The sequence below is a fragment of the Pseudomonas pichavaramensis genome (genome assembly GCF_050473265.1).
In the GTDB taxonomy this organism is placed as follows: domain Bacteria; phylum Pseudomonadota; class Gammaproteobacteria; order Pseudomonadales; family Pseudomonadaceae; genus Aquipseudomonas.
The window spans coordinates 1-41725 of record NZ_JBJKFJ010000023.1 but is presented as its reverse complement, the minus strand read 5'-3'; the positions used below and the strand labels follow the sequence as shown (position 1 = coordinate 41725).

Sequence of the window (41725 nt, the reverse complement as noted above, 5' to 3'; positions counted from 1 at the left end):
GCTCAACCACCACCCTCTCGACCGGCGCGCATTCTACACGCCAGATCCAGCTTTGCAACCCCTCTTTTAAACTTAACTTATTGATTAACAAGAAGTTTTTGAAGAGCTTCATCGCTGAAGTGGCGCGCATTCTACATCCAGCAGAATGCGCGTCAAGCTTTTATTGCAACTTTCTTACGACTTTCGCCCAAAGCGATACCGGCCTGCTGCAACAGCTTCGCGATGACACTGAAGCGCATCAACAGTAGTGCGCTGCCAATGAGTGCATATGCCAACCACTCCCCCAGGTCCGCACGGACCACCCAGAGCATATGCAACAGCGCCAGCAGCAGAATGCCGTAAACCATACGATGCAGCGCCTTCCATTTGCGCCCCAGCTTTCTGATGCTGAAACGATTGGAAGTCATGGCCAATACCAGTAACCCGACAAACGCCAGCGCGCCGACGATGATGTACGGACGCTCATAAAGATCGCGCAGCACCAATTCAAGACGCAGCCCGGCAATGAATAGCACGTATCCCGAAAGATGCAGCACGACATAGGCAAAGCACCACAAGCCCAGCTGCCGCCGCACGGCGATCCATCCCCCCCAGCGACTGAGCTGTTGTAAGGGCGTCATGGCCAGAGTGATCAGCAGCAGGATCAGAGCACCCAGCCCCAGATTGTCTACCAGCACCTTGCCGGGGTCTGGCCCGAGCATGCCGAACAATGCCAGATACAACCAATACAGAGGCGCAGCAGAGGCAGCCATGAACACACCAATACGCCAGAGTCGATAGCGCATCAGTAGAACCTCGCCAAATCCATCCCGGCATAGAGCTCGGCCACTTCGTCATAACCGTTGAACATCCGGGTATCGATCACGTTCGGACTGAACAGCCCACTGGGCAGCCGTCGCTCGGTGGCCTGCGACCAGCGCGGGTGATCGACCTGCGGATTGACGTTGGCATAGAAGCCGTACTCGTTCGGCGCGATGCGCTCCCAGGTTGTCTTGGGCGCCTCGTCGACCAAGCTGATGCGCACGATCGACTTGATACTCTTGAAGCCATATTTCCAGGGCACCACCAGACGTAAAGGCGCGCCGTTCTGATTGGGCAAGACCCGCCCATACATGCCAACGGCCATGAAGGCCAGCGGATGCATGGCTTCATCCAGACGCAACCCTTCAACATAGGGCCAGTCGATCAAGGAAAAACCCGAGCGCTGTCCCGGCATATGCTCAGGGTCCACGAGGGTCTCGAAACGCACGTAGCGCGCAGCAGAAGTCGGCTCGACCTGCTTGAGCAGGTCAGCCAGCGGGAAGCCTAACCAGGGAATGACCATGGACCACGCCTCGACACAGCGCAGTCGGTAGACACGTTCTTCAAACGCATGAGGTTTGATCAGGTCCTCGATGGCATAGCGTCCAGGCTTGCCCACCTCACCGTCGACCATCACCGTCCAGGGCTCGACCTGCAACTTACCTGCATTGGCTGCCGGATCGCCCTTGCCGGTGCCGAACTCATAGAAGTTGTTGTAGTGGGTCGCATCCTTGAAGGGCGTGATGCTCTCCCCTTCGACCGTTATCGCTTGCCAGCGTGTAGCCGCCAGCTTTTCGTCGAACCAGCGGGGAGCCTTCGCCGGCTCAACATCGGCATAGACGCCCTGAGACTCGGCACTTGCCCAGCCCGGCATGGCTGCCATGGCCGCCAGCGCCAACGAGCTCTGCATCAGCTTGCGACGGGAAAGATAGACGGACTCGGGCGTGACTTCGGACTCGAGAGCCCGAGAGGAAGAAGGAACTCGGATGAGCATGACAACCCCGCGACTACAGTTCGAGAAACGAACTGTAGACCACGGAGTGGAAGAGAAATTACAGCGTCAGACAGATTTGCGACGACGCAACTGCAACAGGTACTGGATCGGCCCGGACACCGCATAGGCGAGGAAGATCAACAGCAGGATACGCGGCGGGTCGCTGAACACCACGGCGAATACCAGAACCACGGCCAGAATGGCCACGAACGGTACGCGACCTTTCAGGTCGAGGTCCTTGAAGCTGTAGTACTTGATGTTGCTGACCATCAGGCAGCCGGCAGCAGCCACCAACAACGCAACAGCGAAGGACATGTTCGAGCCCTTGATGCCGAAATCGCTGAATGCCCAGACAGTACCTGCAACGACACCCGCGGCAGCCGGGCTGGCCAGACCAATGAAGTAGCGTTTGTCGACGCTGCCGATCTGCGTATTGAAGCGCGCCAGGCGCAGCGCGGCGCCCGCGACATAGATGAAGGCGACCATCCAGCCAACCTTACCCAAACTCCCCAGCGCCCACTCGAACGCCAGCAGCGCAGGAGCCACACCAAAAGCGACCATGTCCGAGAGCGAGTCGTATTCGGCGCCGAAAGCGCTTTGCGTGTTGGTCAGCCGCGCGACACGGCCATCCAGGCTATCGAGCACCATGGCGACAAACACCGTGGCGGCAGCAACGTAGAAGTTGCCGTTCATAGCGTTGATGATGGAATAGAAACCGGCGAACAGGTTTGCCGTGGTGAACAGATTGGGCAGCAGATAGATGCCACGGTGGCGCACCTTACGCCCCTCGGCGTCCTGCCCTTCCTCAATGTGCTCGTCGATCGGCAGCAGGCTTTCCAAATTGTCGCCAGCCGGCTTTTGATCCTCGGGACCTTCACTCATGAACAGCACCTTGCAACGGGTTTGACTGATTTCGACAGGGGCGACTGAACTCAGTTCGCCACCTACGCGAGCAGGCTTTATACCAGAAGCCTCGCCACAGAACGAAAAAACGCGGCATAAAGCCGCGTTCTTTCGCACATCGCAGACCTTAGTTCTTGGTCTTGTCGACGATCTTGTTGGCAGCGATCCACGGCATCATCCCGCGCAGTTGCTCACCGATCACTTCGATACCGTGCGCAGCGTTGTTACGACGCTTGGCAGTCATCGACGGGTAGCCAGTGGCGCCTTCGCTGATGAACATCTTGGCGTACTCGCCGTCCTGAATGCGCTTCAGGGCGTTGCGCATGGCCTGACGGGACTCGGCGTTGATCACTTCCGGGCCGGTCACGTACTCGCCGTACTCAGCGTTGTTGGAGATCGAGTAGTTCATGTTGGCGATGCCGCCTTCGTACATGAGGTCAACGATCAGCTTCAGCTCGTGCAGGCACTCGAAATAGGCCATTTCCGGCGCGTAGCCAGCTTCGACCAGCGTTTCGAAACCAGCTTTGACCAGCTCGACGGTACCGCCGCACAGTACGGCCTGCTCGCCGAACAGGTCGGTTTCAGTCTCGTCCTTGAAGGTGGTTTCGATGATGCCGGTACGGCCACCGCCAACGCCCGAAGCGTAGGACAGAGCGACGTTCTTGGCGTTGCCGGAAGCGTCCTGATAAACAGCGATCAGGTCAGGGATGCCGCCGCCCTTGACGAACTCGGTGCGTACGGTGTGACCCGGAGCCTTCGGCGCGATCATGATCACATCGAGGTCGGCACGCGGTACAACCTGGTTGTAGTGGATGGCGAAGCCGTGGGAGAAGGCCAGGGTAGCACCCTGCTTGATGTTCGGCTCGATCTCGTTCTTGTACAGCTGACCCTGGAACTCGTCCGGGGTCAGGATCATGACCAGGTCAGCAGCGGCAACGGCGCTGGCCACGTCAGTCACTTTCAGGCCGTGGGCTTCAGCCTTGGCAACGGTAGCGGAGCCTTTGCGCAGACCGATGGTGACGTCGACACCGGAATCTTTCAGGTTGCAGGCCTGAGCGTGCCCCTGGGAGCCGTAACCGATGATGGCGACTTTCTTGCCCTGGATGATGGAAAGGTCGCAATCTTTGTCGTAATAAACTTTCATGTTCTTGGCTCTTCTGAATCGAAAGGGATGGGTGCGAGCACCGCGACAGAGGCACCTTAGGTGATCTTTCCCATTGCGTAAAATGATATATTTGCAACACAACGTGCCGATATATGAAACACAAATGGACAGTCACTGCCTCGCGCTTTTTCTCTCCCTCGCGGACAACCTGCACTTCGGCAAGACCAGCCGCGAGCAGCATGTCAGCCCCTCCGCGCTCAGCCGCAGCATCAAGCAGCTGGAAGAAGAAGTGGGCGCTGCACTGTTCGTACGCGACAACCGCTCCGTGCGCCTGACGCGTGAGGGACAACAATTTCGCGAATATGCCAGTGACGTGATGAGTGGCTGGCAGGCCATCCGCCAGACGTTCATGCAGGACCAGCAAAGCCTGCACGGTGAGCTTTCCCTATATTGCTCGGTCACGGCGAGCTACAGCTTTCTCTATGACATCCTCAGCAGCTTCCGCCAGGACTACCCACGTATCGAGATGAAACTGCATACCGGCGACCCGGCGAAAGCAGTCGAACGGGTACAGCAGGGGCTCGAAGATCTTGCCATCGGCGCCCGCCCGAACAACTTGCCAGCCGGCGTCGTCTTTCAATCGATCACCCGCTCCGAACTGCGCTTCATCGGCCCACAATCTCCGCAACTGCTGAGCGACGAGCAGCTCAGACAGCCCACAGCAGAAAACTGGAAAGACGTGCCGATGATTCTTTCTGAGGAAGGGTTGGCGCGAACACGCACTGATCGTTGGCTGAAAAGCCACAACATCAAGCCGCGCATCTACGCCCAGGTGAGCGGCAACGAGGCCATCGTCAGCATGGTCAGCCTGGGATTCGGTATCGGCGTGGCGCCACAGATCGTCCTCGACAACAGCCCGCTGGCGGCACGCATACGCATCTATGATATTCAGCCGCCGCTGACTGCGTATGACATCGGCCTGTTCGCCCTGGAAAAGCGCCTCAAGGATCCGCTGATCGCAGCGTTCTGGAACCGGCAGCGGTAGCGTCACCACGGCCTTCCTCAAATGACAGGCAATAAAAAGCCCCGCTCCTGGCGTAATGCTGTTCACATAAGAAGTGGTCGTACGCGATAGTCCCCTCGCCCCTTTGGGGAGAGGGTTAGGGAGAGGGGAAACTGGCAGTTTTGCGGCCTTTTCAGCCCTCTCCCCCTGCCCCTCTCCCATAAATGGGAGAGGGGAGCCAACGTCTGTAACCTTAAATGAACAGCATTACGCTCCTGGCGGGGCTTTTCATCGACACGTCACTCAGATACTCAGCACCTTGTCACCGCGCGAGATGCCGGTAACGCCACTGCGTACAGTTTCCAGAATCGACGCAGTGCCGATAGCCTGGAGGAAGCTGTCCAGCTTGTCGCTGGTACCACTCAGCTGAACGGTGTAGACGCTGCTGGTCACGTCCACGATCTGGCCGCGGAAGATGTCGGTGGTGCGCTTGACCTCGGCGCGCTGGGCGCCCGTGGCCTTGATCTTGACCAACATCAGTTCGCGCTCGATGTGAGCACTTTCCGACAGGTTGACCAGCTTGACCACCTCGACCAGCTTGTTGAGGTTCTTGGTGATCTGCTCAATCACCTCATCATGACCGACGGTAGTGAGGGTCAGACGCGACAGCGTCGGATCCTCGGTCGGCGCAACGGTGAGGCTCTCGATGTTGTAGTTACGCTGAGAGAACAGACCGACCACACGGGACAGTGCGCCCGGTTCGTTTTCCAGCAACAGGGAAATGATATGTCGCATCTTAGGTCCGCTCCGTCTTGCTCAGCCACATGTCACGCATCGCACCGTCTCTGATCTGCATCGGATAGACGTGCTCACTGGAGTCGACTGCAATGTCGAGGAACACCAGGCGATCCTTCATGGCGAAGGCTTCTTCCAGACCGGACTTGAGATCCTTGAGCTGAGTGATGCGCATACCGACGTGGCCATAGGCTTCAGCCAGTTTGACGAAGTCAGGCAGCGACTCCATGTAGGAATGCGAATAGCGGCTGTTGTATTGCATGTCCTGCCATTGGCGAACCATGCCCAACGCACCATTGTTCAGGTTGACGATCTTCACCGGCAGGTCGTACTGCAGGCAGGTCGACAATTCCTGAATGTTCATCTGAATGCTGCCTTCACCGGTCACGCAAGCCACGTCGGCTTCCGGGAAGTTCAGCTTGATGCCCATCGCGGCAGGAAAACCGAAGCCCATGGTGCCCAGACCACCGGAGTTGATCCAGCGATTGGGCTTGTTGAAGCGGTAATACTGCGCAGCGAACATCTGGTGCTGACCCACATCGGAGGTGACGAAAGCATCGCCCTTGGTCACTTCGCACAGAGTCTCGATTACGGTCTGCGGCTTGATGATCGAACCGTCGCCCTCGTTGTAGGGGAACAGACGACCGCTACCACGCCACTCATCGATCTGCTTCCACCAGCTGGCAACGGTGTCCTTGTTCGGGGTTTCACCGATTTCCTTGAGGATGGCGACCATCTCGGTCAGCACGCTGTCCACCGGACCGACGATTGGGATGTCTGCCTTGATGGTCTTGGAGATCGACGCCGGATCGATATCGATATGGATGATCTTGGCGTTCGGGCAGAACTTGGCCGCACCGTTGATCACACGATCATCGAAACGCGCACCCACAGCCAGGATCACGTCGGCGTGATGCATGGCGAGGTTGGCTGTGTAGCTGCCGTGCATGCCGAGCATGCCGAGGAACTGGCGATCGGTGCCCGGATAGCCACCGAGGCCCATCAGGGTATTGGTCACCGGCAGGTTGAGCATCTGTGCCAGCTCGGTCAGTGGTGCAGAAGCGCCACCCATGATCACACCACCGCCGGAGTACATGACCGGACGCTTGGCTGCCAGCAGCATCTCGGCTGCCTTGCGGATCTGCCCGGAGTGGCCACGCACGGCCGGGCTGTAAGAGCGCAGCTTGACCTTCTTCGGATAGACGTATTCAAACTTCTGGGTCGGATCGCCCATATCCTTGGGAATATCCACGACTACAGGACCCGGACGACCGGATTCGGCGAGATAGAACGCCTTCTTCAGGGTCTCGGGAATTTCCGAAGGATGCTTGATGATGAAGCTGTGTTTCACGATAGGCCGGGAGATACCGACCATGTCGGTTTCCTGGAAAGCGTCGGTACCCACCATGGCGCTCGGCACCTGGCCGGAGATCACCACCATCGGGATCGAATCCATGTAGGCAGTGGCGATGCCGGTAATGGCATTGGTCGCGCCTGGACCGGAAGTCACCAGCACCACACCGGCTTTGCCAGTGGCACGGGCATAACCGTCAGCCATGTGAGTCGCGGCCTGTTCGTGACGCACCAGAATATGAGTCACTTCCGGTTCTTTGAACAGGGCATCGTAGATATGCAGGAGAGCACCGCCAGGGTACCCATAGATGTGCTTAACGCCTTCGTCACGCAGGAAGCGGACGACCATTTCAGCGCCAGATAAAAGCTCCACGTTGTTCACCTCTTGAACGCCAGTGTGCCACCCACCAACGGGTAGCCCTAAGTAGGTTCTTACTGTCAGCAGACATGCACGATGGTGATCGTGGATTCGGAACATCAGCTTGACGAGTAACGGAGCAGCCCATGGTCTTGCGGGGCTGGCCCTCCCAGCGCGAGGTAACGCGTTGCGGGTGTCACGGTTCGGCGCGGGTAGCGCCTCTTTACCCCGAGCTGAAGGACGCTTGCGGCGGACTCCACTACGGGGGAAGGCTGGATTGTTCGGGTTCGGCGTGGGCAAGTCAAGAGATGCTTGACCTATTATTCAAACTGCTGCTGTGACGCAGCGCAGGATGAAGATCCCTGGCTTTTGGTTATAGTAACCAGCAGCACCGCAGCCCTAGATAAAGGAAACAGCATGCGCCACATGATTCTAACTGGCAGTTTGCTGCTCGCTCTGAGCACATCGGCCATGGCCAGCCAGATCTACAAATGGGTGGATGACAACGGCGTGACCCACTTCGGCGCACAACCGCCTCAGGGGCAGCAGTCCACAACCATCAACACGTCTGCACCACCGCCTACCTCCACGCCGAGCATGCCTGCACCGGCTGCCGATGAGCAGCCTGATCCGGAACAGGAAGCGATCGACAAGAAGGTCAAGGACCAGGTCGCGCAGCAAGAGGCCGAACGCAAGCAGTACTGCGAGAGCGCTCGTACCAATCTGGCCCAGCTGGAAAACAATCCGCGAGTACGAGTCGAGAGCGAGGGTGAAATGCGGCGCATCGGCGAAGATGAGCGTCAGGAACGCATCACCGAGCTGAAGAAATCCATCTCGGAAAACTGCAAGTAACATTAAATGCGCACGCCCTCAGGGCGTGCGCGTCAACAACCGATCGAACTCGCCAAGCAACTCCAGCAGACGACGCGCAACGCCTGGCTGCTCGCGATAGACCATCTCGGCCATCGGCTGAATCCCCGACACCGACGGCAAGGCCGCACCGGTTTCCAGCAACTGCTTCATCCTTGGCAGAAAAATCCACTGCAGCCACTGCTCGAATGCCAGTGTATCGACACAGAATGGCTCCTGACTGGCCAGCGCCTCGTCGCTAGGCGCCGATTCCTGCCACCAACCCAGAACACGCAGCTCACGCTCGATCAGCAGCAGGTGCTCGGCCAACTCACTTACACGAACCTCCATCAGAGGTTGACCCGAGCACGTTCACGCGCTTGCGCGGCGCCAGCAGAGTCGCCCTGACGCTCACGCGCCTGAGCGATCAGATTCCACAAGCTGGCCTGCAGGGCAGGACGGCCGCTGGCATAGGTCAGGCCGCGGCGGGCGAACTGTTCAGCCTGGGCAGCATCACCTTGAGCCAGGCGAACCTCTGCCAGACGATAGAGCACCTGCGGTTCACGCGGGGCAATACGCTGGGCACGCTCCAAGCTGGAAGCCGCGCCATTGAGATCGCCCCCCCCCTGCTGTTGCTGAGCAGTGGTCAGCAGAGCCAGGACAGGGCCATCCAGTTGCTCGTCCGCCGCCAGGCCGCCGCCACTGGGAATACCGCTGGGCATTTGAGGGGCCGAACTGTCGAAGCCGCCTTGAACCGGAGCCGATGGCTGATTGATCATCGGTTGATCAAATGTCAGCCCGCCGCTGGACGTCATTGGCTGCTCACCGGTCTGCAACGGCGACGAAGTGGCACCTTGCGGGACCATCACCACCACCCCGGAGTCTTCTTCGACACGCTGCGGAGTAGGTGCCGAAGCGGTATTCGAATACGAGTCGTCACCGCCAGACGACAGCGGAGCGCCGGCATCGATAACGGGAATCGAGCCTCGCGGTACCGTGCTGCAACCACTGAGCACCGCTGTTGCCAGCATCGTGGCAAGCCACTTCTTGTTCACATCCAATCCTCTTGAGGTAACACCGGATCACCCGATCCAGCTGTCAATCCAACCAGCCTCGCACCCAGTCCATAACGGACTCGACCGGCGCCTGAATCCCGCACGCCGAGCCTGGAGCGGGCTCACTGCCACGAATATAAGGCATCTGCACGGCATTCGGGCATCCCGAAGCCGAGCCCAGTCCGGTTTGGCGATCCACCCAGGCCTGAGTCACGTTGTCCGGCATGGGCATGTCGAGCGGCAGCGGGTCTGCCTTACGCATGAAGCCTGTCCACACCTGTAGCGCGCCGGTCGCACCGGTCAAAGGTGTCGGCCCGTTATCGTCACGCCCAAGCCAGACCACCGAAAGTAGGTCCTGGCTGAAGCCGGCGAACCAGCTGTCGCGTGAATCGTTACTGGTACCGGTCTTGCCGGCCAGGTTCAGGGAGCTGGGCAGTTGGCTGTAGACCGAACGACCGGTGCCCTCACGCATGGTGCGCTGCATGGCGTTTTGCACCAGATAAATGGCCCCGGGATCGAAACGCTGCTGAATCTTGAACGGGTAACGCCCCAGCGGCTCACCATCAGCGGTAAGCACACTGCGAATACCACGCAGCGGCGTATTGAAGCCACCATTGGCCAGGGTCTGATACATCCCGGCCACCTCCATCGGCGTCAACGCCCCCGCGCCGAGAAGCATTGACGGATACGCCGGCCACTTGCGCTCGACGCCCAGTCGCTCGAGGGTCTTGAGCACGTTGGGCACACCGATCTCCAGGCCAAGCTTGGCCGTGGACAGGTTGTACGAGTGCGCCAACCCCTGATACAGATAGATGGTGCCGTGCGCCTTGCGATCGTAGTTCTGCGGCGTCCATACCTGACCGTCCTGGCCTTTGATGGAGAAGGGTTCGTCCTCCAGCCAACTGGTCAGGGTGTACTGGCTCGGGCGCTCCAGCGCCGAAAGGTAGATGGCTGGCTTGATCAGCGAGCCAATCGGCCGCACGGCATCCAGTGCCCGGTTGAACCCAGCGAAGCGTGGCTGTCGGCTACCGATCAGTGCCTGCACCTCTCCCGTCTCCGGGTTGGTCACCACCATGCCGGCCTGCACCTGCTCAACGCCCTTGCGCCCGGCCAAACGCTTCAACGTTTCGGAAAGCGCCTCCTCGGCCTTGAGCTGCAGGATCGGATCGAAACTGGTGAAGATACGCAGCCCCTCCTCGGTCAGATCCTGCTCCCGGTAGTCCTCTCGCAGCTGGCGTTTGACCAGGTCAAGGAACGCCGGGAAGGAGCTATCGGCCATGCTGCCGCGAGATGAGACCCCCAATGGCTTCTGTTTGGCGGCCGCCGCTTCCTCGGCGGTGATGGTGCCCTGCTCGGCGAGCAAGTCGAGCACCAGGTTGCGCCGGGTCATGGCCCGCTCGGGGTTGCGCCGTGGATTGTAGTAAGTCGGCCCCTTGACCATCCCCACCAGCAGTGCCACCTGCTCCAGCTTCAGCTCGGAAACCGGCTGACTGAAAAAATACTGACTGGCGAGACCGAAACCGTGCACCGCGCGCTGCCCGTCCTGACCGAGAAACACCTCGTTCATGTAGGCTTCGAGAATCTCGCGCTTGTCGTAATGCAGTTCGAGCAGTACGGCCATCATCGCTTCGGTGGCCTTGCGCACCAGCGTCCGCTCATTGGTGAGGTAGAAGTTCTTCACCAACTGCTGGGTCAGCGTACTACCGCCCTGTACCAAACGCCCGGAGGTCGCGTTGATCCACAGCGCACGGGCGATGCCCTTAGGCGATACGCCGAAGTGATCGAAATAATCACGATCCTCCACCGCCACCAGCGCATCGATCAGATAAGCCGGAACCTGATCCAGCTTGATCAGGATACGGTCCTCCTGGTGCGCAGGATAAAGACCACCAATCAGCAGTGGCTCCAACCGCGCAACCGCCAGATCACCACCGTTAGCCTTATTCAGGCCAGCGACATAATCACCGGAGAAGCGCACGCGCACACGCTGCGCCGGTTCGGCGCCCTCGTAGAACTGAAAACCACGGCTGTGCAACTCGATATTGTTGCCTGCGACCGAAACCGCACCAGGTCCTTCGACCACATTCTCGCGACGGTAGCCCAGCGCATCGAGCTCTCGCAGGAAGTCGTCCTTGGCAAGTTTCTGCCCGACGAAAAGCTCCAGCGGCCTGGCGTAAACCTTCGCAGGTACCGTCCAGCGCTTGCCGGAAAATTTTTCCTGCACCACGGCATCCAGATAAACAGCAAAGCCGGCGAGGATCACCAGGCCGACCAGGCTAAGCTTCAGCCCCCAGGCGAGCCAGGGGCGCAAGGCTGAAGGACGGGATTTTTTCTTTGAGCGGGGGGAACGTTTTCGAGTCATGGCGGGATTATACGCACTTTGAATTGGGGCCAGCAGCGCCGCCCGGATGGTTTGCAGAGCAGCTCACAGCGGCCATAATGCCCAGCTCGAACAGCGTCTAGAACAAGGATCGAACGTGAGCCAAGCCCTGATTGCCGCATTGCAGAACCCGGCCCTGTATCCGCATCCCGTGGAAGGGTTTCAGGTGATTGAGACCCACATTTCCTGGGTTTTGCTCACTGGTACCTATGCCTACAAGATCAAAAAACCGGTCAACTTCGGCTTTCTCGATTTTACCGAGCTCGACGCCCGCCGACACTTCTGCGAAGAAGAGCTGCGACTCAACCAGCGCCTGACCCAGGATCTTTATCTGGACGTACTGCCGATCGGTGGTAGTGAAGACGCCCCGAGCCTCGATGGCAGCACACCGGCCATCGAATATGCGCTGAAAATGCGCCAGTTCCCTCAGGAGCAGCTACTCAGCGCGATCCAGGCGCGTGGCGAACTGGGTGACGCTCATATCGATGCACTGGCCGAGCAGATCGCCAGATTCCACCTCGAGGCGCCCAAAGTTGCTCAGCAGCATCCTCTGGGCACTGCCGAGGCGGTTATGGCCCCCGTGCAGCAGAACTTCGAGCAGATTCGCCCGATGCTCAACGACCAGGCGGACCTGCAGCAACTCGACGCGCTCGAGGGCTGGGCGCAGTCCAGCTATGAGCGACTGCAACCGCTGCTGAGCGAGCGCAAAGCGCAAGGCTTCATCCGTGAATGCCATGGCGATATTCACTTGGGCAATGCGGCTCAGATCGACGGCCGCGTGGTGCTGTTCGACTGCATCGAATTCAACGAACCCTTCCGCCTGACTGACGTGACAGCGGATATTGCCTTCCTGGCCATGGACCTCGAGGACCGCGGCCTCAAGTGCCTGGCACGACGCTTCGTCAGTGGCTGGCTGGAACACACCGGCGACTATGCCGCGTTGCAATTGCTGAATTTCTACAAGGCCTATCGCGCCATGGTTCGCGGCAAGGTGGCGCTGTTCCGCCTGGGACAGGAGCAGAACCCCGTGCAACGCGCGGTCATTCTCCGCCAATACCGGGGCTATGCGGCACTGGCCGAGAGCTACAGCGCCATTCCCTCGCCTTTCCTGGCGATCACCCATGGTGTGTCAGCCGTGGGCAAAAGCCATGTAGCCATGCGCCTGGTCGAGGCCCTGGGTACCGTTCGCCTGCGCTCCGACATCGAGCGCAAACGCCTGTTCGGCGAACAGAGCGCTGAGGCCAAGGACAAACTGGCCGCAGGTATCTACACCGACGATGCCAGCCAGGCGACCTACGAGCGCCTGCACCAGCTGGCCCGTCAGGCACTACAAGCCGGCTTTCCGGTGGTAATCGACGCCACTTATCTGAAAGCAGCGCAACGCCAGGCCGCCAGCGAAGTTGCAGAGGAAACAGGCGCTCCGTTCCTGATTCTCGACTGTGACGCACCAGAAGCCGTGATCGCCAGTTGGCTGGAACAGCGCCAGAGCGAGGGCAAGGACCCTTCCGATGCGACGCTGGACGTGATCAAGGCTCAGCAAGCCAGTCGCGAACCGCTCAGCGAAGAAGAGCAGAGCCACAGCAAGCACGTCGACACCCATGACAGCGCCAGCCTGGACAGCCTGATCGAACGTATCCGCCAACGCCTGCCGGGCATCTGAGCCCATCACAAGTTGGTCTGCAGCTGCCGGGCAAAGCCCGGCAGGGCTTCTATACTGCCGGTGAAACAATCACCGGTATCCGCCATGAGCCAGCCGCGCCAGCTTGATCATCCGCTTTACCACCTCCTGCACAATGACGACGTGCAAGGCTTCAACGCGCAGAAGCCCAAAGGCGTGGAGGTCGACCTGTCGGGCGGAGACTTCCGCGGGCTGGATTTACGCAATCTGGATACCGAAGCCGTCAATTTCACCGACGCCTATTTTCGCGGAGCCGATCTTCGCGGCCTGGACTTGCGCAATGCCAAGATAGAAGGCGCAAGCTTGGCACACGCGCAGATATCCGGTGCCTACTTCCCTGTCGAACTGACCGCGGACGAAATTCTCATGTCAGTGAACTTCGGCACCCGCTTGCGCTATCGCACCAAGTAATGGCGCGGATACAGCGACGTAAAAACACCAAGGCAATAGGCCGCTACACTCTGTAGCAGGCACGCCAACGTGATTTTCAGCCGCACGCATGGAGGCCCAATGAACGACGAACTGCAACATCTGAAGAACCTAGGCAAAACATCAGCCCAATGGCTGCATGCAGTAGGCATACACAGCGCCAACGACCTTCGTCGCTATGGCGCCGTCGGCGCCTACCGGGCAGTCAGAGCCAGAGGTTTCCGGGCCTCCAGGGTGTTGCTGTACGCCATCGAAGGCGCCCTGCTCGACGTGCACTGGAACGAACTGCCTCCTGCGCACAAGGCCGAACTGAACGGCAAACTGGACGAAGTCCAAAGCGACAACAAGAGCTAGCTCACAACACTGGCGCAAGATGATTTACTCGAACGCTCACGCAGCCTATTGTTTCAGGGACCTTCGTGCGGACAGCCAGCACAGCCAGTTCAAGGAATTATGGTTATGTATTTACTCGGGGAGCAACCGGCCTACGCCGACCAGTTGATCAATCGTCTGCAAAGCATCCCCACTCAGTTGCTGGAAGGGCTGCAACCTGCTGGCGAGCCTCTGCGATTGGAGCGGATCGACGACCTGGCGCAGGCTCTGCCTGGCAACCAGCTGTTCATCATCGAAAGCGGTCTGCTCCATGCGGTGGTAGATGAACGGCCACTGTTCTATCTGCAGGAAGGTGATCTGGTCGGATTGCGCCAAGGCATCGACCTGCCGAGCTGCCGTTACAACAGCGAAGAACCCATCAGCCTGATTCCCTACTCGCGCAGCCAGGTGTTCCAGCATATTCATGCCGATGAACAGCGCCAGGAACAGTTCATCCAGTACCTGATCGGTCACACTGCCCTGCTTTCCGATGCACTGGCACGCCTGAAGCAACCGGAGATTCGCCCAGCCACCGGCTTCCAGCATTTCGCTGCCGGCGAGGAGCTGATCCACCAGGGTGATGAGGCCGACCATGTGTTCATCATCATCGAAGGCCACGCCGAAGCCTTTGTGGATGGACAGAAAGTCGGTGACGTGCAGAAAGACGAGATCTTCGGCGCCATGGCGGTATTCACCCGCGAGAAGCGCAGCGCCACGGTCGTCGCCAGCGAGCCCTGCACAGTCATGGTGATCCCCAAGGAGCAATTTCTCAGCCTGATGCAGAGCAACCCGCGCATTGCCCACAGCCTCATCGAGAGCATGGCGCGCCGCATCGATCTGCTGAACAAGGAAGTTACCCAGCTGCGCCTGCCTGGAGAGTCCTGATCTCCCCTGATAACGAAAAACCCGGCTAGATGCCGGGTTTTTCGCTTTTGCGAGCCCCTCAAAAAAATTCAGGAATGCGCTCAAAAAGCGTTGACTTGATAATGAGAACGGTTATTATTATCTCAACTGGTCGCGAGATCAGCCGATAAGCTAAAGAGACCATTCAGTCGGACTCTTCAGATTATCTCCTCATCAGGCTAATCACGGTTATTGACCCGGCTCTTTGCCGGGTCTTTTTTTGTGTGGCCTACCATCTCTGGTGGCCACCCTTCGGGTCGGCGGCGGAGCCGACGTCAAAAATCGCTCCCGGCGATTTTTTGCCTTCTCGACACCCTGGAAACGCCATGAGAAAAATTCTCAAAAAGGCGTTGACGACGTAATGAGAATTGTTATTATTACACCATCTGATCGCGAGATCAGTCGATAAGCTAAAGAGACCATTCAGTCGGACTCTTCAGATTATCTCCTCATCAGGCTAATCACGGTTATTAACCCGGCTCTTTGCCGGGTTTTTTTTGTGCTGTGCCGCCCCAGATTTCTGGGCAAAACACGTATAGCCGCCTCAGTCGTCGACCTGCGCCAACCAGTCCGGCAAGTTGAAATGCAGGCTGATACGCGAGATCAAGCCGTCACGAACTTCGAAGAACGCCCCTACACGCAGTTCGTAGCGCTGCCCGCACGCCTCTGGAAGGCCCTCGTCGGTCGCCAGGTACTCTCCAACCACGCGATACTCGCAAGCGGCATGGCTACCCTGCGGCTCAACCAAAATCACCAGTTGCTCGAACGTTTCGCGGTAGCAGTGCAAATGCCGCTCGAGATAGCCCGCAAATGCTGCACGTCCATGTTCGGCAAACCCCTGGTTGGGCTCCAGCACCAGATCATCACTGACCAGGGCCAGACAACCACGAATGTCCCGATCATTGAGGGCGGTGAAATATCGTTGCAGCAGGTCGCGAACATCGGTGGGCATGGCGCAGCATCCAGATCGGCAAAGCGCCGAGAATACCCCGCCAGCAGCGCAAGAAAGGCGCCTAGGGTCGCAGTTTGGCGCAGTGATCCTGCTCTGGCTGCGCGGCAGTGAACCAGACGTAGTCCGCCATCGAGGCCTCCACTTCACGCCCGACCTCGGCCAGGATCAGTACAACGTTGCCCTCTCCAGCATCAAGGTCTGCCAGATGCAGCGGCACTCCCAGGTCCTTGCGTACATGAAAGGCTCCCGCCAGCAACAGGCTCGGTTGCGCCGCCGCCAGCAGTGCCTCGGCCATACGCCGATCACGCTGTTGCTGGACGGAAAGCATTGCCGGGATCTGGCTGTCCGGCAGCAAGCCGCAGTGCGACTCGCGGATATCACCCAGCAACTTCTCCCGCACAATCGCAGCGGTGGACGCGCGTCCCTGCAACAGCGGACGCTGCCGGTAGATCTGCATGACCTCGTCACGATCCAGATTGGCCGCCAGTAACGGATAAGGCTGGCGCAACTGATACTGAACCAGCGCACCGTACATCGACCAATCCCAACCCGGTTGCCAGGCCAGCGCCTGGATAGCATCGACAGGTGGCTGACCGGCCCGCGCCTCTTCCTGTGCCCGCTCGACCCTGGCCTGCTGGTCAGGACTGATCATCTCCATCAGCAAACTGCCCTGCGGACGTTGGGCAGACAGCTCACGTGACAACCACAGCTGCAGGGCATGGTGATCCGGATTGTCGTGCTGCTCGCCCACCAATACCCGCGACGCTGCCGACAGGCGTTTGACCAACTGCTCAGGGGAGATAGCTTCACCGCTGTGCAGGTCGACTATCAGTCCCAGGTCGGCATAATCACGGCCCTCGGGCGCGATAGGACCAGGTGGTGGCAACACACCTCGTGATTGGCAAGCAACCAGCAAGGACAGGCAGCAGAGCAACAACATTCGCATGGAGAGGTCCTGAATCAAATCAACGCGCCACGATCAGCGGATGGCCGCGCTCCGGGTGCCGCTGAATCAACACATCGAGGCCGAACACTGCGCGCAACGGGTCGGCCTGTAGTACGTCTTCGGGACTGCCGAAGCCGTGGGGGCGTCCATCCTGCAGCAGCAAAATACGATCACAGTAGCGCGCCGCCAGGTTCAGGTCATGCAGGATGACCAGTACCGCCGCACCCTGGCTGGCAAAATCGCGGACCGCCTGCAAGGTGGTGTGCTGATGCAACGGGTCCAGTGCCGAAGTCGGCTCGTCGAGCAGTAACACCTGCCCTTCCCCGCCGGGCCATAGCTGCGCAAGCACCCGCGCCAGGTGCACGCGCTGACGCTCACCACCGGACAGCGCCAGATAGCTGCGCCCTTGCAGATGCTCGGCGTCAGCGGCACGCAGTGCCATGCTGACGATCTCGGCGTCACGTACACGCCCACTGGCATGCGGCAGGCGCCCCATACCGACCACCGCCTCCACCGGAAAGGCGAAACCAAGCGTCGAGCTCTGCGGCAAGACAGCCAGACGACGCGCCCGCTCTCGCCCCTCCCAGTCATTCAACATTCGCGCGTCGAGGCTCACCCGCCCCTCGTTCGGCTCGAGCTCGCCGCACAGGGCGCCGAGCAAGGTGCTCTTGCCTGCCCCGTTGGGGCCAAGCACACCCAGCACTTCGCCTGGCTGGAGCGCCAGCTCGATATCCGCCAACACGGTCTTGCCGCCTCGGCGCACGCTTAGGTTTTCTGCGCGTAACATCAGGCTCGCCCTCGTACCAGCAGATAAAGGAAGAACGGTGCACCGATCAGGGCAGTAACGATACCGATCGGCAATTCCGCCGGCGCCAGCAGCAGACGCGCCAGCAGATCGGCCAGCAGCAGCAAGCTGCCCCCAGCCAGCAAGGACGCCGGCAGCAGTACGCGATGATCGGGCCCCACCAGCAGGCGCATAAGATGCGGCACCACCAACCCGATGAAACCGATCAGGCCCGCCGCCGCCACCGCAGCGCCGACACCCAGAGCGGTGCACAGGACCAGCTCCAGCTTGATACGCTCGACATCGAAGCCCAGATGACGCGCCTCTGACTCCCCCAGCAGCAGCGCATTGAGCGCCGAGGCGCGCCGTGGCAGCCAGACTGCGATGCCCAACGTGACCAGCAGCAAGGGCCACAATCGCGGATAGCTGGCGCCGTTCAGGCTACCGAGGTTCCAGAAGGTCAGGCTGCGCAGGGTCGCGTCGTCGGCCAGATAGGTGAGCAGCCCGACACCGGCGCCGGACATGGCCGTCAACGCCACACCGGCCAGAAGCATGGTCGCGACGTTGGTCTGCCCCTCGCGGCGACCGAAACGGTACACCACAGCGGTCACGATCAGCCCCCCGGTGAATGCGCAGATCGACAACAAATAAGGCGCGATAGCCGCTGGCAGGCCACCGATCATGCTGCCACCGACGATGGCGATGGCGGCGCCCAGCGCGGCTCCGCCAGCGACACCGACCAGGCCCGGATCAGCCAGCGGATTGCGAAAGAGCCCCTGCATGGCCACACCGGACAGCGCCAGCACGATGCCCACACACAGCCCGAGGAGACTACGCGGCAGACGAATCTGGCCAAGAATCAGCTCGGCCTGTTGCAGACCGTCAGCATTGACAGGTAGCCCCAGCAAGCGCAGTGCGGCCAGCAAGGTATCAGACAACGGCAGGCTGACAGGCCCCAGGGCCAGAGACAGCCAGAACGAAAGCAATAGAAGAACGCCCATTGCCAGCAGCAATGGGCGGGGACGAAAAACTGGGTTCATCGGTCGAGTTCGGCCGTCAGAGCTGGCTCGGAAGGATAGAACGCTGCCGACAACTCGGCCAGCCCCTCTGGCAGGCGTGGACCCAGACCGCCTACCAGCAACGTCGGGTCGAGGCTCAGCAGTCGGCCATCACGCGCAGCGCTGGTCTGCTGCAACACCGGGTTCTGACTCAGCAATGCCTGGCGCGCCTCTTCACCTTGCAGACTACGATCGGCAAAAATCACTACCTGCGGGTCCATAGCCAACAGTGCTTCGTTGGAAATCGGCTTGTAGCCGCTGTGCTCGGTGCGGCTTTCACCGCCCGCCTGCTCGATCATCCACACCGCCAGGCTGCCCTCACCTGCCGCCATGACGCTGCTACCAGCATGCCCCAACAGCATCAGCACACGCGGCGCCGGGTGCCGCTCACGCGCGCTGGCGACCCACTGCGCCTGATTTCGCAAAGCCTGCCGATAGGCCGCCATTTCCTCACGCGCCTGTTCCGCTGTGCCGAGCAACTCGCCCAGGCGCAGTACATTGGCTTCTAGCACGTCCAGTTCGGGTTTGGCCGAAAGGTTCTCGACACGGATACCGGCAGCCTTGATCTGCTCAACCACTGGCGGCGGTCCCATTTCCTCGCTACCGATCAGAATATCCGGACGCAGCGACAACACCCCTTCCGCCGAGAGCGCACGCTGGTAACCAATACTGGGCAATTGGCGCAGCGATTGGGGGTGCAAGCTGGTGGTATCGACACCGACCAGCTTGCGCTCGCCGCCCAGGCGCACCACCCACTCGCTGAGCGAGCCGCCGGAGCTGACCCAGCGCTGCGGCAGGTCGGCAGCGGCGATGAGAGGACTGAACAGTAGCGCGCCACACAGTGGCAGGATCCGCTTCAAATACATCTCAAGCCTCCAGTACGGCAATGGATTCGACCAGCTCGCGCCAGTCATCACGCTCGGCCATGCCCGGTTTGCGCGCGCCGAACAACTGAACGACCAACTCACCGTCTGCATCGAAAGCCTCAAGGCTGGTGATCACCCCATCCACACTCGGCTTGCGAACCCGCCATAGCTCGACCACGCCGGTGGTTCGCAAATGCAGGTTGAATTCGGCATCGAGCACATTGAACCAGGTGTCCATCCAGCGCAGGTTACTCACCGGCCCGGTGTGAATCTGGATGCAATGGCGGTTACCGACGAACACCATGATCGGCACCTCGCGCTGCGCGGCCGCCTCCATCAACCGGGGCAGTTCGGCAGTGGCCAGCGGCTCGGCCCACTCATGGCCGGCCAGACGTAAAGCCTGAGTACGGGCCACCTCGTGGCGCTTGAGCATGGCGAAGAAGTGGTGCGTGTCCTTCAGCTGAGCCCAGTCAGTGCGCAGCGCAGCGGCATCGACCTGGCTGTCGGCGCGCGGCGCCTGGCGCTCCGCCAGGGGCTGCAAATCCAGTTCAGCGCTTTGCGCCTCGTCACGGAAGCGCTCGACCAGCGGCGCCCAAGCCGCCTCCTCGCTACGCTCGGTCAGGTAGACCTTGTGTACCGCAACGCCCTGGCGGTCGAAGATCTGGATGCTGCGCTGCACACCACGCTCGCGGTTCTCGGCAATGGCGAATGCACTGGCCCACTGGCTCAAGAACAGCCGCAGGTCGATGTCGGCAGAGACCACCAGCCCCATTGCGCCATTGGCACTGACCGAGACCTCACGATAGAGCCCTTTGCGCTCGTGCACGCAGTGTTCGTTGCGGGTCAGGGCCATGATGTAACCCAGATCGCCCAGCCCCGGTAGCAGCTGCGCCCAGTCAGTGCGCAAGCGTACGGCATCCACGCCGAGGCGGCTCGCTGTGAGCTCGACTTCACTGACGCCCAACTCGGCTGCCGCATCGCGGGCACGCAGACGCGGCTGCTCGATACGCAGGTTCTGCCAGGTTTGATAAAGGTTGGAAGCCGGCAAGACGGCGGGATTCACGTTATTCATCGGGACAACTCCTCTCACGGCAAGACGTGCCCACTGTTTCGGAACAGCAGTGCAAAGACACCAAACGATAATCTACCTGAGAATTATTTGCATCAGATAAATAATCTGGTTAACGTCTTGCGCCGTCGCCAACCAGGCAGTCGCAGAACTGCCAAGCATGCCCGGAGTCATCACCATGTCCCTTCACCCGCCCTACCGCCGCCGTCCATGGCTGGCGTTGTTGATGCTGTTTCCATCGCTAACCCTGGCCAACACGCCGGCCGAACTACCCGATGTCGAAGTCACCGCCAACGCGCTCAAGCAGTCATTGCCAACCACCACCAAGACCGATGCAGATACGCTCGAGCGTCGCCAGATACGCAGCTTCGATGACTTGTCGCGGCGCGCTGAGCCTGGCCTGAACTACAACCGCAACAACAACAGCATCAACATCCGCGGCCTGGACCGCGACCGCGTCCTGACCACCATCGACGGCATTCGCATGCCCTGGCTGAATGATGCAGTACGCGAGGTAAATGGTGGTCTGGACAGCATCGACTTTCAGAGCCTGTCCGCGATCGACGTGGTCCGCGGCGCCAACTCCAGTCAGGTCGGTTCAGGGGCTCTGGGTGGCGCGCTGCAACTGCGCACGCTGAGCCCGGATGATCTTCTGGGGGAAGGGGACGAATTCGCCACCCTGGTGAAGAGCGACTATGACAGCGCAGATCAGAGCTGGGGGCTGAACGCTGCACTGGCGGGCCGATTCAACGACACCTCATGGCTACTCCAGGCTGGTGGCCGTCAAGGGCATGAACTCGAAAACCAGGGTAACGGTAATGTACTCGGTACCCAGCGTACCGCCGCCAACCCCAGCGATACCGATCAACACAGCTTGCTGCTGAAGATCCAGCAGAAACTGTCTGCCAACCATCGCATCGGCATGACCGCCGAGCTGTTCGAACGCATCGAAGACATAGACAGCCGCATCAACCAGGGCACGGCCAACTACCCCCGACACTATGACAGCCGCGAAACCAACGAACGCAAGCGGCTTTCGTTCGACCATCAATACCGCGCCGAGAATGGCAACAACCTGCTGGACTGGGCAGACACCGTGGTCTACTGGCAGAAGCTCTACCGGGAAGACGAAGTCGATGCGACTCGGGCAGGAACCCTGGCCGGCCCCTTCGGCCGTAGCAATGAAATTGAAAAGACCCAGTACGGCGTGAACACCAGCCTGGGCAAGCAACTGGGCCAGCACAACCTGACGCTGGGCGCCGAGTGGAGCCGCGTTGAAGCCGAGCAGTACAGTGGCGGTTACGATGCCTGCCCCGCCGTGCTGATACCGCCCTTTCCGCCACAGCCAGGCAGCACACCCGCTGGCATCTACTTCGCCTGCGTCAACCTGCATACCAATCAGGCCGAGATGCCGAAAACGCCGGGCACACTCTATGGCCTCTACCTGAAAGACGACATCGCCCTCAGCGATACCCTGACCCTCACGCCCGGCTTGCGTTACGACCGCTATGAGTACAAACCCAAGAGCGGCACCAGTGGCTACGTACTCGCCGGCGACAGCGCGATGCTCGCCGAGAACAAGGACTCCAAGTGGTCCGGCAGCCTGCTGCTGACCTGGCAGGCGCACCCGCTGGCGACCCTCTATGCGCAGTGGGCGCAAGGCTTCAAGGCTCCGGACGTCAACGAGCTGTACAGCACCTTCACCAACTCTGGCATGGGTTACGCGCGTGTAGGCAATCCCAACCTCAAGCCGGAGCAAAGCACCGGTTACGAAGTGGGCGCGCGCCTGGGCGACGACCACCTGGGAGGCTCCATCAGCCTGTTCGACAACCACTACAAGAACTTCATCGACAGCATCACCGCCAATGAAGCGGACTATGGTTTCCAGCCCGGCGAATTCCCGACCTTCTTCGAAGTGATGGAAAACCGCGACAAGGTGCGCATCTACGGCGCCGAGGGCAGCGCGCACTGGCAATTCATGCCGTCCTGGCAGCTCTGGTCTTCTATTGCCTGGGCTGTGGGCAAGGATCGCCAAACCAATCAGCACCTGAACTCGGTAGCTCCACTGACCGGCACCCTTGGCCTCAGTTACACCGAGCAGCGCTACGGCGCAGATCTGATGCTGACCGCTGCACGCAGTCGCAACAAGGTCGAGAACGACGGCGACTTCAAGGCGCCGGGTTACGCCGTAGTCGACCTGACCGGCTACTGGCAACCGGCTGTACTGGATGGCGTCAAACTGCAGGCAGGCCTGTTCAACCTGTTCGACAAGAAGTACTGGAACGCGATCAATGTCCCCAGCACGGGTGGCCGAACCGCAGCACAACCCGTTGACTACTACAGCGAACCAGGACGCAACTTCCGCGTATCGGCATCCTGGCAATTCTGAGTTCCACTTGGCGCATGGATGCGCCCTCCTCTTTCCTGCGGGATAATCGGCCTCGTTGACGGCGCCACGCGCCACCTTCCGCCCATGGCAGAAGGACACACACGAGAGAACACGATGATTCGCCTATGCGCCCCACACGAACTGGCTGAAGGTCAGAGCCGGGGCTTTCTGATCGACCAACTGAATCTGCTCGCCATCCGCCGCGACGGCCAGGTGCATGCCTATCTCAACCGCTGCCCACACCGCGGCATAGCCCTGGAGTGGCAGAAGGACGACTTTCTCGATGACAGCGGCAGCCTGATTCGCTGCGCCACCCATGGCGCGCTGTTTCTGATCGAAAACGGTGAATGCGTGGCCGGGCCTTGCGAAGGCCAGGCGCTGCAGACGCTGGAATGCAAGGAAGACGCAAACGGAATCTGGATCGCACCCTAGGGGGCGCTGCTCCCAAAGCAGAAGCCGGTGCGCACAGCGCACCCTACGCCAGAACGTCCAGCCGACGAACCAAGGCGATGCCCTCAGGCGTGAGTTCGGCGCCGTAAGCCAGCACTTCGACACCAGCCGCCTTGGCCTCACGCAGGCCGGCGGCGTAGGTCGGGTCGATTTCCTCGGCAGCCCGCACTGCAGTGATGCCGGAAAGATTCACGCAGTACAGTTGCACGGTGCGCACACCAACACGCGCCAGCGCTGCCAACTCACGCAGGTGCTTGGCGCCTCGCTGCGTCACGGCATCGGGAAAAGCGGCCACGTCGCTACCAGCGAAGCCCAGGGTGACACTCTTGACCTCGACGAAGGTCGGCCCGTCGGGGTAGTCCAGGCGAAAGTCGGCGCGGCTGTTCTCCACCCCATAGGGCACCTCGCGCTTGAGCGCGGTGAAGCCGTTCAACTCGCTGATCAGCCCGGCGCGTAGCGCCTCCTCCACCAGAGCATTGGCCCGCGCAGTGTTGATACAGGCCAACCGCCCCTGCGGCGTTTCGCTGATTTCCCAGCTACCCGGCAGCTTGCGCTTGGGGTCGTTGCTGCGACTGAACCACACCCGGCAGCCTTCGCTCATGCAGTTGAGCATCGACCCCGTGTTGGCGCAGTGGATGGTCAGCTTCTCGCCGCTGGCGGTCTCGATATCAGCAAGAAAGCGCTTGTAGCGGCGCAGCAAGCGCCCTTCTTCCAGGGGCGGATCAAAGCGCATCGGGCTTCCAGCTCTTCAGGCCACGGGCAATACGTTCGACAGCCTGCTGCAGGCGCTCGACGTTCTGCGTATAAGCGAAACGCACATGATGCCCCGCCTGGTGGCGACCAAAATCCAGCCCTGGGGTGAACGCCACATGCTCGGTTTCGATGAAGTGGCGGCAGAAGGCGAAGGCATCACCGCCGAAGGCGCTGATGTCTGCATATAGATAGAAGGCGCCTTCAGGCTCGACGGCGATACCGAACCCCAGCTCACGCAGTGCCGGCAACAGGTAGTCGCGGCGACGCTGGAATTCGTGGCGGCGTTCTTCGAGGATGGCCAGGGTGTCCGGCTCGAAGCAGGCCAGCGCCGCATGCTGAGCCATGCTCGGTGCGCTGATATAAAGGTTCTGCGCCAGCTTCTCCAGCTCCGGCACCGCGGCTTCGGGTGCCACCAGCCAACCCAGGCGCCAGCCGGTCATGCCGAAATATTTGGAGAAACTATTGAGCACGAAGGCGTCATCATCCACCTCCAGCACACTCGGCGCATCACAGCCATAGGTCAGGCCATGGTAAATCTCGTCCACCACCAGATGGCCGCCACGCTGCTTCAGGCAGGTCGCCAGCGCCGCCAGCTCATCTTTGAGCAGCAGCGTCCCGGTCGGGTTGGCTGGCGAAGCGACCAGCGCGCCGACACTGCCAGCGTCCCAGTGCCGCTCGACCAGTTGCGGGGTGAGCTGATAACGCACCTCCGGACCAACCGGCACCAGTTGCGCAGCACCTTCGACCAAGCGCAGGAAGTGGCGGTTGCATGGGTAGCCAGGGTCGGCCAGCAGCCAGTGCTTGCCGGGATCGACCAGCAGGCTGGCGGCCAGCAGCAGCGCACCGGAGCCGCCCGGCGTGATGAGGATGCGCTGTGGATCGACATTGAGCCGGTAACGTTCGGCGTAGAAACCAGCAATCGCTTCGCGTAGCTGCGGCAAACCGCGAGCCGCGGTGTATCGGGTGTGCCCGGCAGCCAACGCGGCCTGACCGGCGCGGATGATCGGCTCGGCGGTGGTGAAATCCGGCTCACCGATCTCCAGATGAATGACGTCGTGACCGGCGGCCTGCAGCTCGTTGGCACGCGCCAGCAGAGCCATGACATGGAAGGGTTCGATGGCGCGACTGCGCCCGCTATAGAGCTGAGCCATGGATCTGTCTTCCCGATTGCGAGGCGCGGATTCTAGCAGGGCCGCCTCAGACAACGGCAAGGGCGCCAAAGCGCCGCTACGCTTGCCAGTCAGTCCCGCGCAGATTTCGTTCACACCCCGGACAAAGCAGAGACAACCGGGAGTAGCGCGCCCCGATTCGATCTGGTAAGTTCGCCGGCTTGCAGTCGCAGGGCCGGAAAACCGTCTGGCAATGGAATAACCTGCGCGATGGATTCGAAAGAGTGAGAGGCGTCATCCATGCCCACAAAAGAAAAAGCCAAAAGCACCAGCCAGCTGATTCGTGGTTTCGAGCCCTATCAAGAGAAGAAAGGCGAGGAATACATGAGCGAGCCGATGCGCGCTCACTTCACCAGCATCCTCAATAAGTGGAAGCTGGAGCTGATGCAGGAAGTCGATCGTACCGTGCACCACATGCAGGACGAAGCGGCCAACTTCCCCGATCCGGCGGATCGCGCCAGCCAGGAAGAAGAGTTCAGCCTGGAACTGCGTGCCCGTGATCGCGAGCGCAAGCTGATCAAGAAGATCGACGAAACCTTGCAGCTGATCGAAGACGAAGACTACGGCTGGTGCGACTCCTGTGGCGTCGAAATCGGCATTCGCCGTCTGGAAGCCCGCCCCACCGCTACCCTGTGCATCGATTGCAAAACGCTGGCGGAAATCAAGGAAAAACAGATCGGTTCCTGATCTGACGACGGGGCGCTTAGGCGCCCCGCTCTGTTTCTGCACTTCCATCCTGACGCTGCGCTCGCTAGCCTCGCCGCGATGAACACTTCCTATATCGGCCGTTTCGCGCCCACGCCCAGCGGCTACCTGCACTTCGGCTCGCTGGTCGCCGCCCTCGCCTCCTATCTCGACGCCCGTGCCGTTGGCGGCCGCTGGCTGCTGCGCATGGAAGACCTAGACCCGCCCCGCGAGGTCCCCGGCGCTCAGGACGCGATCCTGCGCACCCTGGAGAACTACGGCTTCGAATGGGATGGCGAGCTGGTGCGCCAGAGCGAGCGCCATGCCCACTACGCCGAGCTGATCAGCCGCCTGTTCAGCCAGGGCCTGGCCTACGCCTGCACCTGCTCGCGCAAGCAGCTCGAAGGCCATGCCGGCATTTACCCCGGCTTCTGCCGCAATGCCTGTCACCCCGACCAGAACGCCGCTATCCGCTTGCGCGTACCCGAGCTGGAGTATCACTTCATCGACCGTGTACAAGGTGAATTCCGCCAGCACCTGGGGCGTGAAGTGGGCGATTTCGTCATTCGCCGCCGCGATGGCCTGTTCGCCTATCAGCTCGCCGTGGTGCTGGACGACGCCTGGCAGGGTGTTACCGATGTGGTGCGCGGCGCCGACCTGCTCGACTCGACACCGCGCCAACTCTACCTGCAGGAGTTGCTAGGGCTGGCGCAACCGCGTTACCTGCACGTGCCACTGATCATCCAGCCGGATGGCCACAAATTGGGCAAGAGCTACCGCTCACCACCCTTGCCCGCCGATCAAGCCGGGCCTTTGTTGCTGCGCGCCCTGCGCGCGCTGGGCCAACAGCCACCTGACGAGCTGCAGGGCGCAGCCCCTGCCGAGCTGCTGGCATGGGGCATCGCCCATTGGGACGCCAGCCGCATCGCACGCAGCCGCACACTGGCCGAAGCGCAATTGAAGTAGGTGTGCCCCGGCGAGGGTGCGCCCTACGTACTCCGGCTCAAGTTGGTGGCTTGCAACGCGCCGCTTCCTTTACCATCGCCGCATCTTTCGACGAGATGCCACATGTATATCTACCGACTGGTTCTGATCCTGGTTGTAGGGATCTACCTGTTCTCACCGGCCATCATGGACTGGTGGATCGACCCCAATGGCGCCTGGTACCGCCCGTACCTGCTGTGGCTGATCCTGATCGTCGTGACCTTCATTCTTCAGAGCCAACGCGATGCTGACGAGCTTTAGCCTGAGCGAACTGATCCTGATCAGCGCCGGCTACCTGCTGGTGCTGTTCGGCGTGGCCTGGGTCAGCGAACACGGCCTGATCCCGCGCTGGATCATTCGCCACCCGCTGACCTACACCCTGTCGCTGGGCGTCTATGCCAGCGCCTGGGCCTTTTATGGCACGGTGGGCCTGGCCTATCAGTACGGCTACGGCTTCCTGGCCAGTTATCTGGGCGTCTCCGGTGCCTTCCTGCTCGCCCCGGTGCTGCTCTATCCAATTCTGCGTATTACCCGCACCTACCAGCTGTCATCGCTGGCCGACCTGTTTGCCTTCCGCTTTCGCAGCACCTGGGCCGGCGTGCTGACCACCCTGTTCATGCTGATCGGCGTATTGCCGCTGCTGGCCCTGCAAATCCAGGCAGTGGCCGACTCCATCGGCATCCTCAGTCGTGAGCCCCTGCAGGAGAAGGTAGCGCTGAGTTACTGCGGGCTGATCATTCTGTTCACCATCCTCTTCGGCGCCCGCCATATCGCCACCCGGGAAAAACATGAAGGGCTGGTGTTCGCCATCGCCTTCGAATCGCTGGTCAAGTTGACGGCTCTGGGGGTGATCGGCTGGTACGCCCTCTACCAGGTGTTCGGTGGCCCGCACGAGCTGGAGCTGTGGCTGGTACAGAACCAGGCGGCGCTTTCCACGCTGCACACCCCGCTGCAGGAAGGCCCCTGGCGCACCCTGCTGCTGGTGTTCTTCGCATCAGCCATCGTCATGCCGCACATGTACCATATGACCTTCACCGAGAATCTCAACCCGCGCGCGATGGTCAGCGCCAGCTGGGGGTTGCCGCTGTTCCTGCTGTTGATGAGCCTGGCCGTGCCCCTGATACTGTGGGCCGGTTTGAAACTGGGCGCGACCACCAACCCGGAATACTTCACCCTCGGCCTGGGCATCGCGGTGAACAGCGAGGCGCTGGCCCTGCTCGCGTATGTCGGCGGGCTGTCGGCCTCCAGCGGGCTGATCATCGTTTCCACCCTGGCGTTGTCAGGCATGGCGCTCAACCACCTAGTGCTGCCGCTGTATCAGCCACCGGCTGAGGGCAACATCTATCGCTGGCTGAAATGGACACGCCGCGCGCTGATCGCTTTCATCATCATGGCCGGCTATGGCTTCTATCTGCTGCTCGGCGCGCAGCAGGACCTGGCCAACCTCGGCATCGTCGCCTTCGTCGCCACTCTGCAGTTCCTCCCGGGCGTGCTCTCGGTGCTGTACTGGCAGACCGCCAACCGTCGCGGCTTCCTCGCCGGCTTGCTGGCCGGTATCTGCGTCTGGGCGCTGACCATGCTCCTGCCTTTGTTGGGCAATCTGGAAGGCTTCTACCTGCCGCTGTTCAACGTCATTTATGTGCTCGACGATGCCAGCTGGCACCTGGCCGCAATCGCCTCGCTGGCCGCCAACGTGCTGGTGTTCACTCTGGTGTCGCTGTTCACCGAAGCCAGCCCCGAGGAAAAGAGCGCCGCCGAAGCCTGTGCCGTGGACAACGTACGCCGCCCGCAACGCCGCGAACTGGTCGCCGCGACCCCACAGGAGTTCGCCGCGCAACTGGCCAAGCCGCTGGGCGCCAAGACCGCCCAGCGCGAAGTGGAGCAAGCGCTGCGTGACCTGCATCTACCTTTCGACGAAAGCCGCCCCTACGCCCTGCGCCGTTTGCGCGACCGCATCGAGGCCAACCTGTCCGGCCTGATGGGCCCCAGCGTGGCGCAGGACATCGTCGAGACCTTCCTGCCCTACAAGTCTGGCAGTGAAGGTTACGTCACCGAGGACATCCACTTCATCGAGAGCCGCCTGGAAGACTACCAGTCGCGCCTCACTGGCCTCGCCGCCGAACTCGACGCCCTGCGCCGCTACCACCGCCAGACCCTGCAGGAACTGCCGATGGGCGTGTGCTCGCTGGCCAAGGACCAGGAAATCCTGATGTGGAACCGCGCCATGGAGGAGCTCACCGAGATTCCCGCCCAGCGCATCGTCGGCTCGCGTCTCAGCGCCCTGGCCGAACCCTGGCACAGCCTCCTGCAGGACTTCATCGAGCGCCCGGACCAGCACCTGCACAAACAACACCTGGCCGTGGACGGGCAGATCCGCTGGCTGAACCTGCACAAGGCCGCCATCGACGAACCCCTGGCCCCCGGTAACAGTGGCCTGGTGCTGCTGGTCGAGGACCAGACCGAAACCCAGATGCTGGAAGACAAGCTGGTGCACTCCGAGCGCCTGGCCTCTATCGGTCGCCTGGCCGCCGGGGTCGCACATGAGATCGGCAACCCCATCACCGGCATCGCCTGCCTGGCGCAAAACCTGCGCGAAGAGCGCGAAAACGATGGCGAGCTGACGGAGATCAGCGGGCAGATACTGGAACAGACCAAGCGCGTCTCGCGCATCGTCCAGTCGCTGATGAGCTTTGCCCACTCCGGCAGTCACCAACGCAGCGACGAGCCGGTATGCCTGGCCGACGTGGCGCAGGACGCCATCGGCCTGCTGTCGCTAAACAAGCGCAACTTCGATATCCAGTTCTACAACCTTTGCGACCCGGAGCACTGGGCCGAGGGCGACCCGCAACGTCTGGCTCAGGTACTGATCAACCTGCTGTCCAACGCGCGTGACGCTTCACCGCCCGGCGGCGCGATCCGCGTGCGCAGCGAAGCCAGCGAACATACCGTCGACCTGATCGTCGAGGATGAAGGCAGCGGAATTCCCAAGGCGATCATCGACCGTCTGTTCGAGCCTTTTTTCACCACCAAGGACCCCGGAGAAGGGACCGGACTGGGCCTCGCACTGGTCTATTCGATCGTGGAAGAGCATTATGGACAAATAACAATCGACAGCCCGGCCGACCCCGAGCGCCAACTGGGCACTCGAATCCGGGTCACTCTGCCAAGGCATGTCGAGGCGACGTCCGTAGCGATGTAAACAGCGAAAGCAGGTGCTGACCGCACCTCCGTGACCGCCGAGAGAACGAATTGATGCCACATATTCTTATCGTCGAAGACGAAACCATTATCCGCTCTGCCTTGCGCCGCCTGCTCGAACGTAACCAGTACCAGGTCAGTGAAGCCGGCTCGGTACAAGAGGCCCAGGAACGCTACAGCATTCCCGGCTTCGACCTGATCGTCAGCGACCTGCGCCTGCCTGGTGCTCCCGGCACCGAACTGATCAAGCTGGCCGAAGGCACCCCGGTGCTGATCATGACCAGTTACGCCAGCCTGCGCTCGGCGGTGGACTCGATGAAGATGGGCGCTGTCGATTACATCGCCAAACCATTCGACCACGACGAAATGCTGCAGGCCGTCGCCCGCATCCTGCGCGACCGCCAGGAAGCCAAAAGCGCACCAACGCCATCAGCCGCCAGCAGTGCACGCAGTGGCGCTGCGGAAAAGGCAGCAGAAAACGCCAACGGCGAGATCGGCATCATCGGCTCCTGCGCCGCCATGCAGGATCTCTACAGCAAAATTCGCAAGGTCGCCCCCACCGACTCCAACGTGCTGGTGCAGGGTGAGTCCGGCACCGGCAAGGAGCTGGTCGCCCGTGCCCTGCACAACCTGTCCAAACGTGCCAAGGCGCCACTGATTTCGGTGAACTGCGCGGCGATTCCGGAAACACTGATCGAGTCCGAGCTGTTCGGCCACGAGAAGGGGGCGTTCACTGGCGCCAGCGCTGGACGCGCCGGCCTGGTGGAAGCCGCCGACGGCGGCACGCTGTTTCTCGACGAGATTGGCGAACTGCCGCTGGAAGCCCAGGCGCGTCTGCTGCGCGTGTTGCAGGAAGGCGAGATTCGCCGGGTTGGCTCGGTGCAATCGCAAAAGGTCGACGTGCGCCTGATCGCCGCCACCCACCGAGACCTGAAGACCCTGGCCAAGACCGGCCAATTCCGTGAAGACCTTTACTACCGCCTGCACGTGATCGCCCTCAAGCTGCCAGCGTTGCGCGAGCGTGGTAGCGATGTGATCGAGATCGCCCAGGCCTTCCTGGTGCGCCAGTACACACGCATGGGCCGCGACCCATTGCGTTTTGCCCATGACGCCGAGCAGGCGATCCGTCATTACCCCTGGCCGGGTAACGTGCGCGAACTGGAGAACGCCATCGAGCGCGCGGTGATTCTCTGCGAAGGGTCGGAAATTTCTGCCGACCTGCTGGGCATCGATATCGAACTGGATGATCTGGAAGACGAGGACTTCGGCCTGCCGGCAGCCTCCGGGCAGAGCAGCGGCAACAGTCACGAGCCGACCGAGGACCTGTCACTAGAAGACTACTTCCAGCATTTCGTTCTCGAGCATCAGGACCACATGACCGAGACCGAGCTGGCACGCAAGCTGGGCATCAGCCGTAAATGCCTGTGGGAGCGTCGTCAGCGCCTGGGCATTCCTCGCCGCAAATCGGGTGTGACCAGCGGCCCTTGACGCGGCGGTAACGGTGACAAACGCTCCGCACACTGGTTCCACAAGTTGTTACCGTTTCAATATCTCGTAACAAAGGCCGGGTCTATCGGTAACGAAAACCCGGCTTTTTTCTCCCTCACCCGACACCTCGAATAGCCGTAACCCCTTGTTTTACAAGGAATCTCAAAAGTTGGCACGGCAACTGCTTTATCTCTAGCACAACAACAATAACAAGCAATGCCCTACACAATAAGAACAAGACGTAACGACTCCAGAACAACAAAAACAATAAGGTACGGAGGCGCAGCTAACTGATTCTTTTGGAGAGGAGTTGCCGCGGGGGTATCCCCAGCGACCAGACCGAGAACAACAAAACTGTCTTCAGGCAGCACCCGAACTGGTTGGTTAATGGCAACATCAGCGTCCAAAGAAATCCGTTTGCTATTGGCTCCCCTCTTTAGGGAGCACCCGGTAAGCCACGGCAAGCCGGGAAGGGTCGACAACAAAAACAACAGGCCCTCAATAACAATAAAAACAGAGCACGCACCAACTTGGGGGGGAGCTTCGGCTCCCCCAGTAGCTTCCAGTCCCCGGATCCCCGGCCTGCCTCCCTTCTACACACCTTCTCCCGACACGATGCTAGAATCCGCAGCAATCATGCGGTCATCGTTTCGCATGCCGTTGAAAAACGTTGCCGCCAAAGGCAGCACGAGGCAAGAACACCCGAGAGAGCAGAATTTACAGGTTGTAAATCAGCGTCTCGTGGCTGAGTTCGACGCCACGCTGCCCATGCCGCCAGTTGTTCAACAGCACGTGAGGCTGACCGGCCACTTATCCAAACAGTGCCTCCCATGCTGAAAAAGCTGTTCACCTCTTTCCGCTCACCTCTGCGCCGTGCCCCCCGCCCACGCAGCACGCCCGAAGTGCTGAGCAGCCGCCAACATCCACTCAAGCGCAACGAGATCAGTCGCCACGCCATCAGTGTGGTCGAGCGCCTGCAGAAAGCCGGCTATCAGGCCTATCTGGTCGGTGGCTGCGTACGCGATCTGCTGCTGGATATCGACCCCAAGGACTTCGACGTGGCCACCAGCGCCACCCCGGAGCAGGTGCGCGCCGAGTTCCGCAACGCACGGGTGATTGGTCGCCGCTTCAAGCTGGTCCACGTGCACTTCGGTCGCGAAATCATCGAGGTTGCCACCTTCCGCGCCAATCACCCGCAGGGTGAGGACGAAGGCGACAGCAACCAGTCCGCCCGTCACGAGAGCGGTCGCATCCTGCGCGACAACGTCTACGGCACGCTGGAGGACGACGCTCAGCGCCGCGACTTCACCATCAACGCGCTGTACTACGATCCGACTCAGGAACACATCCTCGATTACGCCCGCGGCATGCATGACGTACGTAACCACCAGGTGCGTCTGATCGGCGACCCTGAGCAACGTTATCTGGAGGACCCGGTGCGCATGCTGCGTGCAGTGCGCTTCGCCGCCAAGCTCGATTTCGACATCGAGAAACACAGCGCCGCACCGATTCGCCGCCTCGCACCGATGCTGCGTGACATCCCGGCGGCTCGCCTGTTCGATGAGGTCCTCAAGCTGTTCCTCGCCGGCTATGCCGAATACACCTTCGACCTGCTGCTCGAACACAACCTGTTCGCCCAGCTGTTTCCGGCCAGTGGCGAAGCGCTCAAGCACAATCCCGAGTACACCGAGAAGCTGATCCGCCAGGCGCTGATCAACACCGACGACCGCATCCATGACGGCAAGTCGGTGACCCCGGCCTTCCTCTTCGCCGCCCTGCTCTGGCCCGCGCTACCGGCGCGGGTGCTGCAACTGCAGGACAAAGGCATGCCGCCGATTCCGGCCATGCAGGAAGCTGCCCACACGCTGATCGCCGAGCAGTGCCAGCGTATTGCCGTGCCCAAACGCTTCACCATCCCGATTCGCGAAATCTGGGACATGCAGGAGCGTCTGCCACGCCGCAGCGGCAAGCGCGCCGACCTGCTGTTGGAGAATCCGCGTTTCCGCGCCGGTTATGACTTCCTCCTGCTGCGCGAACTGGCTGGCGAGAATACCGGTGGCCTGGGCGACTGGTGGACGGACTACCAGGAAGCCAACGACAGTCAGCGTCGACAGATGATTCGCGACCTCGCGGGCAAAGGCGAAAGCACCACTAGCGCACCGCGCAAACGCCGCCGTAACAACAATCGCCGCAAGCGCAGCAGCGAAAGCGGCGGCGAATGATGGAGCGGGTCTACATCGGCCTCGGCAGCAACCTGGCCGAGCCGCTGCAGCAGCTGCGCGCGGCGCTCGATGCCATCGCCCAGCTGCCGCACAGCAGGCTGCAGGCGCACTCCTCGTTCTATATCAGCGACCCACTCGGCCCTGCCGATCAGCCGCGCTACGTCAATGCGGTCGCAGCGCTGGACACCGAGCTGCAGCCCTGGGCCCTGCTCGACGGCCTGCAACGCATCGAGCAGGAGCAAGGCCGCGTGCGCAAGGCCGAGCGCTGGGGGCCGCGCACGCTGGACCTGGATGTGCTGCTGTTCGGCGAGCGGCTGATCGCCGACGAGCGCCTGACCGTGCCGCACTATCACATGCATGCGCGCGCGTTCGTGCTCTACCCGCTCGCCGAACTTGCCGCCGATCTGCAACTGCCGGACGGCCGCAGCCTGCGTGCACTACTCGACGCCTGCCCCTTCGAGGGGCTGGAGCGTCTGCCCGGGTAACCCGGCAAGCTTCTGTGGGAGGGGCCTCTGCCGCGACCCGCAAAGCTCGCCGCTGAAGCGCCTCCCACAGGGCAGCCCTCCACACAACCGAACATGCCCGGTAACGCCAGTAACAGAGCGGTAACACCTGCAATTGACTTCGTGCCCCCCCATCAGGACTATAGGCGTCCCGTCGCCCCGCGCCGGACGCACCTTTGATGCCAATCCAGGCCGGATTGCAGCCAGATAGAAGCGGTATACCGAGCCTGAGCGAGGACCTTTGAAATGCCTGACGTTACCCTGACCACACTGCAGAGCCTCAAGCAGAACGGCGAAAAGATCGCCATGCTGACCTGCTACGACGCCACCTTTGCTCACGCGGCCAGCCAGGCCGGCGTTGACGTGCTGCTGGTCGGCGACTCACTGGGTATGGTTCTGCAGGGCCACGACAGCACCCTGCCGGTTAACATCGAGGACATGGCGTATCACACGGCAAGCGTCAAACGCGGTAACCAGGGCGCGCTGATCATCACCGACCTGCCCTTCATGGCCTACGCCACGATCGAGCAGACGCTGCTCAACAGCGCCAGACTCATGCAGGCCGGCGCGCACATGGTCAAGCTGGAAGGCGCTGGCTGGCTGGCCGAGCCGATCCGTCTGCTGGCCGAGCGCGGCGTGCCGGTGTGCGCGCATCTGGGCCTGACCCCGCAGGCGGTCAACATCCTCGGCGGTTACAAGGTGCAGGGCCGCCAGGAAGCCCAGGCGCGGCAGATGCGAGCCGATGCCATGGCACTGGAGCAGGCTGGCGCCGCCATGCTGCTGCTCGAATGCGTGCCGAGCGAGCTGGCCGCCGAGATCACCCAAGCGGTGAAAATTCCGGTGATCGGCATTGGCGCAGGTGTCGCCACCGATGGCCAGGTGCTGGTCCAGCACGACATGCTCGGGTTGTCACTATCAGGCCGTGCGCCCAAGTTCGTGCGCAACTTCATGGAAGGCCAAAGCAGCATTCAGGGCGCTTTCGCGGCTTACGTGCAAGCGGTCAAGGACGGCAACTTCCCCGCTGCCGAGCATGGTTTCTCCGCATGAACACGGTAAAAACCCTGCGCGAGCTGCGCGCCGTGATTGCTCAGGCCCGCGCCGAGGGCAAGCAGATCGGCTTCGTTCCGACCATGGGCAACCTGCACGCAGGCCATGTCTCACTGGTGGAGACCGCTGCCCAGCGCGCCGACTTCGTGGTCGCCAGCATCTTCGTCAACCCGCTGCAGTTTGGCGCCGGAGAGGACCTGGACACTTACCCACGCACGCTGGCCGCCGACCAGGAGAAGCTGCTGGCCGCAGGCTGCCACCTGTTGTTCCATCCTGATGTCAGCGAGATCTATCCGCACGGCATGGGCGACCAGACCCGCGTCAGCGTTCCCGTGGTTTCCGAAGGCCTCTGCGGCGCCAGCCGACCAGGGCACTTCGAAGGCGTCGCCACCGTCGTGACCAAGCTGTTCAACATGGTGCAGCCAGATCTGGCCGTGTTCGGCGAGAAGGACTACCAGCAACTGGCGGTGATCCGTGCGCTGGTGCAGGATCTGAACATGCCGATCCAGATCATCGGCGTAGCGACTCGACGTGCCGAAGACGGCCTCGCCCTGTCCTCGCGCAACGGCTACCTCAGCGCCGAACAGCGCAGCATTGCCCCAAGCCTGTATCGCGGCCTGCAAGCCGTCGCCGAACAGCTGCAACGCGGCGCTCGCGATTATTCACGACTGGTCGATGAGGCTCAGGCTCGGCAACGCGAAGCCGGTTTAACTCCCGACTACCTGGAAATCCGTAACGCGCTGACCCTGCGCCCTGCGCAGCTCGACGACCGTCACCTGGTAGTGCTTACTGCCGCACATTTGGGTAACACCCGCCTGATCGACAATCTACTGGTTGAACTGCCCGCGCAGTAGCTGTCTCCAAAGACAGCCGGTTACACTCTCAAAGGCCCGGATCGATCCGGGCCTTTTGCTTTAGCGGATCAGGAGCTCCGATGGCCTATTACCAGCAGCCTCACGATGTCACCACTCTGCCCGCCTGGCAGGCCCTGCAGCAGCACCGCGCCGAAATGGCCGGGTTCAGCATGCGCGAGGCATTCGCCGCCGATGCACGGCGCTTTCAGCGCTTCTCGCTCGACAGTTGCGGCTTGCTGCTGGATTACTCGAAAAACCTGATCGACGAACGCAGCCTCGAACTGCTGATACAACTGGCCGAGCAGGCTGGCCTGCATGAGTCCATCAGCAACCTGTTCGATGGCGAGCACGTCAATGCCTCCGAAGGCCGCGCGGCCCTGCATACGGCACTGCGCAGCCCGGTGGGTCACTGTCAGGTGGTCGACGGCACGGACATCATCCCTGAGGTGCACCGCGTTCTGAATCAGGTCACCGAGCTGGTCAGCCGTATTCATAGCGGCTTGTGGCGTGGCTACAGCGAGAAGCCGATCAAGGAAGTGGTCAACATCGGTATCGGCGGTTCCTTCCTCGGCCCGCAGCTGGTTTCCGAAGCCTTGCGCCCGTTCACCCAGCGCGGCGTGCGCTGCCATTACCTGGCCAATATCGACGGCAGCGAGTTCCGCGAACTGACTGCCCGCCTCGACCCGGAAACCACTCTGTTCATCGTCTCCAGCAAATCCTTCGGCACCCTGGAAACCCTGAAGAACACCCTGGCCGCACGCGACTGGTACCTGGCCATGGGCGGCCCGGAAGAAGAGCTGCACCGCCACTTCATCGCGGTGACCAGCAACCGTGCGGCGGCCATCGAGTTCGGCATCGGCGAAGAGAACATCTTCCCCATGTGGGACTGGGTCGGCGGCCGCTACTCGCTGTGGTCGGCCATCGGCCTGCCCATCGCCCTGGCCATCGGCGTGTCCAACTTCAAGGAACTGCTGGCCGGCGCCTACGCCATGGACCAGCATTTCACCCAGGCGCCGCTGGCCGAGAACATGCCGGTACTGATGGCCCTGCTGGGCATCTGGTACAGCAACTTCTGGGGCGCACAGAGTCACGCCATCCTGCCCTACGACCATTACCTGCGTAACTTCACCAAGCACCTGCAGCAATTGGACATGGAGTCCAACGGCAAGAGTGTGCGCCAGGACGGCAGCCCGCTGGACATCGCCACCGGTCCGATCATCTGGGGCGGCGTGGGCTGCAACGGCCAGCACGCCTACCACCAGCTGCTGCACCAGGGCCGCCTGCTGGTGCCGGCGGACTTCATCGTCCCGGTCAACAGCTACAACCCGCTGTCCGATCATCATCAGTGGCTGTTCGCCAACTGTTTGTCCCAGGCACAGGCGCTGATGCAGGGCAAAAACCGCGAAGAGGCCGAAGCCGAACTGCGCGGCAAGGGCATGAGCGAGGAAGACGTGCAGCGCCTCGCACCGCACAAGGTCATCCCCGGCAACCGTCCGAGCAACATCCTGGTGATGAACCGCATCGCGCCATTCGAACTGGGCGCGCTGGTGGCGCTGTATGAGCACAAGGTGTTCGTGCAGAGCGCCATCTGGGGCATCAACGCCTTCGACCAGTGGGGCGTGGAGCTGGGCAAGGAAATGGGCAAGGACGTCTATCAGCGCCTGACCGGCCAGCTCGACAACAATGCCGCAGATGCTTCGACCCAGGGCCTGATCGCCCACTTCCGCGAGCGCCATCGCGGCTGACCCACCAATAACACTGTCCGGCGCCACTGCCGGGCAGTGTTACCGCCACTCATCGAACATCGCCCCTTGAAGCCGGCATCGGCTTGGGTGCACCCTTGTGCTTGTTGCGGACAAACAATTACAAGGACCCCGCCATGTTCGAGATCACCCGTCACCCCGTGGCCGACGCGGTGCGCCAGCGTGCACACCTGGATAACGACGCCTACCTGCGCCAGTACCGGCAGTCGGTCGAACAACCCGATGCCTTCTGGGCCGAGCAGGCCAAGGCCTTTCTGCACTGGTTCAAACCCTGGGACCAGGTCCACGACAGCGACCTGAAACAGGGCCGTGCCGAATGGTTCAAGGGCGGCCAGCTCAACGTCGCCTACAACTGCATCGATCGCCATCTGCAGCAACGTGGCGAACAGGTCGCCATCATCTGGGAAGGCGACAACCCCGCCGAATCCGCACACATCACCTATAACAAGCTGCACCACAACGTCAGTCGTCTGGCCAACGTGCTGAAAAGCCGTGGCGTGAAAAAAGGCGACCGGGTGTGCATCTACATGCCAATGATTCCCGAGGCCGCCTACGCCATGCTCGCCTGCGCGCGTATTGGCGCCGTGCACTCGGTGGTGTTCGGCGGTTTCTCCCCCGACGCACTGCGCGACCGCATCCTCGATGCTGATTGCCGCACCGTGATCACCGCCGATGAAGGCGTACGTGGTGGCAAGTACATCCCCCTGAAAGCCAACGTCGACAAGGCCCTGCAAAGCTGTCCGAATGTCTCCAGCGTGGTGGTGGTCGAGCGCACCCAAGGCGAGGTCGACTGGGTGGAAAGCCGTGACATCTGGTATCACCAGGCACTCAAGGAAGTCGATGCCGACTGTCCGGCCGAACCGATGGACGCCGAGGATCCGCTATTCATCCTCTACACCTCGGGCTCGACCGGCAAACCCAAGGGCGTGTTGCACACCACTGGCGGCTATCTGCTCGGCGCCGCGATGACCCACAAGTACGTGTTCGACTACCACGAAGGCGATATCTACTGGTGCACCGCCGATGTCGGCTGGGTCACCGGGCACAGCTACATCGTCTACGGCCCGTTGGCCAATGCCGCGACCACCCTGATGTTCGAAGGCGTGCCCAACTACCCGGACGCTTCGCGCTTCTGGCAGGTGATCGACAAGCACCGGGTCAACACCTTCTACACCGCACCCACCGCTCTGCGTGCGCTGATGCGTGAAGGCGAAGCGGCAGTGAAAGGCACCTCTCGGGAAAGCCTGCGCCTGCTCGGCACCGTCGGCGAACCCATCAACCCGGAAGCCTGGGAGTGGTACTTCCACGTGGTCGGCGACATGCGCTGCCCGATCGTCGACACCTGGTGGCAGACCGAGACCGGCTCGATCCTGATCACCCCGCTGCCGGGCGCCACCGACCTCAAGCCGGGCTCGGCGACCCGTCCGTTCTTCGGCGTACAACCGGTGCTGCTCGACGAGCAAGGCAAGGAAATCGACGGTCCCGGCAGCGGCGTGCTGGCCATCAAAGCCAGCTGGCCGAGCCAGATCCGCAGTGTCTACGGCGACCACCAGCGCATGATCGACACCTACTTCAAGCCCTACCCCGGCTACTACTTCACCGGCGACGGCGCCCGTCGCGACGAGGATGGCTACTACTGGATCACCGGTCGCGTCGATGACGTGATCAACGTCTCCGGCCACCGCATCGGCACCGCCGAGGTGGAAAGCGCACTGGTACTGCACGATGCCGTGGCCGAAGCCGCCGTGGTCGGCTACCCGCACGACGTAAAGGGTCAGGGCATCTATGCCTACGTCACCCTGATGAGCGGCCAGGAGCCGTCCGAGGACCTGAAGAAAGACCTGCTGAGCCTTGTCGGCAAGGAGATCGGCAGCTTCGCCAAGCCGGAGCTGATCCAGTGGGCACCAGGCCTGCCCAAGACCCGTTCGGGCAAGATCATGCGACGCATCCTGCGCAAGATCGCCTGCAACGAACTGGAGAACATGGGCGACACCTCGACCCTGGCTGACCCCAGCGTGGTCGACAGCCTGATGGAGCAACGGCTCAACCGCTGACGCTTGGCCCCGGCCCGAAAGGTCCGGGGCCATCTTGTCGTATGCCAGCCAAGCGCCGAAAATGCGCGCCATGGAAAGCCTACGTCGTCAGATCGAAAAACAGGTGCACAGCCTCACCGGCGCCTCGCTGGGCGTGCTCGACCTCGACCAGCCACGCGGCGATGCCGGCCTGTTCGGCCCGCAGTCGATGGTCTGGGAGGTGCATGCCGACTTCACCGCGATGATGGTCGGCGGCATTTCCGCCCTGCTCCTGCAGATGCTGCACCCGCTAGCCCTGGCCGGCGTCTGGGATCACTCCACCTTCCGCCAGGACATGATCGGCCGACTGCGCCGCACCAGCCTGTTCATCGCCGCTACCAGCTACGGCGGCCTGCACGACGCCGAGCAACTGATCGACAAGGTACGCACCATTCACCTGCAGGTGGTCGGCAACGCAGCGGACGGCCGACCCTATGCCGCCAGCGATCCGGCGCTACTGACCTGGGTACACGTCTCCGAGGTCAGCCAGTTCCTTGGCGGCTACCTGCGCTACGTCAATCCGCACCTGGCGCCGGCCGAACAGGACCGCTACTACCGCGAGGTGGCGCTGATCGCCGAGCGCCTAGGCGCACAGGACGTGCCCAAATCGGCCCAGGCCATCGCCGACTACCTGCAACGTATGCGCCCGCAGCTGCTCTGCGATGAACGTACCCGCGAAGTGGTACGGCTGCTGTATAGCGCCCCGATGCCCAGCATCCTGGCCAAGCCCTTCGGCAAGCTGATGATGCAAGCCGGCATCGACCTGCTACCCGACTGGGCCAGCGATATGCTTGGCGAACAGCAGCCCGCCTGGCGCCGCCCACTGATCCGCGCCAGCGTAGGACGCACCGCCACTGTTCTGCGCTGGGCCGTACGCAACAGCGCCGCGCAGCGTGCCCGAAGGCGTCTGGCGCATTAGGTGCGAGGCCAACGCGCGCAGCGGAGAAGCAGGGAAACGTAGCCCGTATGCAATCCGGGATAACTATCTCTCGACCTCCCCGGACTGTATCCGGGCTGCGTCAGACTGCTGCGGAAGCCGCCCGTTTTCTTGATAAACTGTCGGCCTTCCTTTCTCCGAGATGCCGCGCATGCCCGCTCTTGATCAGGCGCTGCGCGCCGCACTCACCGCCCGTGAAAGCCTGCTGTCCGAGCTGCAGACGCAAGGCACCGACTGTTACCGTCTGTTCCACGGCAGTCAGGAAGGTGTGCCAGGCCTGACCGTCGACCGCTACGGCCCGCAGTTGCTGGTACAAAGCTTTCACCAGCCGTTGCCTGCAGAAGACCTGCAAGGCGTAGCCAGCATCGTCGAAAAGCATCTTGGCCAAACGCTGCTGCTGGTCTACAACGACCGCTCCAAAGGCAACTCGCGTATCGACCGCGACCCGACACTGTTCCAGCCCACGGAAGCGGCACTGGAGGATCTGGTCGGCCAGGAATGGGGCCTCAATTACCGGGTACGCGGCCGCCACGCAGGGCAGGACCCACTGCTTTTTCTT

General features: G+C 61.5%; 37 protein-coding genes and 1 pseudogene. 21 read left to right on the top strand and 17 right to left on the bottom strand.

Features of this window, described 5'->3' with window-relative positions; genetic code table 11:
• Window positions 1-152: 152 nt before the first annotated feature.
• From msrQ to ilvC, 4 genes are all read right to left on the bottom strand, one after another.
• Entirely contained in the window at window positions 153-785 is a 633-nt protein-coding gene (gene msrQ, locus ACJRW5_RS24320; RefSeq protein ID WP_484573046.1) for a protein-methionine-sulfoxide reductase heme-binding subunit MsrQ, read from the bottom strand.
• Complete coding sequence (msrP, locus tag ACJRW5_RS24315) at window positions 785-1795, bottom strand: protein-methionine-sulfoxide reductase catalytic subunit MsrP (RefSeq protein ID WP_484573045.1); 1011 nt, start codon at window positions 1793-1795, stop codon at window positions 785-787. The genes msrQ and msrP overlap by 1 nt, the downstream gene beginning before the upstream one ends.
• A 66-nt stretch (window positions 1796-1861) precedes the next feature.
• The gene (gene pssA, locus ACJRW5_RS24310; protein WP_484573044.1) at window positions 1862-2677 is read right to left on the bottom strand and encodes a CDP-diacylglycerol--serine O-phosphatidyltransferase; all 816 of its coding nucleotides are present in this window, start codon (window positions 2675-2677) and stop codon (window positions 1862-1864) included.
• Between the two features lie 148 nt (window positions 2678-2825).
• A complete protein-coding gene (gene ilvC / locus ACJRW5_RS24305) occupies window positions 2826-3842 on the bottom strand; it encodes a ketol-acid reductoisomerase (RefSeq protein ID WP_037057270.1) in 1017 nt (338 codons plus the stop codon).
• 124 nt (window positions 3843-3966) lie between these two features.
• Here ilvC and ilvY point away from each other — a divergent pair, with 124 nt between their 5' ends.
• Window positions 3967-4848 (top strand): HTH-type transcriptional activator IlvY, encoded by an 882-nt coding sequence (gene ilvY, locus ACJRW5_RS24300; RefSeq protein WP_484573043.1) that lies wholly within the window; start codon window positions 3967-3969, stop codon window positions 4846-4848.
• A 261-nt stretch (window positions 4849-5109) separates the two neighbouring features.
• Here ilvY and ilvN read toward each other — a convergent pair whose 3' ends face one another.
• Window positions 5110-5601 (bottom strand): acetolactate synthase small subunit, encoded by a 492-nt coding sequence (ilvN, locus tag ACJRW5_RS24295; RefSeq protein ID WP_484573042.1) that lies wholly within the window; start codon window positions 5599-5601, stop codon window positions 5110-5112.
• 1 nt (window position 5602) lies between these two features.
• Entirely contained in the window at window positions 5603-7327 is a 1725-nt protein-coding gene (locus tag ACJRW5_RS24290; protein ID WP_484573041.1) for an acetolactate synthase 3 large subunit, read from the bottom strand.
• A gap of 402 nt (window positions 7328-7729) precedes the next feature.
• On the opposite strand from ACJRW5_RS24290, the gene ACJRW5_RS24285 reads away from it, so the two are divergent.
• Entirely contained in the window at window positions 7730-8164 is a 435-nt protein-coding gene (locus ACJRW5_RS24285) for a DUF4124 domain-containing protein (protein WP_484573040.1), read from the top strand.
• Window positions 8165-8182: 18 nt separating this feature from the next.
• Here ACJRW5_RS24285 and ACJRW5_RS24280 read toward each other — a convergent pair whose 3' ends face one another.
• The 3 genes from ACJRW5_RS24280 to mrcB all read right to left on the bottom strand — a co-directional run bounded on the left by ACJRW5_RS24280 (window position 8183) and on the right by mrcB (window position 11578).
• Complete coding sequence (locus ACJRW5_RS24280; RefSeq protein ID WP_484573039.1) at window positions 8183-8512, bottom strand: YqcC family protein; 330 nt, start codon at window positions 8510-8512, stop codon at window positions 8183-8185.
• A complete protein-coding gene (locus ACJRW5_RS24275) occupies window positions 8512-9192 on the bottom strand; it encodes a tetratricopeptide repeat protein (RefSeq protein ID WP_484573048.1) in 681 nt (226 codons plus the stop codon). Before ACJRW5_RS24275 ends, ACJRW5_RS24280 begins: the two co-directional genes overlap by 1 nt.
• Window positions 9193-9259: 67 nt before the next feature.
• Entirely contained in the window at window positions 9260-11578 is a 2319-nt protein-coding gene (gene mrcB / locus ACJRW5_RS24270; protein WP_484573038.1) for a penicillin-binding protein 1B, read from the bottom strand.
• Between the two features lie 115 nt (window positions 11579-11693).
• Here mrcB and ACJRW5_RS24265 point away from each other — a divergent pair, with 115 nt between their 5' ends.
• From ACJRW5_RS24265 to ACJRW5_RS24250, 4 genes are all read left to right on the top strand, one after another.
• A complete protein-coding gene (locus ACJRW5_RS24265) occupies window positions 11694-13256 on the top strand; it encodes a bifunctional aminoglycoside phosphotransferase/ATP-binding protein (RefSeq protein WP_484573037.1) in 1563 nt (520 codons plus the stop codon).
• 84 nt (window positions 13257-13340) lie between these two features.
• Complete coding sequence (locus ACJRW5_RS24260; protein ID WP_484573036.1) at window positions 13341-13685, top strand: pentapeptide repeat-containing protein; 345 nt, start codon at window positions 13341-13343, stop codon at window positions 13683-13685.
• 99 nt (window positions 13686-13784) lie between these two features.
• Complete coding sequence (locus ACJRW5_RS24255; RefSeq protein ID WP_484573035.1) at window positions 13785-14057, top strand: TfoX/Sxy family protein; 273 nt, start codon at window positions 13785-13787, stop codon at window positions 14055-14057.
• Between the two features lie 105 nt (window positions 14058-14162).
• A complete protein-coding gene (locus tag ACJRW5_RS24250) occupies window positions 14163-14960 on the top strand; it encodes a cyclic nucleotide-binding domain-containing protein (RefSeq protein ID WP_484573034.1) in 798 nt (265 codons plus the stop codon).
• 562 nt (window positions 14961-15522) lie between these two features.
• Here the strand turns inward: ACJRW5_RS24250 and ACJRW5_RS24245 are convergent.
• The 6 genes from ACJRW5_RS24245 to ACJRW5_RS24220 all read right to left on the bottom strand — a co-directional run bounded on the left by ACJRW5_RS24245 (window position 15523) and on the right by ACJRW5_RS24220 (window position 20656).
• Window positions 15523-15930 (bottom strand): nuclear transport factor 2 family protein, encoded by a 408-nt coding sequence (locus ACJRW5_RS24245; protein ID WP_484573033.1) that lies wholly within the window; start codon window positions 15928-15930, stop codon window positions 15523-15525.
• Window positions 15931-15991: 61 nt separating this feature from the next.
• Window positions 15992-16876, bottom strand: coding sequence for a ChaN family lipoprotein (locus tag ACJRW5_RS24240; protein WP_484573032.1), 885 nt, complete (start codon window positions 16874-16876; stop codon window positions 15992-15994).
• Between the two features lie 19 nt (window positions 16877-16895).
• Window positions 16896-17663, bottom strand: coding sequence for a heme ABC transporter ATP-binding protein (locus ACJRW5_RS24235; RefSeq protein WP_484573031.1), 768 nt, complete (start codon window positions 17661-17663; stop codon window positions 16896-16898).
• Window positions 17663-18646, bottom strand: a complete 984-nt coding sequence (locus tag ACJRW5_RS24230; RefSeq protein WP_484573047.1) for a FecCD family ABC transporter permease — start codon at window positions 18644-18646, stop codon at window positions 17663-17665. The genes ACJRW5_RS24235 and ACJRW5_RS24230 overlap by 1 nt, the downstream gene beginning before the upstream one ends.
• A 50-nt stretch (window positions 18647-18696) precedes the next feature.
• Window positions 18697-19584, bottom strand: coding sequence for a heme/hemin ABC transporter substrate-binding protein (locus ACJRW5_RS24225; RefSeq protein ID WP_484573030.1), 888 nt, complete (start codon window positions 19582-19584; stop codon window positions 18697-18699).
• 1 nt (window position 19585) lies between these two features.
• Window positions 19586-20656 carry a hemin-degrading factor gene (locus ACJRW5_RS24220; protein ID WP_484573029.1) on the bottom strand — a complete coding sequence of 357 codons (1071 nt, stop codon included), beginning with the start codon at window positions 20654-20656 and terminating at the stop codon, window positions 19586-19588.
• 175 nt (window positions 20657-20831) lie between these two features.
• On the opposite strand from ACJRW5_RS24220, the gene ACJRW5_RS24215 reads away from it, so the two are divergent.
• Entirely contained in the window at window positions 20832-23042 is a 2211-nt protein-coding gene (locus ACJRW5_RS24215) for a TonB-dependent hemoglobin/transferrin/lactoferrin family receptor (protein WP_484573028.1), read from the top strand.
• Between the two features lie 114 nt (window positions 23043-23156).
• Complete coding sequence (locus ACJRW5_RS24210; protein ID WP_484573027.1) at window positions 23157-23474, top strand: Rieske (2Fe-2S) protein; 318 nt, start codon at window positions 23157-23159, stop codon at window positions 23472-23474.
• Window positions 23475-23517: 43 nt separating this feature from the next.
• Here the strand turns inward: ACJRW5_RS24210 and sfsA are convergent, their stop codons facing one another.
• On the bottom strand, window positions 23518-24225 hold the full coding sequence (gene sfsA / locus ACJRW5_RS24205) for a DNA/RNA nuclease SfsA (protein ID WP_484573026.1): 708 nt from the start codon (window positions 24223-24225) through the stop codon (window positions 23518-23520).
• Window positions 24215-25396, bottom strand: a complete 1182-nt coding sequence (locus ACJRW5_RS24200; protein ID WP_484573025.1) for a pyridoxal phosphate-dependent aminotransferase — start codon at window positions 25394-25396, stop codon at window positions 24215-24217. The genes sfsA and ACJRW5_RS24200 overlap by 11 nt, the downstream gene beginning before the upstream one ends.
• Before the next feature lie 258 nt (window positions 25397-25654).
• Here ACJRW5_RS24200 and dksA point away from each other — a divergent pair, with 258 nt between their 5' ends.
• The 13 genes and pseudogenes from dksA to ACJRW5_RS24135 all read left to right on the top strand — a co-directional run.
• Window positions 25655-26101 (top strand): RNA polymerase-binding protein DksA, encoded by a 447-nt coding sequence (gene dksA / locus ACJRW5_RS24195; protein WP_484573024.1) that lies wholly within the window; start codon window positions 25655-25657, stop codon window positions 26099-26101.
• A 78-nt stretch (window positions 26102-26179) separates the two neighbouring features.
• On the top strand, window positions 26180-27064 hold the full coding sequence (gene gluQRS, locus ACJRW5_RS24190; protein ID WP_484573022.1) for a tRNA glutamyl-Q(34) synthetase GluQRS: 885 nt from the start codon (window positions 26180-26182) through the stop codon (window positions 27062-27064).
• Window positions 27065-27166: 102 nt separating this feature from the next.
• Entirely contained in the window at window positions 27167-27343 is a 177-nt protein-coding gene (locus tag ACJRW5_RS24185) for a hypothetical protein (protein WP_003244646.1), read from the top strand.
• Window positions 27327-30281, top strand: coding sequence for a sensor histidine kinase (locus ACJRW5_RS24180; protein WP_484573021.1), 2955 nt, complete (start codon window positions 27327-27329; stop codon window positions 30279-30281). Before ACJRW5_RS24185 ends, ACJRW5_RS24180 begins: the two co-directional genes overlap by 17 nt.
• A gap of 53 nt (window positions 30282-30334) precedes the next feature.
• Window positions 30335-31768: a sigma-54-dependent transcriptional regulator gene (locus ACJRW5_RS24175; protein ID WP_484573020.1), complete on the top strand. Its 1434-nt coding sequence runs from the start codon at window positions 30335-30337 to the stop codon at window positions 31766-31768.
• Between the two features lie 830 nt (window positions 31769-32598).
• Window positions 32599-33990, top strand: coding sequence for a polynucleotide adenylyltransferase PcnB (locus tag ACJRW5_RS24170; RefSeq protein WP_484573019.1), 1392 nt, complete (start codon window positions 32599-32601; stop codon window positions 33988-33990).
• A complete protein-coding gene (folK, locus tag ACJRW5_RS24165; RefSeq protein WP_484573018.1) occupies window positions 33987-34475 on the top strand; it encodes a 2-amino-4-hydroxy-6-hydroxymethyldihydropteridine diphosphokinase in 489 nt (162 codons plus the stop codon). Before ACJRW5_RS24170 ends, folK begins: the two co-directional genes overlap by 4 nt.
• 264 nt (window positions 34476-34739) lie before the next feature.
• A complete protein-coding gene (gene panB / locus ACJRW5_RS24160) occupies window positions 34740-35540 on the top strand; it encodes a 3-methyl-2-oxobutanoate hydroxymethyltransferase (RefSeq protein WP_484573017.1) in 801 nt (266 codons plus the stop codon).
• Window positions 35537-36394, top strand: coding sequence for a pantoate--beta-alanine ligase (gene panC / locus ACJRW5_RS24155; RefSeq protein ID WP_484573016.1), 858 nt, complete (start codon window positions 35537-35539; stop codon window positions 36392-36394). Before panB ends, panC begins: the two co-directional genes overlap by 4 nt.
• Window positions 36395-36474: 80 nt before the next feature.
• Window positions 36475-38139, top strand: a complete 1665-nt coding sequence (pgi, locus tag ACJRW5_RS24150) for a glucose-6-phosphate isomerase (protein ID WP_484573015.1) — start codon at window positions 36475-36477, stop codon at window positions 38137-38139.
• 134 nt (window positions 38140-38273) lie between these two features.
• Window positions 38274-40211 (top strand): acetate--CoA ligase, encoded by a 1938-nt coding sequence (gene acs / locus ACJRW5_RS24145; protein ID WP_484573014.1) that lies wholly within the window; start codon window positions 38274-38276, stop codon window positions 40209-40211.
• 70 nt (window positions 40212-40281) lie between these two features.
• Entirely contained in the window at window positions 40282-41148 is an 867-nt protein-coding gene (locus ACJRW5_RS24140) for an oxygenase MpaB family protein (protein ID WP_484573013.1), read from the top strand.
• Between the two features lie 169 nt (window positions 41149-41317).
• Window positions 41318-41725: pseudogene (locus tag ACJRW5_RS24135) on the top strand (class I SAM-dependent rRNA methyltransferase); the annotation flags it as partial.

Excerpts from the sequence above, each read along its gene's own strand:
- msrQ (WP_484573046.1), bottom strand. The coding sequence starts at position 785 with ATGCGCTATCGACTCTGGCGTATTGGTGTGTTCATGGCTGCCTCTGCT.
- msrP (WP_484573045.1), bottom strand. The coding sequence starts at position 1,795 with ATGCTCATCCGAGTTCCTTCTTCCTCTCGGGCTCTCGAGTCCGAAGTC.
- pssA (WP_484573044.1), bottom strand. The coding sequence starts at position 2,677 with ATGAGTGAAGGTCCCGAGGATCAAAAGCCGGCTGGCGACAATTTGGAA.
- ilvC (WP_037057270.1), bottom strand. The coding sequence starts at position 3,842 with ATGAAAGTTTATTACGACAAAGATTGCGACCTTTCCATCATCCAGGGC.
- ilvY (WP_484573043.1), top strand. The coding sequence starts at position 3,967 with ATGGACAGTCACTGCCTCGCGCTTTTTCTCTCCCTCGCGGACAACCTG.
- ilvN (WP_484573042.1), bottom strand. The coding sequence starts at position 5,601 with ATGCGACATATCATTTCCCTGTTGCTGGAAAACGAACCGGGCGCACTG.
- ACJRW5_RS24285 (WP_484573040.1), top strand. The coding sequence starts at position 7,730 with ATGCGCCACATGATTCTAACTGGCAGTTTGCTGCTCGCTCTGAGCACA.
- ACJRW5_RS24280 (WP_484573039.1), bottom strand. The coding sequence starts at position 8,512 with ATGGAGGTTCGTGTAAGTGAGTTGGCCGAGCACCTGCTGCTGATCGAG.
- ACJRW5_RS24275 (WP_484573048.1), bottom strand. The coding sequence starts at position 9,192 with ATGCTGGCAACAGCGGTGCTCAGTGGTTGCAGCACGGTACCGCGAGGC.
- mrcB (WP_484573038.1), bottom strand. The coding sequence starts at position 11,578 with ATGACTCGAAAACGTTCCCCCCGCTCAAAGAAAAAATCCCGTCCTTCA.
- ACJRW5_RS24260 (WP_484573036.1), top strand. The coding sequence starts at position 13,341 with ATGAGCCAGCCGCGCCAGCTTGATCATCCGCTTTACCACCTCCTGCAC.
- ACJRW5_RS24255 (WP_484573035.1), top strand. The coding sequence starts at position 13,785 with ATGAACGACGAACTGCAACATCTGAAGAACCTAGGCAAAACATCAGCC.
- ACJRW5_RS24250 (WP_484573034.1), top strand. The coding sequence starts at position 14,163 with ATGTATTTACTCGGGGAGCAACCGGCCTACGCCGACCAGTTGATCAAT.
- ACJRW5_RS24245 (WP_484573033.1), bottom strand. The coding sequence starts at position 15,930 with ATGCCCACCGATGTTCGCGACCTGCTGCAACGATATTTCACCGCCCTC.
- ACJRW5_RS24240 (WP_484573032.1), bottom strand. The coding sequence starts at position 16,876 with ATGCGAATGTTGTTGCTCTGCTGCCTGTCCTTGCTGGTTGCTTGCCAA.
- ACJRW5_RS24235 (WP_484573031.1), bottom strand. The coding sequence starts at position 17,663 with ATGTTACGCGCAGAAAACCTAAGCGTGCGCCGAGGCGGCAAGACCGTG.
- ACJRW5_RS24225 (WP_484573030.1), bottom strand. The coding sequence starts at position 19,584 with ATGTATTTGAAGCGGATCCTGCCACTGTGTGGCGCGCTACTGTTCAGT.
- ACJRW5_RS24220 (WP_484573029.1), bottom strand. The coding sequence starts at position 20,656 with ATGAATAACGTGAATCCCGCCGTCTTGCCGGCTTCCAACCTTTATCAA.
- ACJRW5_RS24215 (WP_484573028.1), top strand. The coding sequence starts at position 20,832 with ATGTCCCTTCACCCGCCCTACCGCCGCCGTCCATGGCTGGCGTTGTTG.
- ACJRW5_RS24210 (WP_484573027.1), top strand. The coding sequence starts at position 23,157 with ATGATTCGCCTATGCGCCCCACACGAACTGGCTGAAGGTCAGAGCCGG.
- sfsA (WP_484573026.1), bottom strand. The coding sequence starts at position 24,225 with ATGCGCTTTGATCCGCCCCTGGAAGAAGGGCGCTTGCTGCGCCGCTAC.
- ACJRW5_RS24200 (WP_484573025.1), bottom strand. The coding sequence starts at position 25,396 with ATGGCTCAGCTCTATAGCGGGCGCAGTCGCGCCATCGAACCCTTCCAT.
- dksA (WP_484573024.1), top strand. The coding sequence starts at position 25,655 with ATGCCCACAAAAGAAAAAGCCAAAAGCACCAGCCAGCTGATTCGTGGT.
- gluQRS (WP_484573022.1), top strand. The coding sequence starts at position 26,180 with ATGAACACTTCCTATATCGGCCGTTTCGCGCCCACGCCCAGCGGCTAC.
- ACJRW5_RS24185 (WP_003244646.1), top strand. The coding sequence starts at position 27,167 with ATGTATATCTACCGACTGGTTCTGATCCTGGTTGTAGGGATCTACCTG.
- ACJRW5_RS24180 (WP_484573021.1), top strand. The coding sequence starts at position 27,327 with ATGCTGACGAGCTTTAGCCTGAGCGAACTGATCCTGATCAGCGCCGGC.
- ACJRW5_RS24175 (WP_484573020.1), top strand. The coding sequence starts at position 30,335 with ATGCCACATATTCTTATCGTCGAAGACGAAACCATTATCCGCTCTGCC.
- ACJRW5_RS24170 (WP_484573019.1), top strand. The coding sequence starts at position 32,599 with ATGCTGAAAAAGCTGTTCACCTCTTTCCGCTCACCTCTGCGCCGTGCC.
- folK (WP_484573018.1), top strand. The coding sequence starts at position 33,987 with ATGATGGAGCGGGTCTACATCGGCCTCGGCAGCAACCTGGCCGAGCCG.
- panB (WP_484573017.1), top strand. The coding sequence starts at position 34,740 with ATGCCTGACGTTACCCTGACCACACTGCAGAGCCTCAAGCAGAACGGC.
- panC (WP_484573016.1), top strand. The coding sequence starts at position 35,537 with ATGAACACGGTAAAAACCCTGCGCGAGCTGCGCGCCGTGATTGCTCAG.
- pgi (WP_484573015.1), top strand. The coding sequence starts at position 36,475 with ATGGCCTATTACCAGCAGCCTCACGATGTCACCACTCTGCCCGCCTGG.
- acs (WP_484573014.1), top strand. The coding sequence starts at position 38,274 with ATGTTCGAGATCACCCGTCACCCCGTGGCCGACGCGGTGCGCCAGCGT.
- ACJRW5_RS24140 (WP_484573013.1), top strand. The coding sequence starts at position 40,282 with ATGGAAAGCCTACGTCGTCAGATCGAAAAACAGGTGCACAGCCTCACC.